The organism is Nocardia sp. CWNU-33 (assembly GCF_046764895.1).
GTDB lineage: Bacteria > Actinomycetota > Actinomycetes > Mycobacteriales > Mycobacteriaceae > Nocardia.
In genome coordinates this window covers 1-46,691 of record NZ_JBKOQN010000045.1, presented here as the reverse complement: position 1 = coordinate 46,691, position 46,691 = coordinate 1, and the positions used below count along the sequence as shown (strand labels likewise).

General features: G+C 65.4%; 44 protein-coding genes and 2 tRNA genes. 17 read left to right on the top strand and 29 right to left on the bottom strand.

Features of this window, described 5'->3' with window-relative positions; all coding sequences use genetic code 11:
• Window positions 1-430 precede the first annotated feature (430 nt).
• The 24 genes from murA to argS form a co-directional block, all read right to left on the bottom strand.
• Window positions 431-1,690, bottom strand: coding sequence for a UDP-N-acetylglucosamine 1-carboxyvinyltransferase (murA, locus tag ACLMAL_RS35350; RefSeq protein ID WP_412003043.1), 1,260 nt, complete (start codon window positions 1,688-1,690; stop codon window positions 431-433).
• 175 nt (window positions 1,691-1,865) lie between these two features.
• Window positions 1,866-2,450, bottom strand: a complete 585-nt coding sequence (locus ACLMAL_RS35345) for a cob(I)yrinic acid a,c-diamide adenosyltransferase (RefSeq protein WP_412003042.1) — start codon at window positions 2,448-2,450, stop codon at window positions 1,866-1,868.
• Between the two features lie 38 nt (window positions 2,451-2,488).
• The gene (locus ACLMAL_RS35340) at window positions 2,489-2,911 is read right to left on the bottom strand and encodes a DUF2550 domain-containing protein (RefSeq protein WP_328409885.1); all 423 of its coding nucleotides are present in this window, start codon (window positions 2,909-2,911) and stop codon (window positions 2,489-2,491) included.
• A 197-nt stretch (window positions 2,912-3,108) separates the two neighbouring features.
• The gene (locus ACLMAL_RS35335) at window positions 3,109-3,486 is read right to left on the bottom strand and encodes a F0F1 ATP synthase subunit epsilon (RefSeq protein WP_412003041.1); all 378 of its coding nucleotides are present in this window, start codon (window positions 3,484-3,486) and stop codon (window positions 3,109-3,111) included.
• 6 nt (window positions 3,487-3,492) lie between these two features.
• Complete coding sequence (atpD, locus tag ACLMAL_RS35330; protein WP_364906523.1) at window positions 3,493-4,935, bottom strand: F0F1 ATP synthase subunit beta; 1,443 nt, start codon at window positions 4,933-4,935, stop codon at window positions 3,493-3,495.
• A 16-nt stretch (window positions 4,936-4,951) separates the two neighbouring features.
• A complete protein-coding gene (locus tag ACLMAL_RS35325; RefSeq protein WP_328409878.1) occupies window positions 4,952-5,923 on the bottom strand; it encodes a F0F1 ATP synthase subunit gamma in 972 nt (323 codons plus the stop codon).
• Window positions 5,924-5,978: 55 nt separating this feature from the next.
• A complete protein-coding gene (gene atpA / locus ACLMAL_RS35320) occupies window positions 5,979-7,616 on the bottom strand; it encodes a F0F1 ATP synthase subunit alpha (RefSeq protein ID WP_328409876.1) in 1,638 nt (545 codons plus the stop codon).
• A 65-nt stretch (window positions 7,617-7,681) separates the two neighbouring features.
• Window positions 7,682-8,491, bottom strand: coding sequence for a F0F1 ATP synthase subunit delta (locus tag ACLMAL_RS35315; protein WP_328409874.1), 810 nt, complete (start codon window positions 8,489-8,491; stop codon window positions 7,682-7,684).
• A 19-nt stretch (window positions 8,492-8,510) separates the two neighbouring features.
• Window positions 8,511-9,071 (bottom strand): F0F1 ATP synthase subunit B, encoded by a 561-nt coding sequence (locus ACLMAL_RS35310; protein ID WP_412003040.1) that lies wholly within the window; start codon window positions 9,069-9,071, stop codon window positions 8,511-8,513.
• Between the two features lie 7 nt (window positions 9,072-9,078).
• The gene (locus tag ACLMAL_RS35305; protein ID WP_040687112.1) at window positions 9,079-9,327 is read right to left on the bottom strand and encodes an ATP synthase F0 subunit C; all 249 of its coding nucleotides are present in this window, start codon (window positions 9,325-9,327) and stop codon (window positions 9,079-9,081) included.
• A gap of 72 nt (window positions 9,328-9,399) precedes the next feature.
• Complete coding sequence (gene atpB, locus ACLMAL_RS35300; protein WP_412003039.1) at window positions 9,400-10,248, bottom strand: F0F1 ATP synthase subunit A; 849 nt, start codon at window positions 10,246-10,248, stop codon at window positions 9,400-9,402.
• 249 nt (window positions 10,249-10,497) lie between these two features.
• Window positions 10,498-10,953, bottom strand: a complete 456-nt coding sequence (locus ACLMAL_RS35295) for a hypothetical protein (RefSeq protein ID WP_412003038.1) — start codon at window positions 10,951-10,953, stop codon at window positions 10,498-10,500.
• Window positions 10,954-10,963: 10 nt separating this feature from the next.
• Window positions 10,964-12,118 carry an MraY family glycosyltransferase gene (locus ACLMAL_RS35290; RefSeq protein ID WP_328409866.1) on the bottom strand — a complete coding sequence of 385 codons (1,155 nt, stop codon included), beginning with the start codon at window positions 12,116-12,118 and terminating at the stop codon, window positions 10,964-10,966.
• Entirely contained in the window at window positions 12,115-12,240 is a 126-nt protein-coding gene (locus tag ACLMAL_RS35285) for a hypothetical protein (protein ID WP_328409863.1), read from the bottom strand. Before ACLMAL_RS35285 ends, ACLMAL_RS35290 begins: the two co-directional genes overlap by 4 nt.
• 205 nt (window positions 12,241-12,445) lie before the next feature.
• Entirely contained in the window at window positions 12,446-13,111 is a 666-nt protein-coding gene (locus ACLMAL_RS35280; protein WP_328409861.1) for an L-threonylcarbamoyladenylate synthase, read from the bottom strand.
• A gap of 745 nt (window positions 13,112-13,856) precedes the next feature.
• Entirely contained in the window at window positions 13,857-14,729 is an 873-nt protein-coding gene (gene prmC / locus ACLMAL_RS35275) for a peptide chain release factor N(5)-glutamine methyltransferase (RefSeq protein WP_412003037.1), read from the bottom strand.
• Between the two features lie 25 nt (window positions 14,730-14,754).
• Entirely contained in the window at window positions 14,755-15,825 is a 1,071-nt protein-coding gene (prfA, locus tag ACLMAL_RS35270) for a peptide chain release factor 1 (protein ID WP_412003036.1), read from the bottom strand.
• 108 nt (window positions 15,826-15,933) lie between these two features.
• A complete protein-coding gene (gene rpmE / locus ACLMAL_RS35265) occupies window positions 15,934-16,176 on the bottom strand; it encodes a 50S ribosomal protein L31 (protein ID WP_328409859.1) in 243 nt (80 codons plus the stop codon).
• A gap of 759 nt (window positions 16,177-16,935) precedes the next feature.
• Window positions 16,936-18,954 carry a transcription termination factor Rho gene (gene rho, locus ACLMAL_RS35260; protein WP_412003035.1) on the bottom strand — a complete coding sequence of 673 codons (2,019 nt, stop codon included), beginning with the start codon at window positions 18,952-18,954 and terminating at the stop codon, window positions 16,936-16,938.
• Window positions 18,955-19,388: 434 nt separating this feature from the next.
• On the bottom strand, window positions 19,389-20,348 hold the full coding sequence (gene thrB, locus ACLMAL_RS35255; RefSeq protein ID WP_328409854.1) for a homoserine kinase: 960 nt from the start codon (window positions 20,346-20,348) through the stop codon (window positions 19,389-19,391).
• A gap of 43 nt (window positions 20,349-20,391) precedes the next feature.
• A complete protein-coding gene (gene thrC / locus ACLMAL_RS35250) occupies window positions 20,392-21,486 on the bottom strand; it encodes a threonine synthase (RefSeq protein WP_328409852.1) in 1,095 nt (364 codons plus the stop codon).
• 94 nt (window positions 21,487-21,580) lie between these two features.
• Window positions 21,581-22,936, bottom strand: a complete 1,356-nt coding sequence (locus ACLMAL_RS35245) for a homoserine dehydrogenase (RefSeq protein ID WP_412003034.1) — start codon at window positions 22,934-22,936, stop codon at window positions 21,581-21,583.
• 76 nt (window positions 22,937-23,012) lie between these two features.
• Entirely contained in the window at window positions 23,013-24,428 is a 1,416-nt protein-coding gene (gene lysA, locus ACLMAL_RS35240) for a diaminopimelate decarboxylase (protein WP_412003033.1), read from the bottom strand.
• Between the two features lie 46 nt (window positions 24,429-24,474).
• Entirely contained in the window at window positions 24,475-26,127 is a 1,653-nt protein-coding gene (gene argS, locus ACLMAL_RS35235; protein ID WP_412003032.1) for an arginine--tRNA ligase, read from the bottom strand.
• A gap of 91 nt (window positions 26,128-26,218) precedes the next feature.
• On the opposite strand from argS, the gene ACLMAL_RS35230 reads away from it, so the two are divergent.
• The 4 genes from ACLMAL_RS35230 (at window position 26,219) to ACLMAL_RS35215 (ending at window position 28,439) form a co-directional block, all read left to right on the top strand.
• Window positions 26,219-27,142, top strand: coding sequence for a DUF3105 domain-containing protein (locus ACLMAL_RS35230; RefSeq protein WP_412003031.1), 924 nt, complete (start codon window positions 26,219-26,221; stop codon window positions 27,140-27,142).
• Complete coding sequence (locus ACLMAL_RS35225; RefSeq protein WP_412003030.1) at window positions 27,143-27,994, top strand: DUF305 domain-containing protein; 852 nt, start codon at window positions 27,143-27,145, stop codon at window positions 27,992-27,994.
• Between the two features lie 122 nt (window positions 27,995-28,116).
• Window positions 28,117-28,189, top strand: a tRNA-Arg gene (locus tag ACLMAL_RS35220).
• A gap of 115 nt (window positions 28,190-28,304) precedes the next feature.
• The gene (locus ACLMAL_RS35215; protein ID WP_412003029.1) at window positions 28,305-28,439 is read left to right on the top strand and encodes an MmpS family transport accessory protein; all 135 of its coding nucleotides are present in this window, start codon (window positions 28,305-28,307) and stop codon (window positions 28,437-28,439) included.
• Window positions 28,440-28,594: 155 nt separating this feature from the next.
• Here ACLMAL_RS35215 and ACLMAL_RS35210 read toward each other — a convergent pair whose 3' ends face one another.
• Window positions 28,595-29,812 carry an amidohydrolase family protein gene (locus ACLMAL_RS35210; protein ID WP_412003028.1) on the bottom strand — a complete coding sequence of 406 codons (1,218 nt, stop codon included), beginning with the start codon at window positions 29,810-29,812 and terminating at the stop codon, window positions 28,595-28,597.
• Window positions 29,813-29,874: 62 nt separating this feature from the next.
• On the opposite strand from ACLMAL_RS35210, the gene ACLMAL_RS35205 reads away from it, so the two are divergent.
• The 6 genes from ACLMAL_RS35205 (at window position 29,875) to ACLMAL_RS35180 (ending at window position 36,401) form a co-directional block, all read left to right on the top strand.
• Window positions 29,875-30,378, top strand: a complete 504-nt coding sequence (locus ACLMAL_RS35205; RefSeq protein ID WP_412003027.1) for a MarR family winged helix-turn-helix transcriptional regulator — start codon at window positions 29,875-29,877, stop codon at window positions 30,376-30,378.
• Between the two features lie 116 nt (window positions 30,379-30,494).
• On the top strand, window positions 30,495-31,130 hold the full coding sequence (locus ACLMAL_RS35200; RefSeq protein WP_412003026.1) for a hypothetical protein: 636 nt from the start codon (window positions 30,495-30,497) through the stop codon (window positions 31,128-31,130).
• A 16-nt stretch (window positions 31,131-31,146) separates the two neighbouring features.
• On the top strand, window positions 31,147-32,562 hold the full coding sequence (locus ACLMAL_RS35195) for a phosphohydrolase (RefSeq protein WP_412003025.1): 1,416 nt from the start codon (window positions 31,147-31,149) through the stop codon (window positions 32,560-32,562).
• A gap of 205 nt (window positions 32,563-32,767) precedes the next feature.
• Window positions 32,768-33,790, top strand: coding sequence for an iron ABC transporter substrate-binding protein (locus ACLMAL_RS35190; protein ID WP_412003024.1), 1,023 nt, complete (start codon window positions 32,768-32,770; stop codon window positions 33,788-33,790).
• A 2-nt stretch (window positions 33,791-33,792) separates the two neighbouring features.
• Window positions 33,793-35,346 (top strand): ABC transporter permease, encoded by a 1,554-nt coding sequence (locus ACLMAL_RS35185; RefSeq protein WP_412003023.1) that lies wholly within the window; start codon window positions 33,793-33,795, stop codon window positions 35,344-35,346.
• Entirely contained in the window at window positions 35,343-36,401 is a 1,059-nt protein-coding gene (locus ACLMAL_RS35180; protein ID WP_412003022.1) for an ABC transporter ATP-binding protein, read from the top strand. Before ACLMAL_RS35185 ends, ACLMAL_RS35180 begins: the two co-directional genes overlap by 4 nt.
• A 72-nt stretch (window positions 36,402-36,473) precedes the next feature.
• Here ACLMAL_RS35180 and ACLMAL_RS35175 read toward each other — a convergent pair.
• A tRNA-Cys gene (locus tag ACLMAL_RS35175) sits at window positions 36,474-36,545 on the bottom strand.
• A gap of 144 nt (window positions 36,546-36,689) precedes the next feature.
• On the opposite strand from ACLMAL_RS35175, the gene ACLMAL_RS35170 reads away from it, so the two are divergent.
• The 4 genes from ACLMAL_RS35170 to ACLMAL_RS35155 all read left to right on the top strand — a co-directional run bounded on the left by ACLMAL_RS35170 (window position 36,690) and on the right by ACLMAL_RS35155 (window position 41,517).
• Complete coding sequence (locus tag ACLMAL_RS35170) at window positions 36,690-37,238, top strand: MarR family winged helix-turn-helix transcriptional regulator (protein ID WP_412003021.1); 549 nt, start codon at window positions 36,690-36,692, stop codon at window positions 37,236-37,238.
• Window positions 37,239-37,357: 119 nt separating this feature from the next.
• Window positions 37,358-38,425 (top strand): Hsp70 family protein, encoded by a 1,068-nt coding sequence (locus ACLMAL_RS35165; protein ID WP_412003020.1) that lies wholly within the window; start codon window positions 37,358-37,360, stop codon window positions 38,423-38,425.
• 594 nt (window positions 38,426-39,019) lie between these two features.
• Window positions 39,020-41,029, top strand: coding sequence for a polyprenyl synthetase family protein (locus ACLMAL_RS35160; RefSeq protein ID WP_412003019.1), 2,010 nt, complete (start codon window positions 39,020-39,022; stop codon window positions 41,027-41,029).
• 233 nt (window positions 41,030-41,262) lie between these two features.
• Window positions 41,263-41,517, top strand: coding sequence for a hypothetical protein (locus tag ACLMAL_RS35155; RefSeq protein WP_412003018.1), 255 nt, complete (start codon window positions 41,263-41,265; stop codon window positions 41,515-41,517).
• A 53-nt stretch (window positions 41,518-41,570) separates the two neighbouring features.
• On the opposite strand, the gene ACLMAL_RS35150 is transcribed toward ACLMAL_RS35155, so the two are convergent.
• The 3 genes from ACLMAL_RS35150 to ACLMAL_RS35140 all read right to left on the bottom strand — a co-directional run bounded on the left by ACLMAL_RS35150 (window position 41,571) and on the right by ACLMAL_RS35140 (window position 45,135).
• Window positions 41,571-42,356 (bottom strand): enoyl-CoA hydratase, encoded by a 786-nt coding sequence (locus tag ACLMAL_RS35150; protein WP_412003017.1) that lies wholly within the window; start codon window positions 42,354-42,356, stop codon window positions 41,571-41,573.
• Window positions 42,357-43,762: 1,406 nt separating this feature from the next.
• Complete coding sequence (locus ACLMAL_RS35145; RefSeq protein ID WP_412003016.1) at window positions 43,763-44,236, bottom strand: kinase; 474 nt, start codon at window positions 44,234-44,236, stop codon at window positions 43,763-43,765.
• Between the two features lie 47 nt (window positions 44,237-44,283).
• Window positions 44,284-45,135 carry a GntR family transcriptional regulator gene (locus ACLMAL_RS35140; protein WP_412003015.1) on the bottom strand — a complete coding sequence of 284 codons (852 nt, stop codon included), beginning with the start codon at window positions 45,133-45,135 and terminating at the stop codon, window positions 44,284-44,286.
• Between the two features lie 198 nt (window positions 45,136-45,333).
• Between ACLMAL_RS35140 and ACLMAL_RS35135 the strand changes: the two genes are divergently transcribed.
• The 3 genes from ACLMAL_RS35135 to ACLMAL_RS35125 all read left to right on the top strand — a co-directional run.
• The gene (locus ACLMAL_RS35135) at window positions 45,334-45,777 is read left to right on the top strand and encodes a hypothetical protein (RefSeq protein WP_412003014.1); all 444 of its coding nucleotides are present in this window, start codon (window positions 45,334-45,336) and stop codon (window positions 45,775-45,777) included.
• Window positions 45,778-45,791: 14 nt separating this feature from the next.
• Window positions 45,792-46,058 (top strand): hypothetical protein, encoded by a 267-nt coding sequence (locus ACLMAL_RS35130; RefSeq protein ID WP_412003013.1) that lies wholly within the window; start codon window positions 45,792-45,794, stop codon window positions 46,056-46,058.
• A gap of 2 nt (window positions 46,059-46,060) precedes the next feature.
• The coding region (locus ACLMAL_RS35125) for a DUF2637 domain-containing protein (protein ID WP_412003012.1) at window positions 46,061-46,691 on the top strand (631 nt) is incomplete at its 3' end.

Below are 46,691 nucleotides of genomic sequence, written 5' to 3'. Positions count from 1 at the left end.
GCAAAAAGATTTGCTGACTAAATGTCCAACCCTACAACCGGGGGGTATGTAAGGCCGGAACCAATTAAATAATTGGCACTGACATTCATCGACACACTATTGAGTTCTCAAAGAACACACGCACACACCATCGCCCAGATTTACTCTGATTGATCGGTGAGGCAACTTTTCAAGCTTAGCTCAGTCACATACCCAGGCGCAAACCAGGGCCTCGATCGAGCTAGTGTGATCGTCAGGCGCTCCTCGTACTACCTCGTTTCCCTCGCCTCCGCTCAGCGTTTCCGCTGCGCTTCTCGGCTCCGGGTCGGTGTCCGTGTCGCTCTGACTTGAATAAAGTTACGTGTCTGCGTGCATGATGTCAAATCGCCTGGTCAGGAACGGTTTTCGACGACACGTGATCATTGTGTCCGCCCATTCCTGGCGGACAAGATCAATCAGCCGCGCCGACCCGCTCCACTTGGCCACCCAATGCCTGCAGCTGCTCGACGAAATTCGGGTAGCCGCGGTCGATATGGAAGACGTCGTGCACTTCGGTGACACCATCGGCAACCAGACCCGCGAGCACGAGTCCCGCGCCTGCACGAATATCCGACGACCACACCGGCGCACTGGACAACCGCGGAATTCCGCGCACCACAGCGTGGTGTCCATCGGTTCGCGCGTCGGCACCGAGCCGAATCATCTCCTCGACGAAGCGGAACCGCGCTTCGAAGACGTTCTCGGTGATCATCGAGGTGCCGTCGGCGATCGCCGCGAGGCCGATAGCCATCGGCTGCAGATCGGTCGGGAACCCAGGGAAAGGCAATGTGGAGAAGTTGACCGCACGCGGCCGGTCGGCCTGGAGCACACGGAAACCGTCCGGTTCGAACGAAATCCGCGCTCCTGCCGAGCGCAGCTTGTCCAGCACCAGGGACAGATGCTTCGGGTTGACGCCGGTCACCCGGATGTCGCCCATAGTCATCGCGGCGGCAATCCCCCAGGTGGCGGCGACGATGCGATCACCGATTACACGGTGCGTGGTCGGCAAAAGGCGCTCGACGCCCTCGATCGTCAGCACCGACGTGCCGGCGCCACTGATACGGGCGCCCATCTGAACCAGCATGTTGCACAGGTCGACGATGTCCGGTTCACGTGCGGCGTTATCGATGACCGTCTCCCCTTCGGCCAGCACGGCCGCCATGAGGATGTTCTCGGTCGCCCCCACCGACGGAAAGTCCAGCCTGATCCGCGCGCCGCGCAGTTCGTCCGCCCGCGCAACCACACAACCGTGTTCGATTTCGCTGGTCGCCCCGAGCAGGCGCAGGCCGGCTTGATGCATATCCAAGGGACGCGAACCGATTGCGTCCCCACCGGGCAGCGCGACAACGGCCCGCTTGCACCGCGCCATCAATGGTCCGAGCACACAAACCGACGCGCGGAACTGTGTCACCGCGGGAAAGTCCGCGTGGTACTTCGGTTCCGCAGGAGTGTTGATGATGACGACCGAACCATCGATCGTCACGTCGCAGCCCAGGCCGCGCAGCACATCACCCATCAGCGGCACATCGAGGATGTCCGGGCAGTTCGTAATGGTGGTCGTGCCCTCGGCCAGCAAGGCAGCGGCCATCAGCTTTAGGACGCTGTTCTTGGCACCCCCGACCGCGACCTCACCGACGAGTTGATTCCCGCCGGTAACCAAAAACCTCTCCATGCCGCCTCTCAGTCCGCCTCTCCGGATATTCAGCGCACTATTGAGTGCCACGATAGTTGCGTTTCGGGCCGGCGGTAGATGCCTGGCTCAGTTCCGGGCGTACCCGGCGAGTTACCCATGTAGTCACGAAATCAGCCGTTGCGTGTCGAGCCCATCGTGTCCGCGTTCGCGTCCATCATGATGCACCCGCCTGGTCTCCGCCCGGCTTCCAGAGCACATCGCCGCCAGGATTGGCAACCCGGCTCAGGATAAACAGCAGATCCGATAGACGATTCAAGTACTTGCCCGGCAGCACGTTCGTGTCGTCCGGGTGTGCCGCCACCGCAGCCCATGCGGCGCGCTCGGCGCGGCGCGCAACGGTGCGCGCGGTGTGCAACAGCGCAGCAAGCGGAGTGCCGCTGGGCAGGATGAACGAATTCAGCGGCGCCAGTTCGGCATTGAATTCATCGCACCAGGCTTCGAGCCGGTCGATGTAGGGCTGGGTGATCCGCAGCGGCGGGTACTTGGGCTCCGCGACGACGGGGGTGGACAGGTCCGCGCCCGCGTCGAACAGGTCGTTTTGAATCTGGTGGAGCACCGCGAGTAGTTCCGGCGTCGGGCTGCCGAGTGCAATGGCAACACCGATGGCAGCATTGGTCTCGTCACAATCGGCGTAGGCGACCAGTCGGGGATCGGTCTTGGCGACCCGGGAGAAGTCACTGAGTCCAGTGGTCCCGTCGTCCCCGGTACGCGTGTATATCCGCGTCAGATGCACGCTCACAAGACCACCTTAGATGTCGGACCCGAACGACTGACCGTTCAGAGGCCTGGAAGCCTGCGGGTGCGGTCGGACGGACGGGATTCGACCCAGGAAAGGAAGGCCGCAAGCGAACCGCGGTCCAAGGCGAGTTCGAAAGCGCCGTCGCTATCGGACACCGCGGTCACCGACAGTTCTTCGGTCATGATGTCGAACTCGTCGCCGCGCGGGCCGCGACGGTCACCGATCTCGATGCCCTGGCGTCGAATGGTGGAGTCGGGGCCGAGTTTGAGGCTGGACAGCTTGTAGAAAACCAGCCGATCCTCGTCGTATCGGATCAGGCCGTGCCGCCAGCCCTGGCCACCGCGCGCGGGCAGCACCCGCAGCAACGCAGCCGTGCCACCTCGGCGCAGCATGATCAGACGGTAGGTCGAAGCCAGCGCCAGAAAAACGAGCATGAGCACCAGAATGATCAGGAGAACCATCCCGGTCTGCAATGCCGTTCGTCCCTTCGCTCCGCCGCCGTCTCGACGACACCTCGCGGTCATTCAACCACGGACCCGAGTTTACAAATGGCGGGGCCATGTCTTTTGCCCCGCAGCTCGTACCAACCCCGAAACGACGCTGTCGGCGGCGAATAAGTTTCGCCGCCGACAGCGTCGTGCGCAATGGTGGTGCGTGACTACGCGTTCGCGTTCTGCTCGACCGCGCGCACTCGGGCCTGAGCCGCCCGCTGCTGTTCCTCGGTGGCGTCCGAGTCGGCCAGCACCCGGCGGGCCGCCTCGACGTCGACCTCACCGGCGAACTCCGCGGACTCGGCGAGCACCCGGACCGTGGTAGCGGTCACCGAGAAGAAACCGCCGTGCACCGCAGCGACGATGCGCTGCCCATCGATGTCGACGATGGTCACGGTGCCGCCCTCGACCAACTGGCCGAGCAGCGGCTCGTGGCCCGGCATGATGCCGATTTGGCCCTCGGTGGTCTGCGCGCTGACGAACGACGCCTGGCCGGACCAGAGCAGTCGCTCGACCGCGACGAGATCAACTGACATTTCCGCCATCGGTGACTACTTTCCGGCGATCTTCTTCGCGGCGGCCTCGACGTCGTCGAGTCCACCGCAGCTGTTGAACGCCTGCTCCGGGAAGTGGTCGAACTCGCCCTTGCAGACGCGGTCGAACGCCTCGATGGTGTCGGACAGCGGCACCACCGAACCCGGCTGGCCGGTGAACTTCTCGGCCACGATGAAGTTCTGGCCGAGGAACTTCTCCAGGCGACGGGCCCGGCCGACGAGGACCTTGTCCTCTTCGGAGAGCTCGTCCATGCCGAGGATGGCGATGATGTCCTGCAGTTCCTTGTACTTCTGCAGGATCCGCTTGACCTCGTTGGCGACCCGGAAGTGTTCCGCACCGACGATCGAGGCCTCCAGGATGCGGGAGGTCGAGGTCAGCGGGTCGACAGCCGGGTAGATGCCCTTCTGCGAGATCGGGCGGGAGAGCTCGGTCGTCGCATCGAGGTGGGCGAAGGTGGTCGCCGGAGCCGGGTCGGTGTAGTCGTCGGCGGGCACGTAGATGGCCTGCAGCGAGGTGATGGACCGACCACGGGTGGAGGTGATGCGCTCCTGCAGCTCACCCATCTCGTCGGCCAGCGTGGGCTGGTAACCGACGGCGGAGGGCATCCGGCCGAGCAGCGTCGACACCTCGGAACCGGCCTGGGTGAACCGGAAGATGTTGTCGATGAACAGCAGCACGTCCTGGTGCTGCACGTCGCGGAAGTACTCGGCCATGGTGAGGGCCGAGAGAGCGACGCGCATACGGGTGCCCGGCGGCTCGTCCATCTGGCCGAAGACGAGGGCGGTGTCCTGCAGGACGCCCATCTCTTCCATTTCCAGGTGCAGGTCGGTGCCCTCACGGGTGCGCTCACCGACGCCGGCGAACACCGACGTGCCGGAGAACTCACGCGCGATACGGGTGATCATCTCCTGGATCAGCACGGTCTTGCCGACACCGGCGCCACCGAACAGACCGATCTTGCCACCCTTCACATACGGGGTCAGCAGGTCGATGACCTTCACACCGGTCTCGAGGATTTCGGTCTTGCCCTCGAGCTGGTCGAATGACGGTGGCTTGCGGTGGATGCCCCACTGCTCGCCGTCCCGGCCGAGGCCGGGGGTGTCGAGGCAATCGCCGAGGGCGTTGAACACGTGGCCCTTGACGACGTCACCGACCGGCACCGAGATCGGCTTACCGGTGTCGGAGACCTTGGCCCCACGGACCAGGCCGTCGGTCGGCTGCATCGAGATGGTGCGCACGATGTTGTCGCCGAGGTGCTGGGCAACCTCGAGGGTCAGGGTCTTGGCCACCGACGCCAGCGCGATCTCGGCGTGCAGAGCGTTGAACAGCTCTGGGATGGAACCCCGCGGGAACTCGACGTCCACGACGGGGCCGATGACACGGACGACGCGGCCTGTTGTCGCGCCCGTCCGGCTTTCTTGCGTGACTGCTGCGGTCATTATTCTCTTCCTGCGCTTAGTCGCGGTCCGAGCTCGAAGCCAGCGCGTTCACGCCGCCCACGATTTCACTGATTTCCTGCGTGATCTGGGCCTGCCGCGCCGAGTTCGCCTGCCTGGTAAGGACATTCGACAGCTCATTGGCGTTATCGGTGGCGGCCTTCATTGCGGTGCGCCGAGCCGCGGACTCGGATGCCGCTGCCTCGAGCAACGATGAGTAGATACGCGTGTTGATGTACTTGGGCAGCAGCGCCGCCAGCAGCACATCGGCGTCGGGCTCGAACTCGTACTGCGCGTGCACATCGGCGGTGGCCGAATCGGACAGGCTGTCCTCGCCCAGGTCGAAGTTCTCGTCGACGTAGCTCACCTGGATCGGCGCCAACCGGCGCACCTCCGGGGTCTGCGTCAGCATCGAGACGAACCGGGTGTACACGATGTGCAGCTCGTCGACACCGGCGATATTGCCGGTGCCGTTCGGAGCAGGAACCTCGCCCTCGGAGCCCGCCATGAAGCTGTCCACCAGGTGCCGGCACGCGGCCGAGGCATCGGTGTACTTCGGCTGCTGGGAGAACCCAGTCCACGACGCACGCGGCGCACGGTTGCGGAAGGTGTAGTAGATGAGGCCCTTGTTGCCCATCACGTACACCACCGGCTCTTTACCCTCGCCGCGCAGCGTGGTCATGAGCTCCTCGGCGCGCTTGAGCACGTTCGAGTTGTAGCCACCACACATACCGCTGTCACTGGTGATCACCAGCACGGCGGCGCGACGCGGGTTGGAGCGCTCCGTCAGCAGCGGATGCGAGAGGTTCTTCGACGCACTCGCCAGCTCACCGAGAACCTTGGTGATCTCCTCCGCGTACGGCTTGGCCGCAGCAACCCGGGCCTGAGCCTTGGTGATTCGCGAGGTCGCGATCAGCTCCTGGGCCTTGGTGATCTTCTTGATCGAATTCACACCACGAATGCGGGAGCGCAATTCACGCAGGTTTGCCATCAGCGGTTCACTCTCCCTTCATTCGCCAGATTCCAATAACGCATGCTCGCCCGCGCTACTTCTCGACGTGCTTGCGGGTCACGGTCAGCGACTCGACCTCTTCGGACTCGAGCTCACCCGCTCCGTCCTCGTTCACCACACGACTGCCGTCGGAGGCAAGGAAGCCCTGCTTGAACTTGTCGGTGGCCACCTTGATCGCGTCGGCCGCGTCGCCCTGCAGCACCTTGCCGCCGGCGATCGACTCGAACGCCTCGGGTGCGGTGCGGTGCAGCTCCTCGATCAGCTCGGCGTTGAACCGGCGGATGTCGGCAACCGGGACCGACTCGTAGTAGCCGGCGTCGACCAGGAAGATCGAAACGATCTGGTCTTCGACGGGGACCGGCGAGTACTGGTCCTGCTTGAGCAGTTCCACCCAGCGGGCGCCACGCTCGAGCTGGGCGAGCGAGGCCGCGTCCAGGTCGGAAGCGAAGGCGGAGAACGCCTCCAGCTCGCGGTACTGCGCCATTTCCAGACGCAGCGAACCGGCGACCTTCTTCATGCCCTTGGTCTGGGCGGCGCCACCGACGCGGGAGACCGAGGTACCGACGTTGATCGCCGGACGGACACCCTTGTTGAACAGGTCGGACTCGAGGAAGACCTGGCCGTCGGTGATGGAGATGACGTTGGTCGGGATGAAGGCCGAGATGTCGTTGGCCTTGGTCTCGATGATCGGCAGACCAGTCATCGAGCCCGCGCCCATCGCGTCCGACAGCTTCGCGCAACGCTCCAGCAGACGGGAGTGCAGGTAGAAGACGTCACCCGGGTACGCCTCGCGGCCCGGCGGGCGGCGCAGCAGCAGCGAGATCGAGCGGTAGGCCTCGGCCTGCTTGCTCAGGTCGTCGAACACGATCAGGACGTGCTTGCCCTGGTACATCCAGTGCTGGCCGAGAGCCGAACCAGTGTAGGGCGCAAGCCATTTGAAGCCGGCGGAGTCCGAAGCGGGGGCCGCGACGATGGTGGTGTACTCCATCGCACCGTGCGCCTCCAGCGCGGTCTTGACGCCCGCGATGGTGGAGCCCTTCTGGCCGATCGCGACGTAGATGCAGCGCATCTGCTTGGTCGGATCGCCCGACTCCCAGTTGGCCTTCTGGTTCAGGATCGCGTCGATGCAGACCGCGGTCTTGCCGGTCTTGCGGTCGCCGATGATCAGCTGACGCTGGCCACGGCCGATCGCGGTGAGTGCATCGATGGCAGTGATACCTGTGGCCATCGGTTCCTCGACCGGCTGGCGCTGCAGCACCGACGCGGCCTGCAGCTCGAGCACGCGCTGCTCTTCGGCTTCGATCTCGCCGAGGCCGTCGATCGGCTGACCGAGCGGGTTGACCACGCGGCCGAGGAACTTGTCGCCCACCGGAACCGAGAGCACGTCGCCGGTACGGCGGACTTCCTGGCCCTCTTCGAGGGTGGCGTACTCGCCGAGGATAACCGCACCGATGGCGCGGTCCTCGAGGTTCAGCGCCACGCCGAGCACACCACCGGGGAACTCGAGCAGTTCGTTGGCCATCGCCGAAGGCAGACCGCTCACGTGGGCGATACCGTCACCGGTGTCGGTGACAACACCGACTTCTTCGATGGAGGTTTCCGGGGTGTAGCTCTGGGTGTAGCTCTCGATCGCGCTACGGATCTCATCGGTGGAGATCGTCAGCTCCGCCATAGTCTTCCTGCTCTCGCTGTCTGGTCTCGAATGTCGGGGGGATTAGGAGTCGTCAGGCTGTGACATCAAGCCAGGGCCCGACGCAGCCGTTCCAGTCGGCCGGTGGCGCTGCCGTCGATCACGTCGTCGCCGATGTGCACGACGACGCCGGTCAGCAGACTCGGATCGACCTGGACGTGCACAGTGACCGGCTTGCCGTAGATGCGCTGCAACGACGCCGCAAGGTGGCCGCGCTGCTGGTCGGTCAGCGCAATCGCCGCGCGAACATGCGCGACGATCTGCTCGCGCCGCGCGGCCGCGAGATCGGACAGCTCGTCGAATGCTTCGCCGATGCCCGTCTTCGACCGGGTGACCACCTGGTCCGCCAGGGTCTGGGTGATGGTGTCGGTTTTGCCAGTGAGCAGACGGCTGGTCAGCTCACGTTTGGCCGATGCCGGCTTCCCGTGGTCCGACAGTGCCTGCTCCAACTCGGGGTTGTCGCTGATGATCCGGCCGAGTCGGAACAGTTCGTCCTCGACCGCGTCGATCCGCCCGCTGTCGGCAGCCGACTCCAGCAGCGCTTCCTGCCCGAGCAACACCAGAGTGTCGACCAAATCGGCAGTGCGCGACCAGTTCTGGGCCACTGCGGTGGTCAGCACCGCCAGCGTGGCAGCGCTGACCTTGCCGCTGAAGACCCGCTCGCTCAGCTCGGCGCGAACCGCGCCGGGCACCGAAACGTCCGCGAGCGCAACACGCAGCGAACGCTGGTCATCCAGCACGGCGACAACGGCGAACAGTTCCGACCCCGTCGTGGCCGCAACACTGTCGCTTCCGGTCAGAGCGGCCCGAAGCGCCTCCCGGGACCGGGAGCTTGCCTCGCGGCTCGCTGCGTACATGCTTCTCACTTTCGCGTCGCTACCTTCCGACCCCGATGCCGGCATTCGACTGGTCGAGCTCGGACAGGAACCGCTCGATCGAAGCCGCTTGCTTGGCCTCGTCCGAAACCGACTGTCCGATAATCTTTTCCGCCAGATCGACGGCCGTCTGTCCGACCTCGGCACGCAGTTCGGTGAGGATCTGCTGCCGCTGGGCTTCCAGCTGGCTGTGGCCTGCCGCGACGATGCGGTCGCTTTCGGCCTGGGCTTCCGTGCGCATCTGCGCGAGGATCTGCTGGCCTTGTGTGCGGGCGTCCTCACGGATGCGCGCGGCCTCGAGCCTGGCCTCGGCCAGCTGCTGCTGATACTGCTGCAGGGTCAGCTGGGCCTCTTCCTGCGCGGCCTCGGCCCGCTGGATGCCACCCTCGATCTTGTCGGCACGCTCGTCCAGCACCTTCATGAGGCGCGGAATTACGTACTTGTAGAAAATGAAGCCGATGATCGCAATGCAGACCACCGACCACACGATGTCGTATGTCTCGGGGATAAGGGGGTTGATATCTTCCCCTGTCTCCGCGGCGAGCACAGAAAGCGTGGTCATCGCAAACTCAGAAAATGAAGCCGGCGACGAGGCCGATCAGCGCGAGCGCCTCGGTGAACGCGATACCGAGGAACATGTTGGTGCGGATCGTGCCCTGGAGCTCGGGCTGACGGGCGATGCCCTCGATCGCCTTACCGACGACGATGCCCACGCCGATGCCCGGGCCGATGGCGGCCAGACCGTAGCCGATGGCGCCGAAGCCCTTGAACTTCTCGGAGGTGGTTGCAGCTTCCTGGGCCAGGTACGCGAGGCTCATGAGTTCCATTCCCTTTCTATTGCTCACCCGCCGGTCGGCGTGATGTAGCAGGTTTCCGGTAGTTGTTGCGGGTCAGTGCGAGTCAGCGTGTTGCGCGAGTCCGATGTAGACCGCGGTCAGCAGGGCGAACACATAGGCCTGCAGGAAGATGACCAGGATCTCGAAGAGAGTGAACCCGAGTCCCGCGATCAGCGAGAACGGCGAGAACACCTTCATCCACGGGGTGGCGTCGAACAGGAAGAACCAGGTGGCGCTGAAGAACAGCACCAGCATGATGTGCCCTGCGAGCATGTTCGCCATGAGTCGGACGGTCAGCGTGAACGGGCGGAGCACGAACGTCGAGATGAACTCGATCGGAATCAGCAACACGTGCAATGCGGGCGGAACATTCGGGACCACGATGCTGCTGCGCATGTACTTGAGGAATCCGTACTTCTTGATACCCACATAGTTGAACGTGATGTACGCAAGCAGGGCAAGTACCAGCGGCATGCCGACTCGGGCGTTCGACGAGATGTTCAACCCCGGAATGATGCCGGAGAAGTTCAGAAAGAGGACCGTGAAGAAGATCGTCGCGATCAGCGGGAAGAACTTGCGGCCGGATTCCTTACCGAGAACCTCATCGCAAATCTGTTCCTTGACGAAGACCAATCCGGTTTCGGCAATGTTCTGCAGGCCGCGCGGGACGATGCGGGGACTCCGGAATGCCAACACCATCACAATGACAACAACTGCCGTCATGATCAGACGAATCAGCATCAGTCGGTCGAGTTCGAACGGCGTACCCTCGAACAGCACAGCTGGAGGGAAGAAGTCGGACAGCGATGGCGCGTGGAACTCGCCCGCCAAAGTGGTGACGCTCAGCGTTCTCTCCCGTGTTCGGGCCGTGGGTTCGGTCGTACCCACGGTTCGATCGGACATTGACGATCAATTAGTCGACTCAGGTCGGCTCGAATTTCGTCAGCAGCTGTGCGGTGGGATGGACTCCACCTGGCGTCTGTACGTGTGTCGGCGACATCGTCGACATGCAGAACCGGAACCCTCGGAGCCCGGCACGGCAGTAAGCATAGCGGCACTCAGCGGGATCGGGGTGATCCCCCCTCGCTTGGTTGCTTGCTTACCAACACTTTACCAAGTTATCTACGACAGTGTGTAGGTGGGTGGGATTTATTACTGACCAGTACCCGGTTCGGGCTCGGCATCGGGCACCGTCACGTACGGAACCTTCTGGCGCAGAACGCCATACGTCTCCGCTCCGAGCACGATGACGAGGGCGCCCACCACGGTCAGGAACAGGGCCATCCGGTTGTAGAAATCGAAGTTCTGCAGCACCGCAACCACCACCATCGCGACCAGCAGCTTGCCGACCCAGCTGACCAGCATGACCAGGCCCGCAGTGCTCGCCGGCAGCTTCGCGCCGAGCAATACGACGACCGCCGTGGTGAGGATGAAACCGCCACCGATGGCCGCGCCGATCAGCGCACCCCAGAAGCCGGGCATACCGGCCGCCGAGGAGGCGATCGCCACGGCGAGCACCACCAACACGATCAACCCGATCGCGCCGTAGCGCAGCGCCGCCCTGAGCGGCGCTTCGGGACCGGGGACAGGTGTCGGAGTAAAGCTCACGACCAAAACTTTACCCGGGCGGCGTCCGGTCACCCGCGGCATCCCCGCGGCGCAGACCAGGGATCGCGGTGACAACGAGGGCGAAAACCAGTCCGCCCGCCATCAGCAGCACCACCAGCCGCCGGTCCATCAGCGCGGTGCCGACAGCGCCGAAGGCGAGCACACCGACCCACAAATAGATAAGCAAAACCACGCGCCGGTGCGAGTGTCCGATCTGCAGCAACCGGTGATGCAAGTGCATTTTGTCCGGAGTCGAGAAACTGACCCCGGCACGGACACGACGCACAATCGCCAGCACGAGATCCAGCACCGGAATGAACATCACTGCGCCGACCAGCAACAGAGGTGACAGCAAGCCGACTACATCACGAGGCCCGAAGCCGTTCAGCGGTATCCGCCCGGACGCTCCGGTGGACACTGCAGCGAGCATCAACCCGATCAGCATCGAGCCGGAGTCGCCCATGAAGATTCGCGCAGGCTGAAAATTATGCGGAAGAAAACCCAAGCACGCACCGGCGAGCGCCGCAGCGAGCAGAGCCGGCCGATAGGTGTCAGCTGCTCCACCCTGCTCGTTCAGCAATCCGATAGTAAAGACGAACACAGCCAAGGCCGCGATCAAGCCGAGGCCCGCCGCCAGACCGTCCAGACCATCGACAAAATTCATTGCATTGATCATCACGACGGTGATGCCGACAGTAATCAATCCGCCCAGCAATCTATCGAGAACCACCGTCTCGTTGTTGAACGGGTCGTAGACAATAACCCAGCTCAAACCCATAACGGCCATCACTCCCGCAGCAGTCACCTGCCCGGCAAACTTTGTCAGCGCGTCCAAACCCCAGCGATCGTCGACAATGCCGACCAACACGATGAGTGTCCCTGCCACCAGAACTGCTGAAATATCATGCTGCCACTCGAACCCGCGACGCAGCGCGGGCAACTGCTGAGCGAAGAGGATTGCGGCGACGACCCCGACATAGATGCCGACCCCACCCATGCGGGGGATCGGCTTGACGTGGACGTCCCGCTCACGCGGCACCGCGACTGCACCGAAGGCAATCGCCATCAACCGAACCCCTCCGGTCGCCAGGAACGTCGCGGTCGAGGCAACCAGCAGCACAAGCAGTAGCTCACGCAGGGGGACCACAGCTCCCTGACCGGTCACCGCAGCCCCTCATCCACCAGAAGCGCCCTGCCCGTCCCCAGCAAACGACCATCGAAATAGATGTTGTCCCGGACCATCTTCACGGCGACCATCATCGCATCCATCACCTGAACACCACGCATCCCAGATTGATCGGGCCAGGCAGCAGCGGCGACCCACACCGGCCCGGTTCGGCTCCGCGACCATACCGACGCCTGCGGTCGACATGCGCCACGCGACCGACCGCATCGGACGGGAAGCCGCTTCACGTCCGATGCCGAGGTCAAGAGCTCAGCGCCTCGGCTTGCGGTCCGACATCCAGGTTTTACTGCATCCGGGTCGAGCAACTTACCGCGACACAGCGCCGGTCAGGGCTTCCGGCGACATCCCGAGCACCTCGGCAATATCGGCGACCGCCACCGCGCCCTCGCGCAGAACGCGCGGCTGGTCGGCGGTGAGATCGACGATGGTGGAGGCAACGGCATGCTCGGACGGTCCGCCGTCGAGGTAGACCCCGACCAGGTCGCCGAGCTGATCGCGAGCCTCGGCGGCGGTCTTGGCAGGCGGCTGTCCCGAAACGTTGGCACTGGACACCGCCAGCGGGCCGACCTCACGCAGCAGTTCGAGCGCGACCGGATGCAGCGGCATCCGCAGCATCACCGTTCCTCGGGTGTCGCCGAGATCCCACGCAAGTGAAGGGGCTTGCTGCACAACCAGACTCAGTCCGCCGGGCCAGAACGCACGAATCAGTTCGCGGGCCTGTGGGCGCACCGAGAAGACCAAGCCGTCGATGGTGTGCCACGATCCGACCAGCACCGGCACCGGCATGTCCCTGCCGCGTCGCTTGGCCGCAAGCAGCGAACCGACCGCCGAAGAATCGAACGCGTCGACGGCGAGGCCATAGAGCGTGTCGGTGGGCAGCACGACCAACCGCCCGGATTTCAAGGCGCTCGTGGCTGCGGTCAGTCCGGCGGCGCGGGAGTCGGGATCCGCGCAGTCGTAGACGGTACTCACGCCCCCATCCTGTCACAGTGTTTTTTGGCAGCGCCTGCGGCGCTGCGGGTTCGCGGCCCCCTTGGTCTCGCTTCCGAGCCGTCGAGACTCGCGCCTGCGGCGCATGCGCTTCGACGACTCGGAAGCGAGACGGGCCGCGAACTCTAGGGCTCGGTCTCGCTGCGCTCGGAAGACATCATCGTGCCGAGTGGGGGCGTCGGTAGCCGAGCTTGCGACTTTGGAGGATGCGCTGCGGCTGTTGCGGTGGTGGGACGAGCCGCGAAGTCTGGGGCTGGATCTCGCTTCGCTCGGGATGCGTCACCGTGCCGAGTACGTGCGTCGGTAGCGGGCTCGCCGGCTTCGGTCGACGTGCTTCGGCTGTTGTGGGGGTGGGGACGGGCCGCAAACTCTAGTGCTGGATGTTGCTTCGCTCAAAAGGCGTCATCGCGCCGATAGGGTGCATCGGTAGCTACACGCGGCATTTACTACCGGCGAAATCCGACTGGTCGAAGCACACACGACAAGGTCGCGAGCATCAGTTCGACGCCCCCCTCGGCACGACATCGTCTTTCGAGCTGGCCAACAGCCCTTGACTCGACGACCCCGTGGTGGATCCGGTTGGGCTGCTCGAGTGGGTGGGATAGGCCGCGGGCTCAAGTGCTGGATCGAGCTGCGCTGAGCAGGCGGGACTCAGGTCGTGGGGGTGGGGCGCTCGGCGTGTAGTGCAGCTGTCGAGCTGGACCGGATCAAGGGCGGGGCGGGGCGGTCATGCGCGGTTGGCGGCGACGAAGCGCGGTTTTCCGGCTAGGTCGGGGTGTTCGACGATGTCGGTGAATTCGCCCTGTTTGCCGAGTAGGGCCGCCAGTTCCGAGCCGTTGGTGTCGTCGTGTTCGATGGCCGTGGTGCCGCCGGGGCGCAGCAGGCGGGTGATGGTGGGGATCATCGCGCGGATGACGTCCAGGCCATCGGGGCCGCCGAACAGGGCCAGATGCGGGTCGTGGTCGGCGACCTCGGGGTCGAGTTCGGCGGCATCCGGAATGTAGGGCGGGTTGGACACCACGAGGTCAACGCGGCCGTTCAGCTCGGACAGCAGGTTCGGGTCGGTGACGTCGTCGGCGTACAGGGTGATGGGGGTGTCGCCGTCGGCAATACGGAGGTCGGCATTGCGGCGGGCCCATTGCAGCGCGGACGGATCGATCTCGATGGCGTGCACGTCGGCGTCGGGGCGGGCGTGCGCGATGGCCAGGGCGAGCGCGCCGGAACCGGTGCACAGGTCGACCACGATGGGCGTGTGATCGTGCGGCAGCTTCTCCAGCTGGCCCAATGCCCAGGCGAACAGCAGCTCGGTCTCCGGTCGCGGCACGAAAACGCCGGGCCCGACCGCCAGGTCGATCTCACCCATCGCGGCCGTACCGGTCAAGTGCTGCAACGGGATTCGTTCCGCACGCTTGGCGACCAGCGCACGGTACTGCGCCAGCTTCTCGGGCTCGACCAGAGGCGTCAGCGCCAGTCGTGTTCGCTCGACGCCGAGCACGTGCGCCGCGAGATGTTCGGCGTCTGCCTGCGGACTGTGTACCCCGGTCGCCCGCAGGGTCTCTACGGCTTCATTGATGACTGGACGCAACGGCTCACGACTCATAGCGCTGACTTTGCCCGATCGAGGCCTATTCGGCGGCCATTCGGGCCTCGCGATCCGCCTTGCCCAGCGCATCGAGCAGTGCGTCCATATCGCCATCGAGCACAGCATCCAGGTTGTGGGCCTTGAATCCGATGCGATGGTCGGCGATCCGATTCTCCGGGAAGTTGTAGGTGCGGATGCGTTCGGACCGGTCGACCGTGCGGATCTGGCTGGCTCGGCCCGCCGCGGCTTCCTGGTCGGCCTGCTCCTCGGCGAGCGCCTGCAGCCGTGCGGCGAGCACCTGCATGGCACGTGCCTTGTTCTGCAGCTGGGAACGCTCGTTCTGGCAGGTCACCACGATGCCCGAGGGCAGGTGGGTGATGCGAACGGCCGAGTCGGTGGTGTTGACGCCCTGACCGCCCTTGCCGGAGGAGCGGTAGACGTCGATGCGCAGATCGGTTTCGTCGATCTGCACCTCTTCCACCTCGTCGGGCTCCGGATAGATGAGCACGCCCGCGGCCGAGGTGTGGATGCGGCCCTGCGATTCGGTCACCGGGACGCGCTGCACCCGGTGCACACCGCCCTCGAATTTGAATCGCGACCAGACACCGTCGCGTGCGGCGTCCTTGCTCTTGATCGATAGCGTGGCGTCTTTGTAGCCGCCGAGGTCGGAGATGGTGACGTCGAGAACCTCGACCTTCCACCCGTGCCGCTCGGCGTAGCGGATGTACATGCGGGCCAGGTCCGCAGCGAACAGCGCGGATTCCTCGCCGCCTTCGCCGGACTTGACCTCGAGCACCACATCGTCGCCGTCGTGCGGGTCGCGCGGAGCGAGCAGATCCGCCAGCGTCTGCTCCAACTCGACGACCTGGCGTTCCAGATCGGGCACCTCGGCCGCGAAAGCCGCATCGTCGGCCGCGAGTTCCTTGGCGGCGGAGAGATCGTCGCGGGCAGTCTGCAGTTTGTTGTAGGTGGCCATGATGGGGGCCAACTCGGCGAACCGCTTGCCGACCCGGCGCGCAGCGCCCGGATCGTTGTGCAGCGCCGGATCGGACAGCTGCATCTCCAAGCCCGAGTGCTCGGCCAGAATGTCATCGATCGCGGACGGTTGCGTCACGGTAGCTGCTTCCTCTCGTTTTTCCACGCCATCCCGGGCGAAGACCGGGACCACACAAAAGCACCGACGCCCGGCCTGCAGAAGCAGGACCGGGCGTCGGCGAGGAAGCTACTTGGCGTCGGCTTCGGCTTCAGCCTTCTTGCCGGCACGCTTGCCGTAGCGGGCCTCGAAGCGGGCCACACGGCCGCCGGTGTCGAGGATCTTCTGCTTGCCGGTGTAGAACGGATGGCACTGCGAGCAGACCTCGACGGTGATGTGTCCCGACTCCTTGGTGCTGCGAGTCTGGAAGGTGTTGCCGCAACCACAGACGACCGTGGTGTCGACATACGTCGGGTGGATTCCTGCCTTCATGGGTGTCCTCTCGATATTGGCCGCCGGGTCGCCCTTGCAGATCGCGAGAGCGTGAACCGGAGCCGACTAGGCGGGAGGTCTGCTCGGTGAGCAGACGCAACGACCGTTCAGTATGCCAGAACTGCCGCTACGCTCCCAAAACGCATCCCGTTACGGGTTTGTTCCCGGCCAGCGAGTACTCCCCCGCCTTTCCCGCCCATAGAAGTCCGGGCACGCGGATCCCGCACTCTTACCGAACCCTTAAGTCGAGTAGTCCGCTACTCAGGAATGCGAACACTGCTGTTCATAGAATTTGAGCCCTGGTAGCACAACGCCGTGCCGAGACAGAAAGGAGAACTCATGAACAGCCGAATCGCACTCGCGATCTTCGCCCTGTTGATTCTCACTGTCGCGGTGGGCCGGCTTGCCGTACCCGACGCCCCGCACACCTCGACCACCGTATACACGGAGCCGACCACGACGGCCTTCGAACCCGTGAACACCGCAACCGCCTCCGACTCAACAGCAACGACCGCAATGATCCTCGGCTGCATGATCATCGGCGCCGCCGCTATCGGCCTGGTGTTCTTCAGCCCACGCAGCACTCAGGGGCCCCGTGTGCACGGAGCCCCTGAGATTGCTGGAACAACTACTGATTTCGCGAGTACCTGGGTAACTCCTGGGGTACGCCCAGAAATCGCCGAGTACTCGACCGCCGGCCCGCCGTGCGACTCTCGTGGCACTTATTTGTGCCCTCGAGTCGCGGGGAGGCGGACTGGCTCATTCGTCGAGTGCGCCTGGCGCGGTCTTGCTCACCTGCATCAGGAACTCGAGGTTGTTCTTGCTCTTCTTCAGTCGGTCGATCAGCAGATCGATCGCCTGATGCGAGTCCAAGCCGGTCAGTACGCGGCGCAGCTTGTGCAGCACCGCGGCCTCGTCTGGGCTGAGCAGTAGCTCGTCCTTACGGGTACCGGACGGATTGACGTCCACCGCCGGGAACACACGCCGTTCCGCGATCTTGCGGTCCAGCTTGAGCTCCGCGTTGCCGGTGCCCTTGAACTCCTCGAAGATCACCGTGTCACCGGTCGAACCGGTCTCCACCATCGCGGTGGCGATGATCGTCAGCGAGCCGCCGTTCTCGATGTTGCGCGCCGCGCCGAGGAACCGCTTGGGCGGGTACAGCGCGGTGGAATCGACACCACCGGAGAGGATGCGGCCGGAGGCGGGCGAGGAGTTGTTGTACGCACGGCCCAATCGGGTGATCGAGTCGAGCAGCACCACAACGTCTTTGCCCATTTCGACCAGGCGCTTGGCCCGCTCGATGGCCAGCTCGGCAACCGAGGTGTGGTCTGACGGCGGCCGGTCGAAGGTGGAGGCGATGACCTCACCCTTCACCGAACGCTGCATGTCGGTGACCTCTTCCGGACGCTCGTCGACCAGCACAACCATGAGGTAGACCTCGGGGTTGTTGATGGCGATCGCGTTCGCGATGTCCTGCATGATCGTGGTCTTACCCGCCTTGGGCGGGGAGACGATCAGCGCACGCTGCCCCTTGCCGATCGGCATGATCAGGTCGATCACACGCGTGGTCAGCTTGTTCTGCGTGGTTTCCAGACGCAGTCGCTGATTCGGGTAGAGCGGGGTCAGCTTGCTGAACTCGGGACGACGCTTGGCCGCATCGACGTCACCGCCGTTGACCGTGTCCAACCGCACCAGCGGATCGAACTTCTGCCGCTGGTTGCTCTGCTCACCGTCACGCGGGGCGCGCACCGCACCGGTGATCGCGTCACCGCGGCGCAGGCCGTTCTTGCGAACCAGGTTCATCGAGACGTACACGTCGTTCGGTCCGGCCAGGTAGCCCGAGGTCCGCACGAACGCGTAGTTGTCGAGCACGTCGAGGATGCCCGCGACCGGCTGCAATACGTCGTCTTCGCGGATCTCCAGCTCACGGGCCTCGCCCGTGCTCGGGCCGCCTTCGCGGTCGCGACCACGACGACGCTCACGGAAGCGACGTCCACGCCGTCCGCGACCGCCCTCGTCCTCGTCACCGCCACGGTTGCTGTCGCCGCCACGGCTTTCGCCGCCACGGTCCCGATTGCCGCTCCCGTTCTGGTTGGTGCGCTCGGACTGGCCACGCTCACCGGACTGGCCGCGTTCGCCGGTCTGACTCCGCTCGCCGGACTGACTCCGCTCGCCGGACTGACTCCGCTCGCCGGACTGACTCCGCTCGCGGCGGCGTTCGCCTTGCTCCTGATCCTGCTTCGGCTCGTCACCCCGCGATTCCGCCGACGCGGTCTCGCCACCGGAGCGGGCCTGGTCACGTCCGCGACGCTGCCTGCCACGACCACGCTGACCCGGCTCGCGGCCGGAATCCTCGGTGGTCTCGGTCGGCGCGGCCTCGGCCTGCGCCGAGTCGGCCTGCGTTTGCTCGGATCGAGCAGACTTCGAGGGAGCGGACTTCGACGTGGCCGCGGGAGCCTCATTCGACTGAGCCGCGGCGGGAGCCTGATTCGACGGAGCGGAAGCCTCGTTCGCCGCGGCAGGAGCCGCGGGCGTCACATCCAGGGTTGCCTGCACCGGCACCGCCTTGGCGGTGTCCGCATCGGACTTCACCTCGCCACGCGCGGACTTTTCTGCCTTCGCCGACTTTCCGGCCTGGTTTTCCTTGATAGCGGCGATCAAATCGCCTTTGCGCATTCCGGAGGTGCCTCGGATACCGAGCTCCCCCGCGAGCGCGCGCAACTGCGGCAACAACATTCCAGTCAGCCCCGATCGTGCGACGTCGGTTTGTTCGCTCATCTTCGAAATCTGTCCGGAGTCACTTTCGCGGTCGCCCGGGGTCGTTGGGTTGGATTCCACCCCGGGTGTCGCGAGCAGGTCCGTATCTGTCACGGAAATCCTTTCCTTCCCTCGATTGCCGTGTGCTATTTCGAGGGTTTGTTCCGCAGTTCGGGCACTGTGCCGAACTCGGAGTACAACCGCAGGACATCCGTCCTGCCGGTCGCTTTGTGCCGTATCACCTGCCCCGCCGGACCGGCGGCTTCGCCACCAGTTTGTGAAAGGTGGGAGAGATCATTCCAGTTGCGCAGCTACGCAGCACCCCCATGGCCTGGAGGCTCGAGCCTGGAGCCTGGAGCGATTGCCCTGATGAAGCACCGGCGTCTGATGCGCACGATGTACGGACTCGCTCAGGATAGCTGGCAACTGTCAACCTCGGCAAGGCAGACTCGCCGTCAGTCGACCTGGACGCCTTCTGCGAGTCCCGGCTCGACCACCCGCAGACCTTCCGCGGCTGCCAGTTCGCGGAGTTCCTGGGGGAATTCGCTGGTGACGAGGGCCAGTACGGTCGGGCCCGCACCGGAAACCGTCGCCGCAATACCAGCGGCCCGCAGCCGGTGGATCCAGGTGGTCGTCAGCGGCAGGGCGGGCGCACGCTGGCCTTGATGCAGCCGATCCGCGGTCGCGGGCAGCAGCAGATCCGGGCGCTCGGTCAGTGCGACCACCGCGAGGGCGGCCCGGCTGACGTTGAACGCGGCGTCGCCATGCGGCACCACCTCGGGCAGCAGACCACGGGTGTGCGCGGTGGACGAGCGCTCCTCGGGAATGAGCACCACCGCACGCAGGTCGGGATGCGGCTCGAGGCGCACCGCACGGTAGATCCTGGTCGGCGCGGCCGCGGTGCCATCCGCGCCCGCATCGGCGGGCCGGTCGGTCTCGGTCCAGGACACCACCACACCGCCCAGCACGCTGGCGGCCGCGTTGTCCGGATGACCTTCGAATTCCGATGCCAGCTGCACCAATTGGTCCGCGCCGGTGGCCAGTGCCGGATCCAATTTTGCGGCGAGCGCACAGCCGGCGGCCAGCCCGCCGACCACCGCGGAGGCCGACGAACCCAGACCACGTGAATGCGGAATCACGTTGCGGCACACCACATCGAGGCCGTCGGCCCATACGCCGGCAGATTCCAGGCCGCGCTCGATGGCACGCACCACCAGATGCGAAGGGCCCCACGGCACGTCGTCGGCGCCCTCACCCTCCACCCGGATCGTCAGGCCGGAATCGGTAGTGCGCACCTCGATCTCGTCGTAGATGCCCAATGCCATACCGAGCGAATCGAATCCGGGACCCAGGTTCGCGCTGGAGGCGGGCACCCGCGCGAGCACGGACAACCCAGCGGGCAGCGTCCGCGTCATGGCTGCTGCCCGCTCATGCAGTTGACTTTCCCGAGCACTCAACTCAGGCCAGCTCTAGTTCGGCGGCCACCGCGACCGGGTCGACCTCGAGCGCCTGGACCTGCGGCATTCCCAACAGCGCGGTGTCGGGATCCTTGAGTCCGTTGCCGGTGACGGTGCACACAACGGTCAGGCCGGAGTCGAGCCAGCCCTCCTTACGGGCCGCGAGCAGACCTGCGACGCTGGCCGCCGAAGCAGGCTCGACGAAGACGCCCTCGGTGGCAGCGACCAGTCGGTACGCCTCCAGGATCTCCTCGTCGGTGGCGGCGCGGAATGCGCCACCGGACTGCTCTTTGGCTTCCATCGCACCGTTCCAGGACGCGGGCGCGCCGATCCGGATGGCGGTGGCGATGGTTTCCGGGTCCTTGACCGGAGCGCCGTTGACCAGCGGCGCGGCACCCGCGGCCTGCACACCGAGCATGCGCGGCAGCTGCGTGGTGATGCCGTCGGCGTAGTACTCGCGGTAACCGCGCCAGTAGGCGGTGATGTTGCCCGCGTTGCCCACCGGGAGCACGTGCACGTCCGGCGCCTTGCCGAGCACATCACAGATCTCGAACGAGGCCGTCTTCTGCCCCTCGATGCGGGCCGGGTTCACCGAGTTCACCAGACCGATGCTCGGGAATTCCGCGGTCACCTTGCGGGCCAGCTCCAGGCAGTCGTCGAAATTGCCCTCGACCTGGATGATCTTCGCGCCGAGCATGACAGCCTGGGCCAGCTTGCCCATCGCGATCTTGCCCTGCGGGATCAGCACGGCGCAGGTCATGCCCGCGCGGGTCGCGTAAGCGGCGGCCGATGCCGAGGTGTTGCCGGTGGAGGCACACAGCACAGCGGTCTGACCGCGGTACTTGGCATCGGTGATCGCCATCGTCATGCCGCGGTCCTTGAACGAACCGGTCGGGTTGAGCCCCTCGACTTTGAGATACACATCACACCCGGTCAGCTCGGACAGGTGCGGCGCGGGGACCAGCGGGGTGCCGCCCTCGAAGAGGGTGACCGGTTCCCAGTCAGCTGCGCCCGCGAGCCGATCACGATAGGCCGCGATCAGCCCCGGCCAGCGCGAATGCACTCCGGTCTGCGGTGCGACGCCTGCGGTGTTCATGCCAGCGCTCCCTGCGTCGGACCGGGAGCAGGTGCGCACCGGAAACCTGTGGACATATCGCCTCGAATGTCGGCGACTGTCCGCACATTCGTCCTCATTCTTCGGTGCCTTCCAATCTCAGAACACTGGTCACGGACGTGACGGACTCCATCTCCGCGAGAGCGACCACGGTGTCCGCGAGCGCCGACTCCACCGCGTGGTGGGTCACGACAACAAGGCGTGCACCGTTGCCGTGCCCTTCCTGGCGGACGGTCGAGATGCTCACCCCGTGCACGGCGAACTCGCCCGCAACCTTGGCCAGAACCCCAGGACGGTCTTCGACCTGCAGGTTCACGTGGTAACGGGTCGGCGTATCGCCGATCGGCGCAATCGGTAGCTCAGCATAAACCGATTCGCCGGGAGCACGGCCACCGTAGAACTTGTTGCGCGCGGCCATCACCAGATCACCGAGCACCGCAGACGCCGTCGGAGCGCCGCCCGCGCCCTGACCGTAGAACATCAGCCGTCCCGCGTTCTCCGCCTCGACGACCACCGCGTTGAACGCACCGCTGACCGCGGCCAGCGGGTGCTTGCGCGGGATAAGGGCCGGGTAGACGCGCACCGAGACGCGCTCCTTGCCGCCTTCTTCCGGGCCGGGCTCGCCGGGGCCCGAGTCGACGCGCTCGCAGATGGCGAGCAGCTTGACGGTGCAGTTCAGCTCGGAAGCGGTCTCCAGGTCCTCCGCGGAGATCTTCGAGATGCCCTCGCGGTACACGTCGGCAGCGGTGACCCGGGTGTGGAAGGCCAGTGAGGCCAGGATCGCGGCCTTCGCGGCAGCGTCGTAGCCCTCGACGTCGGCGGTCGGGTCGGCCTCGGCGTACCCGAGGCGAGTGGCCTCGGCGAGCGTGTCCGAGTAGTCGGCGCCGGTCTCGTCCATCGCGGAGAGGATGAAGTTGGTGGTGCCGTTGACGATGCCGACGACCTTGTTGACCCGATCACCGGCCAGCGACTGGATGAGCGGGCGCACCACCGGGATGGCGCCGGCGACGGCGGCCTCGAAGTACAGGTCGGCGCGGCTGCGCTCGGCGGCCGCGGCGAGCTCACCGGTGTAGTCGGCGAGCAGCGCCTTGTTGGCGGTCACCACGGATTTGCCCGCATTCAGCGCGGCCAGGATCAGTCTGCGCGGCGGATCGATGCCGCCGATGACCTCGACAACCAGGTCGACATCGTCGCGGGCGACGAGCGCGTCCGGGTCGGCGGTCAGCAGTTCGGCGGGCAGACCGCGGTCGGTGTCGAGGTTGCGCACCGCGACACCGCGGAGCACGACCGGTGCGCCGACGCGCGAGCGCAGGTCATCGGCGTGGTCGCGCAGAATGCGCACCACCTCGGTGCCGACATTGCCCATCCCGAGGACCGCGACCCCGATCGGACGATCGGTTCCCCAGGTTCCATGCTTCGCGGCATTGGTCATGATTCCACCTCTGTGTTAGTGCGGGATACCCGCACTCGATCGGCTCCGATGAGCGAGGCTGCGTCGGTGTTGCTCATTACACCTCCAGGCTGAGCAGGTCCGACACCGTTTCCCGGCGCAGAATGAGTCGCGGAACTCCGTCGCGCACTGCGACGACCGCGGGACGTGTCAGCTGGTTGTATCGACTCGACATCGAGTAGCAATACGCACCGGTGGCCGCCACTGCGACCAGATCGCCGGGGCCGACGTCGGCGGGCATCCAGGTGTCCCGGATAATGATATCGCCACTCTCGCAATGCTTTCCGACCACGCGCGCAACCACCGGGTCGGCGTCCGAAGAGCGTGAGACCAGCCGGCAATCGTAGTCCGCCTGATACAGCGCGGGGCGGATGTTGTCGCTCATGCCGCCGTCGACGCTGACATAGCGGCGGGTAAGTCCGCCGTCGAGCGAGACGTCCTTGATTGTGCCGACCTCGTACAACGTCACAGTGCCCGGTCCCGCGATGGCGCGACCCGGTTCCACCGCGATGGTCGGCTCCGGCAGTCCGGCTCGGTCCGCTTCCTCGCCGACCAGCTTGCGCAGGCTCGTCGCGAACTCGTCCAGCGGCGGCGGGTCGTCGTTCGGCAGGTACGAAATACCAAGGCCGCCACCGAGATCCAGGGTGGCGATCTGGGCGGTGCGCTCGATACCGAACTTGTCGACGGCGGCGCGCAGTAGTCCGAGCATCCGGCGCGCGGCGATCTCGAAGCCGTCGAGCTCGAAGATCTGCGACCCGATGTGCGAGTGCAGCCCGACCAGACGCAGGTTGTCGGCCTCGAAGACGCGGGCCAGCGCCTCCATGGCGTCGCCGCCCGCGATGGAGAAGCCGAACTTCTGATCCTCGTGCGCGGTCGAAATGTATTCGTGCGTATGGGCTTCCACACCGACGGTGACACGAACGAGCACATCCTGCACCACGCCCGCGCGGCCCGCGACCACCTCGAGGCGATCGATCTCGATCAGCGAGTCGACCACCACGTGCCCGACGCCCGCCGCGACCGCTGCCTCCAGCTCAGGAACCGACTTGTTGTTGCCGTGCAACGCGATTCGCTGGGCCGGGAAGCCCGCGTGCAGCGCGACGGCCAGCTCGCCACCGGAGCACACGTCCAGCGAGAGCCCTTCGTCGCGGATCCAGCGGGCGATCTCGCCACACAGGAATGCCTTGGATGCGTAGTGGACTCGCGCATTCGAGCCGAACGCGCGCACCATATCGCGGCAGCGGGAACGGAAGTCGTCCTCGTCCACCACGAACAGTGGGGTGCCGAACTGTGTGGCCAGCTCGTGCACCGGCACACCGGCCAGCTGCACGACACCATCACCATCGCGAGAAGCGTTGCGCGGCCACACATTTACGGGCAGATCGATCATCTGCTTCGGGTCACGCGGGCGCTCGGCCAGGCTGGGGGCGTGCGGAATCTCGGCGTGCCGGGGTCCGGCTGGATGCGCGCTCACTGAACTACCATCCTCATTCTGCTCGTCTCGAAGCCCGATAGCCCGTTCACATGCGCTCCGGTGCACTGACGCCGAGCAGCCCGAGGCCGTTGGCGAGCACCTGACGGGCGGCCTCGCACAGCGCGAGCCGTGCAGTATGCAGCGACGTCGGCTGCTCGTCGCCCTTGGGCAGCACCTGGCAGGCGCCGTAGAACCGGTGGTACGCGCCTGCGAGCTCCTCCAGATAGCGGGCGACCCGGTGCGGTTCACGCAGACTCGCGGCACTGGCAACCACCCGCGGGTACTCGCCGATGGTGCGGATGAGTTCGCCTTCGTGCTCGGTGGCGAGCAACCCGAGGTCCGGGTTCGCGGCGCTCACCCCGAGATCCACCGCGTTTCGCGCCAACGACGACAGCCTGGCGTGCGCGTATTGCACGTAGTAGACGGGGTTTTCGTTGTTCGCGCTGGTCCACTGGTTCAGGTCGATATCGATGCTGGAGTTCACCGAGCTGCGCACCAGGGCGTAGCGGGAGGCATCGACACCGATCGCCTCGACGAGGTCGTCGAGGGTGACAACAGTGCCCGCGCGCTTGCTCATCTTCACCGCGACGCCGTCTTTGACCAGATTCACCATCTGCCCGATCAGCACCTCGACCGTGGCCGGGTCGTCGCCGAACGCGGCGGCGGCGGCCTTCAACCGGCCGATGTAGCCGTGATGGTCGGCGCCGAGCATGTAAATGCACAGGTCGAAGCCGCGGGCCCGCTTGTTCTGGAAGTAGGCGATGTCGCCCGCGATGTAGGCCGCGTTGCCGTCGCTCTTGATGACCACACGATCCTGGTCGTCACCGTAATCCGAGCTGGCGATCCACCACGCGCCGTCCTTCTGGTACAGATCGCCGGAGTCCTTGAGTGTGGTGACGGCTTGCTCCACCGCGCCGGACTCGAACAGCGAGCTCTCGTTGAAGTAGACGTCGAAGTCGGTGCCGAACTCGTGCAGCGATGCCCTGATCTGGGCGAACATCAGCTCGACACCCTCGCCACGGAACAGCTCGAGCCGCTCGGCCTCCGGCAGTGTCAGCGCATCGGGATGCCCGGCGACGATCTTGTCGGCGATCTCGGTGATGTAGGCGCCCGCGTACCCGTTCTCCGGTGTCGGCGCGCCGGATGCGGCAGCGACCAGCGACTTGGCGAAGCGGTCGATCTGCGCGCCGTGATCGTTGAAGTAGTACTCACGGGTCACGTCGGCGCCCTGCGCGGCCAGGATCCGGCCGAGCGCGTCACCGACCGAGGCCCAGCGGGTACCTCCGAGGTGCACGGGGCCGGTCGGATTGGCCGACACGAACTCCAGGTTGATGCGAGTTCCGGTCAACGCTTCCGACGTGCCGTACCCAGCACCTGCCGCGAGCACCTGCGCGACGATCGCGCCCTGTGCGGACGCGGCGAGCCGGATGTTCAGGAAGCCGGGACCCGCCACATCGGCGGAGTCGATGCCGTCGGTCGCGGCGAGCGCGGCGGCCAGCCAGGCTGCCAATTCGCGTGGATTGGTTCCGGCCCGCTTGCCGACCTGCATCGCCACATTCGTGGCATAGTCACCGTGTTCCGGATTACGGGGGCGCTCCACACTGACCGCGTCGGGCAGGACCGCAGGGTCCAGTCCACGTTCGACAAGCACCTTCGCCGCAGTTGCGCGAAGGAGATCTGCAAGGTCAGCTGGAGTCACGAGTCTCTATCCTATGGTCTGGGCGGGTGTGCACCTCGAGTGGGCACCGCACTGCCAGCGGATCCATCACGTCGAAAGAGCACAACGAGCAATGCCGAGCACAAGTGCCAAATCGGCCAAGGCCGTACGGGCCGCCGGGAAGTCGTCGTCTTCGCGCAAAAGGGGCGGTGGCAAGAGCCCGCTCGGCAAGAAGCGCCAGATTCCGTGGCTGGCCATCGGCGCTGCCGCGGTCATCATCGCATTGGTCGGTGTCCTCGCCTACAGCCTGGTCCCGAAGTACCAGGACAAGGCCGACCTCGAGAAATACACGCCGAGCGCCCAGCGCAAAGACCCTTCCGATCAGATCTCGGGCGTGACCAAGCAGGAGTACCCGGCCGGTCTGCACGTATCCGGCGCCCAGCGGGTGGCCTATGACCAGAGCCCACCGTTCGGCGGCCCGCACGATCAGGCCTGGGCGAACTGCACCGGCGTGGTGTACAGCAAGCCGATCCGGGCGGAGAACGCGGTGCATTCGCTCGAGCACGGCGCGGTATGGATCACCTATAACCCGGACAAGGTGGACGCCGCGGGAGTCGAAACTCTGAAGAAGAAGGTCGAGGGCAAACAGCAAACCCTGATGTCGCCGTACCCCGGCCTGACATCGGCGGTGTCGCTGCAGTCCTGGGGCCATCGGCTGACGGTGGACAGCCCCGACGACAAGCGGGTCAACCAGTTCCTCACGGCGTTGCGTGGCAACCCTTACGCCTACCCCGAGGTGGGCGCGAGCTGCTCCAACCCGTCGTTCGACACGAACAACCCGCTGCCGTTCGACCCGAGCCCGCCCGGACCGAATGCGGTGCCGATGGACGGCAAGGGCCTCGAACCCGATCAGACCGAGCTCAGCGGCGGCATGCCGGGCCTGCCCGGCGGCATCCCGGGCGTGCCCGGTGTTCCTGGTCTGCCCGGTGCTCCCGGCCTTCCTGGTGCGCAGATCCCGACGCAACCCGCCCCCGGTCAACCGACGACGGGCCAGTAGATGGCCGACACAGGAAACAAGCCGGACTCGAGCGCTACTTCCGGCAGTGACACCGGTGGCGGTCCGATCGAACAGGACCTGGCCGCTGGCCCCGGCAATGACGCCGGTGCCAAGTCGACCGAACAGGACCCGACCGCCGCATCCGGAGATGACGACGGTACCGGTTTCGGCGCACAGTTCCGCCGTCAGCGCACCGCGCTGCTGGTCATCGGTGCGATCGGCATCCTGCTGATCGGTTTCGCCGTCGGCGCCCTCGCTCGGATTCCGTTGGACCGCAATGCCGAACCCGACCCGAACGCCGTGGATACCGGTTTCAGCCAGGACATGTCCGCCCACCATGCCCAGGCAGTCGACATGGCGGGCGTCGCGCTCATCGGCTCCACCGACAACGACGTACGCAGGCTCGCCTACGACATCCTGACCACTCAGCAGGCCCAACTCGGCAGGATGCAGGGCTGGCTGCAGCTGTGGGGCAAGCCGATGCAAGACGTCGACGGCTACATGGGCTGGATGACCGAACCCGCGGGCGGCGGCCACGACCACGCCGGCGCGGGCAGCACGGCGGGCCACCCGATGTCCGGCCCGATGCCGACCATGCCCGGCATGGCGACCAACGCGGAGATGACAGCGCTGCGCCAGGCCACCGGCCCGTCCCTGGACACGATGTTCCTGCAGCTGATGCTGCGCCACCATCAGGGCGGCATGTCGATGATCCGATCCGCGGCCGAGCACGCCGAAACCACCGCCGTGCGCAGCTTGGCGAGCACCATGGAGACAACCCAGCGCGGCGAAGCCCAGCTGATGACCACCATGCTCACCACCCGAGGCGCAACACCCCTACCGGTGACCTGAGCCCCGGGTCGAACCCGCGAAACCGCCCGACCCGGCGCACTTTTTGGCGGACGGCTGCCGATGCGATACGCTTGCCCCGCCCGATCGGCCGCCCCACCCGGCGTTCGACCGAGATCTATCCCGCCCTCGTAGCTCAGGGGATAGAGCGTCTGCCTCCGGAGCAGAAGGCCGCAGGTTCGATTCCTGCCGAGGGCACATACGAAAATGGCCCTGACCAGCGCGCAGCTGGATCGGGGCCATTTTCTTTGGTCACGCACTGTAGCCGAACCTGTAGCCAATCGACCGATTCCGAACTCACAACTTGGGGACGGTGATTGTCGGCCTCCGCGCGCAGACCAACGGAACATCCGAAACGTGCCGGGTCATCGTCGATGGCAAGGTGACCGACGAGAAAACCGCTACCAGCAAGGACGCCGCGGTGGTCTGCTCGGGCAGCACCATCTGAGCGCGTAACCTCCAGCTCGAGAGCCCGATCCGGTCCCCTTCCGGATCGGGCTCTCGCGTACTCGGGTCAGTCCGCGCTCGCGTGTATGGCCTTCACGCCCATGATCAGGTCGCGTGCACGGTCCCCGACAACGGCCGACTCGGTCAGTAGGAAATTCAAACCATCGCCACGTGGCGGGCCGACGCCAATAGCTCGGCCCGCACCGCATCGATTCGGTGACGGACAAGTCGCCCACCGCGTTTGACGATCTCGCCGCCGACCAACACAGTGTCGATATCGGCAGGTCCGGCAGCAAGGACAACTGCGGCGATCGGGTCGAGTAGGGCGCTCATGCCGAGGCTGTCGGTGCGCAGCACGAGGAGGTCTGCTTGTTTGCCTGGGCGCAGCGAGCCCGTGACATCGCCGAGGCCGAGTACCTGCGCGCCTTCGAGGGTGGCCATGCGCAGCACATCGCGAGTGGTGAATTCCAGTCCTGGACGGGCTCTTTCGAGTAAGTAGGCGGACCGCATCACGCTGAACATGTCGCCGGGGCCGCTGGTGACGGAGTCGGTGCTGAGCGAGGTTGGAATACCGGCCGCGCGCAGGCGACCGGTTGCGGGGTAGCCGATGTGCAGGCCGGCCTCGCTGATCGGTGCGATCGACGCAGTGCCGCCGGTGTCGGCTATCCGCCGCAGTTCGTCGTCGGAGAAATAGTTGGGGTGGATATAGGTGGTTTGCGGCCCGAGCAGGTCGTTCGCCGCCAGCACGGCCAATCCCATTGCCGCGCTTTCTCTTCCATTGCCGCCCATGTGCACGGTGATCGGTAGTCCGAGCTCTCTGGCTTCGCGCCACTCTCGAACCCCCTCGTCCGCTCCGGCGATTTCGGGCCCCATCGCGGCGTAGGCGAACGTCAGCCGAGGCGTGACCGACGCGGGAGCCGCACCGCCATAGGCGAATACGCCACGGATGCCCGACTCGCAGAGTCCCTGGATCGCGGCGTCGGTGTGGTCCGGAGTGGCATTGAGCTGGGACCAGTCGAGCAGCGTCGTCGTACCGGAACCCAGCGCGTCCAATGCTCCTGCGAGGTTGCCGATGCGAACGTCGGCAGGTCGATAGCGTGGTGCGTAACCACCGAGGACACGCGCGAGATAGTCGCCGAGGGTGGCGTCGGCCATGGTCGCGCCGATGGCGGCCTGCCAGGTGTGCCGATGAGTGTCGACGAATCCCGGCATCACGATGTGACCACTGACGTCGAGCACCTCGGGTGCGCTCAATCCCGTTCCGAGAGCGGCGATTCGACCGTTCTCGATCAAGACGTCGGCGTGCTCGGTGACCCGCGACTGCGGCTCGGTGTCCAGCACGATGCCGCCGCGAAGAAGAAGTGTCGAACCCATGCCCCAAGGCTAGATTAAAAGCTTTTCAGAAAGCAATAGTGAAAGCCAGTAGACTCCCCGCTGTGCAGGATGACGTCGACGAACTGGTGCCGGGATGGCAGGCCAACGGCCTGTCCGACTCGTTGATCGCGACGCTGGAACTGAGCAAGCGGATCGCGCGACTCGACGGGGTGATGCAGCAGGCGATCCGGACGGAGATTGCCGAATTCGAGCTCACCTATGCCGAATTCGATGTGCTGGCAGCACTATTGCGCGCGGGCGCCCCACATCGACTCAAGCCGAGCGAGCTCAGTCGCGCACTCTTTCTGACCTCGGGCGGCACCAGCAACGTGTTGCACCGCCTCACCTCCGCAGGCCGCATCGAACGCGCCGACAACCCGGGTGATGGACGCAGCCGATGGGTCCAGCTGACGCCCGAGGGCCTGCGCGTCGCCGAGGCCGCGGTGGCGACCGCGGGCCGCGTGCACCAGCAGGTGATGGCCGGCGTACCCGACGACGTGGTACGCCGAGCCGCCGACGCGCTACGCGACATCAACGCAATTGTCGGCCGACGACGCTCCCGCTGACCAGCACCGGCCCGCCCTCGGGCGGTTCATCGCCAGCGTTGTCCCGGTTCCGTTCGCCAGCCCACACAGTGCCGTAATCTTCGTGGCAAACCGGGGGTGAGCGGAGGGATGGGACGATGACATATCCGCCGAGCGGGCAGCCCCCGTACGGATCGCAGTACCCGGAACAGCCAGGTCAGCACGGGTATCCACAACAGGGGCCGTACCCGCCGCCGCAGCCCTACGGGTACCCGCCGCAGGGCGGCATGGGCTACCCGCCGCCCGGATATCCGCCGCAGGGGTACCCACCACCGCCGAAGAAGAAGCGGACGGGGCTGTTCATAGGCTTGCTGGTGCTGGTGTTGATCATCGCAGGCGGGATTGCCGCGGGTGTGGTGCTGACGGTGCAGGGCAAGACACCGCTCGCCTCCGACGAGAAGAAGATCGAGGCGGCTATCCACGAGTTCTATGACGCCCTCGGCAAAGACGGCTTCCGAGCGGCTGCCGCGAAGGCGTGCGCGTCGGATCGGGCCGATTTCGACTCGCTGAGCCAGGAGCAGAAGCAGGCCTTCGATGCGGCCCAGGTGTCGGTGACCATCAATAGAATCGAGGACATTGTGGTCACCGGAGACACGGCGACCGCGCACATCGTCGGACACCTCACGCTCACGCTCCCCGGCGAGACACCCAACACCGATGACAGCACCAACGAACATTTACGGAAGGAAAACGGGAAGTGGCGGGTCTGTTCGGCGGAAACGGGCAAGAACTGAACGCGCACAGTCGTTTATGAGTTGCCGCGGCCCCTCGCGCCGAAACCTGCTCGCCGCCATCGGCCTCGCCACGCTACTGCCCATCACAGGCACGATCCGGTCGAGTTCGGCTCGGGCACAGCCGAATTTGCTGGTCGCCACCGACCTGGAAGTAGTCACGATCACCGATCGATCGGTAATCCTGACGTGGACCACGGTGACGCCGGATCCCTCGGGACGGCTGGTGCCTGCGGACTCCGACACCGAAGTCCGCCTCGGCCCCGCCGACTCACCACGCGCCGTGACACCGGTCTACGCCGACGCCGACGCCACCCCGTTCCACTACGCGGAAATCAACGACCTCGAACCTGGTCGACGCTATCGATTCGAGGCGGTGTCGAACGGCGTGCACGCGAGCCCCGCACTCTCGTTGACCACACTGACCCCCGGCAGTCCCGAATCCACCAGCGAATTCACCACATTGGTGCCGCCACCGGGCCGCCCGCTGCACACCCTCGCGCTGGCCAACGACGTGCACTACGGCGAGCAGGTCAGCGGTCTCGTCATCGGCGACCTGCCGCCCGGATTCCGGCAGGAGCCCGACCTGCCGCCGTATCCGGAGGTGATGCTCGCGGCATTGCTCGACGACTTGCGCCGTCCTGACCGCGACGCCGACCGGCTGATCATCGCGGGCGACCTCACCAGCGAGGCGACGGCTGTGGAGTCCCGCGCCGTACGTGCCCGCCTGGATCGGTGGGGCACGCTGGGGCGTGACTACCTCGTCGCGCGCGGCAACCACGACCGGCCTCATCTCGGCGCGGACTATCAATCCTGCACACCCGCGGCCGCCGACCATCACGACTGCTGGGGCGACGAATTCACCCCACGCCAGCAGCTGATCGAGCACGAGGTCGGCGGGCTGCGGGTGATCGGCCTGGACACCAGCGAGCTCGACGGCGCAGGCGGCAGCATCGAACGCCCGCAATTCGAGCACCTTGCCGGGCTGCTGCGCGCCGACCCGGACCGTCCGACGCTGGTGTTCGGCCACCATCCGGTGACCATCGAGTCCGGACTCACCAACACCGCAGGACCCGGTTTCGTGCTGAACCGCCCCGACAGCGCCGAACTGCAGTCGCTCTACGAGCGGGCTCCCGGCGTGTTTCTGCAGCACAGCGGCCACACTCACTGCAACAGACGCACCCGCCCGGATGCGACGTGCGTGGTCGAATTCCTGGAAGTGGCCGCGGTGAAGGAATATCCGGGCGGCTACAGCCTGCTGCGACTCTACGAGGGCGGGTACCTGGTGAATTTCTACAAAACCCGCACACCCGCGGCCAAGCAATGGAGCGCGACGACCAGAGCCGAATACTTCGGCCTGCTGCCGGATTACACGCTCGGCACGTGTGCCGATCGCAATCACGTTGTGCTGCGTGATTTCTCGGGACTCGGATAACAGCCCGGAATAAGGGCGTTGCTCGAGTGACCTGCAAGCCGTCGTAGGCGGTGTTGTTCGCCCGACCTGCAGGCAGTCACCGGCGGCCGTCGCACGGTGAAGCCGCAGCAGGACCGATACGATCCGCGCACGTCGAACGCGGTATGTTGCTTAGGTAAGCCTCATCATAGGTAGGCGGGCCTAGTACGCGTCGGAAGGACAGATAATGGTGTCGGTCAGATGGAAATCGGTATCCGCGACGGTCGCGGTCGCGGTCGCGGCACTAGGCATGACAGCCTGCTCCAATTCCTCGGATGACACCAACGAAATCACGGTCTACAACGCACAGCACGAATCGCTCACCAAAGAGTGGGTGGATGCGTTCACCAAGCAGACCGGCATCAAGGTCACCTTGCGTCAAGGTGGCGACACGGCGCTGGGCAACCAGCTCGTCGCCGAAGGCGCCGCCTCCCCCGCCGATGTCTTCCTGACCGAGAACTCCCCCGCCATGGCGCTGGTCGAGAACGCGGGCCTGTTCGCCGACGTCGACAAGCAGACTCTCGATCAGGTGCCTGCGCAGTTCCGCCCCTCCACCGGTAAGTGGACCGGAATCGCCGCCCGCTCAACGGTTTTCGTCTACAACAAGAACAAGATTGCCGCCGATCAGCTGCCCGCGTCGCTGCTGGACCTCGCGCAGCCGCAGTGGAAGGGCCGCTGGGGCGCTGGTGTCTCCGGCGCCGACTTCCAGGCCATCGTTGCCGGCCTGCTCGCGCTGAAGGGCGAGGACACCACACGCGCCTGGCTGAAGGGCATGAAAGAGAACGCCACCGCATTCCCGAACAACGTCGCCACCATGAAGGCCGTCAATTCCGGCCGGCCCGACGGCGGCGTGATCTACCACTACTACTGGTACCGCGACCAGGCCAACACCAAGGAGAGCAGCGCCAACACCACGCTGCACTACTTCAAGAACCAGGACCCCGGCGCCTTCGTCAGCGTGTCCGGCGGCGGCGTGCTGAAGTCGAGCAAGAAGCAGGAATCGGCGCAGAAGTTTTTGGCGTTCATCACCTCCGAGGCCGGGCAGGAGATCCTGCGCGACGGCAACTCCATGGAGTACCCGGTGGCCAGTGCCGTCGCGGCCAACCCGGCGTTGCCGCCGCTCGCCGATCTGCAGGCGCCGTCCGTCGATCCCAGCAAGCTCGACGCCAAAAAGGTGACCGCGCTGATGACCGAGGCAGGTCTGCTCTAACCGTGGCCGTTCGGACCGCCGTCGTTTCCTCTCGGGTCGGTCGACCCGGGCCTCTCGTCACGACCGTCGCCCTGCTGCTTGTCGCGGCGACGTTCGTACCGCTGGGCTACATCGTGTCCACGATCTTCTCCACCGGTCTCGATCAGGCTGCAGATCTGGTGTTCCGGCCCAGAGTCGGTGAACTGCTGCGCAATACGGCCGGACTGGTGGTGCTCACCGTGCCGATCTGCGTGGTGCTCGGGGTCGGACTCGCCTGGGTCATCGAGCGCACGGCGGTTCCCGGCGCGGCCTGGTGGGGTCCGATATTCGCAGCTCCGCTCGCCGTGCCCGCCTTCGTGAACAGCTACGGCTGGGTGAGTGCTTTCCCGACGATGCACGGGCTGTCGGCCGGTGTCGTCATCTCGACCATGTCCTACTTTCCGCTGGTCTACCTGCCCGCGGCGGCGACACTGCGTCGCCTCGATCCCTCGGTGGAGGAATCCGCGCGTGCCCTGGGTTCCGGACCGGTGGCGGTTTTCCTGCGCATTGTGCTTCCACAATTGCGGTTGGCGATTCTCGGTGGCGGGCTGCTGATTTCGCTACACCTGCTCGCCGAATACGGCGCGTTCGTGATGGTCAGATTCGACACCTTCACCACCGCAATTTTCGAGCAGTATCAATCCAGTTTCGCCGGTCCCGCAGGCAGCATGCTTGCCGGTGTGCTCGTGCTGTGCTGCCTGGTGTTGCTCGCCGGCGAGGCGGCGGCCCGCGGTAGTGCGCGCTACGCGCGGATCGGCAGCGGCGCGCCGCGCGACGCGACGCGGGTTCGACTCGGCCTCGGCACAATTCCGGTGCTCGCCGCACTGACAGCGGTGACCGCCGGCGCGCTCGGGGTGCCGCTGTGGACGATCGTGCGCTGGCTGCGGTCGGGTGGTGCGAAGGTGTGGGATCTCGGCGAGATCGGCCAAGCGCTCGGGCAGACCATAGCGCTGGCCGCCATGGCCGCCCTGATCACCACTCTCTGCGCGTTCCCGGTGGCCTGGATCGCGGTGCGCTCCACCTCGACGTTCGCCCGAATTGTGGAGGGCGCAAACTACATCACCAGCTCGTTGCCCGGCATCGTGATCGCCCTGGCGATGGTGACGGTCACCATCCGGTGGGCGCCGCCGCTCTACCAGACGGTGATCATGGTGGTGGCCGCATATGTGCTGATGTTCCTGCCTCGGGCGCTGGTCAGCGTGCGAGCCGGGCTGGCGCAGGTGCCGATCGGGTTGGAGGAAGTGTCGCGCTCGCTCGGGCAGTCCGGTGTGGCCACCTTCCTGCGAGTGACGTTGCGGCTCACCGCACCCGCCGCGGCGTCCGCGGGCGCGCTGGTCTTCGTTGCCGTCGCGACCGAACTCACCGCGACATTGCTCTTGGCACCCAGCGGAACTCGCACGCTGGCCATGCGCTTCTGGTCACTGTCGGGCGAATTGGACTACGCGGCCGCGGCACCCTACGCGCTGATCATGATCGTCGCAGCGGTGCCGGTGACGTATCTGCTGTTCACCCAATCCAGGAAGGCGGCGGGAGCATGAGCCGACTTGTCGTGGCCGACGTCGCGAAGACGTTCGGGCACACCCAGGTTCTCGGTGGGATCACCCTGGAGGTTCCCGATGGGAGTTCCACCGCGGTGGTCGGCTCGTCCGGCTGCGGCAAGACGACCCTGCTCCGGGTGATCGCAGGCTTCGAGTCGCCGGATGCCGGATCGGTGTCCATTGGCACGGAAACCGTTGTCCGGGATAGATTCTCGGTGCCGCCGCAGCGGCGCAACATCGGCTACGTCGCGCAGGATGGCGCGTTGTTCCCGCATCTGACCGTCGGCCAGAACATCGCCTACGGTCTGCGCAGCGGATTCTGCGGAATGCGCAGCGGCAAGCACCGGGTCGGCGAACTGCTGGAGATGGTGTCGCTGGACCCCTCCTATGCCGACCGGCGCCCGCACCAGCTCTCCGGCGGGCAGCAGCAGCGCGTCGCGCTGGCCCGCGCACTGGCACGCAAACCCGACGTGATGCTGCTCGACGAACCGTTCAGCGCCTTGGATGCGGGCCTGCGCACCACCACCAGGCAGGCCGTGGCCGAGACGCTGCGCGCGGCAGGCATGACGAGCATCCTGGTCACCCACGACCAGGAAGAGGCGCTCTGCTTCGCCGAGCAGGTCGCGGTCATGCGGAAGGGCCGGTTCACCCAGGTCGGTGCGCCCGAACAGGTCTACGCCGCGCCCACCGATCTGTTCACCGCCCGCTTTCTCGGTGACTGCGTACTGCTCGACGCGATCGTCGACGCGGATGTCGCCAAGTGCGCACTCGGGCGAATCCCGGTGCAGAAGTCGGCGCCTTCTGGCCCGGTGACCATCATGATCCGCCCGGAACAGCTGGTGGCCGATGTGGTTTCGGATGCCGAACAGTGCAGCGGCGTGGTGCACGAGGTGGAATTCCGCGGCGCCGATGTCATGCTGACCATCGCCTTGAACGGCAACACCGACCCGGTGCGCGTGCGCCGCGCCAGCGCCGCGGCCCCGATCACCGGCCAGCGCGTGCGTCTGGACGTGCTCGGCGCCGCAGTCGCCTACGAAGCAGTACACGAATCCTGAACCAGCAGGTTGCTCGGCTCGGTGATGGTGTTCACCGAGCCGAGCACCCAGGCGGCACACCTGACCGCATAGAGCGAGCGGCGGGAATTGAACCCGCGTAGACGGCTTTGCAGACCGTTGCCTCAACCACTCAGCCACGCCCGCCTCGCATTGAATAGTGCCGTTTCGAGCCGAGCGCGCCCACCCTTGCGCTCACTCTGATTCGAAGTGGGTTCGCGCGTTCGCCGAGCCGGGGCGGATGTGGCGGGATGACGGAATGGTGGCCGTGCGCATGGAATGATCGAGGTCATGTCTCGGCCACGCCCTCTCCCACTGGACCCGATCGAGGAGGCCCATCGCCAGTGGGTCGACCACGGCTGGGGTGATGTCGCCGACGGAATGGCCGCCGTGACCTCTCTGGTGCGAGCCCAGCAAATCGTCATGGCCCGAGTCGACGAGGCTCTGAAACCGACCGGTCTGACCTTCTCGCGCTACGAACTTCTGATGCTGTTGAACTTCAGCAAGACCGGCGCGCTGCCGATGACCAAGGCGAGCGCCCGACTTCAAGTGCACCCGACAAGCGTGACGAATACCGTCGACCGACTAGAAGCCGCGCGGCTCGTCGAGCGGGTGCCGCATCCCAGCGATCGGCGGGCAACATTGATCGAAATCACCGATGCCGGTAGGGAATTGGTCGCCGAAGCGACCGAGGAGCTCAATGCGAAGGTGTTCGCGGTACCCGGGCTGGAGCCGGATCGGCTGCACACGTTATTGCAGTTGCTCGCAGAATTCCGGCATGCCGCAGGCGACTTCGACACCGAAGGCGAACCGGCTCGTTGGACTGCGACCGATCGCTGACTTTCGCACGAGAACTGGTTGGTACTACCCGAACTGAACGACCGCCCTGTAACGGTCCGGCATCCAACTAGCGAATTCCCAGCCCTGTCGTCTTGGCAGCGGCGCGGAAAAGGTTCACCATGGAGTCCATGGTGCTGGTCTTGGGGGTATCGGCGGGTACTGGAGGCGCGCGCGCGATGCTGACACATTCCGATCAGCCGCACCTCCCCCCGATCGATCGCTGCCAGGTGCCGCGACGCGCGGGCGGCGGCGTCGACGAGCCCGTTTTCGAGGCGATTCGTCAGATGCGCGGATCTGCCGAGCGCCGCGACGAGCTGATCACCGGAACCGCGGTAACCTGCCGCTGCCCACTGCACATTGAGTCCATCCGGGCCGTGGCGGGCCGCAGCCGGCTCACCATCGTCGACGAACCACTCGCCCAGCTGCGGTATCTACGCTTCACCGGCCTGCTCCCCGACACCGGCTCGGTGATCCTCTACGACCTCGGCAGCTCCGGCCTGACCATCACGCACGCCGACTGCCGGACCGAAACCATCCTGTCCAGCAAACGCAGCACCGTGCTCGGCGGCGACGGCTACGACGCACTGCTGCGCTGGCAACTGGCCAGGGGCAGTGTGCTCACCGACAAACTGACAAGCCGCAGACACCGCGAAGCCCTGAGCAGCGCCAGGGTGGTGACAGCGATGGACCCCACCACCGGCGGCCGAGCCGTTGTCACCCGCAGCGACCTCGCCCAACTGTGCGCGGCGAGCATCCATCATTCGGCGTCGTTCGTCCGTCAGCTCATCGACGAAACCGGCGTGCAGCCCGAGGCGATGGTCCTGCTCGGCGGCTGCACCCGCAACCCGAGCATCCGCGAGGCGCTCGGCGAAATGACCGACCTGCCGATCATCTACGACTCCGAACCCGAATACGTCTCCGCCCGCGGCGCCGTCCTGCTCGCCGCCGAACGCCCCACCGGCGACGTCCGCATGGCCCGAATCCGCACCGGCGCAACCTTGCCCACCCTCACCTCGCGCACCGTCGGCCGAAGAAAACTCATCGCCGCCGTAGCGGTCACCGCGGCACTCGGCGCAACCATCGCCGGATTGCTTGCTATGGACAAGAATCCGGCGCAGTCCCCAGGTGGGGGGATCGCGCCGACTTCGGTGGAGGTAGCCGGTATCCCCGTAACGCCTTTCGGCTGAGCGCCTGCCGCGCCGCACGGCTGAAGTCGGGCACGGCACCGCACGGGAACCCTCGCTACGATAAGCACGTCAGCACCCGAAGCCGAGGGGGTCGTGGGTGGGATTCGCGCATTCTCGGCAGATGGTCAAGACCTCTGCCACCGTGTTGAAGTCGCACAAGGAGTTGACGCTGTTTCCAGTGTCGACAGGGATGGCGTACGCCATTCTGAGTGTCACTTCTCGTCTGATCTGTCGGGGCCGTGTTGTTTAACCTGCGGTTCGCCATTTGCGATCCGGTCGTCGTCGGTCGCTACTTCTCATTTGAAGTGGCGGATTTCGGGGAGTGGGATGTCTCGGTTGCGGGGGGTTCGGGCGGATTGCCAGTGACTGTGACGGGCTTCCTGGTGCTGGGTCGAGTTCTCCCTGGCTGATCGTTGTCTCCGGCAACGTCGATCGGGGGTGCTCTCCCCCAACAGCACTCACCAACCGGCATCACTCGGGTACGGGTGGCATCAAAATTGGCCGATACCAACATCTTCCGCGTGATGTTGGTGTCAAATTGCCATTGATCGACGGTGTTGCAGACGACCGATGTAACCAGTCAGGAGTGCCCCCGTGCCACGTGAAATCGATTCGGCTGTCTTCCCACATCTGGATGCGGACCTGGACCGCGTCCGTGACGTTCTCGGCCCCGTGCAGTTGCCGGGCAGGCCCGAACTGGCCGCACTCACAGACGAAGGGCCCGACACCTCGCGCCGCCTGGTCCGTCCCACTTTGACGTTGCTGTCGTACTACCTGCTCACCGATCCTGAGAAGCCGGCCGACGATCGGGTGGTGCGCGCCGCTGCTGGGGTGGAGTTGCTGCATCTGGGTTCGCTCTACCACGACGACGTCATCGATCACGCCTACCAGCGTCGCGGTCGCCCCAACGCCAACGCGGTGTGGGGATCGCACATGGCCGTACTGGGTGGAGACGCCGTAACGACCGAGGGCATGCGCATGCTGATCGAACTCGGCCAGCGCGAAGGGCTCGCGGGTGCGAGCGCGGGTGCGCAGATGGTCGCTGGCATGGTGATCGAGGCCGCCGACCTCTACGTGGCCTCGCGCAGCGAGCAGTCCTACCTGGACGCGATCGACGGCAAAACGGCCGCGGTGCTGTCGCTGGCATGCCAAGTAGGCGCGATGCAGGCTGGCTGCTCCGAGGCTGAAGAAGAGTCGTTGGCCGGGTTCGGTCGACAGTTCGGGCTGGCCTATCAGCTGTATGACGACATCCTCGATCTGACCTCGACCGCCGAAGAGATGGGCAAGCCGGTCAACGCGGACCTGCCCGAGGGCGTCTACACCCTGCCGGTGATCCGCGCCGCGGCCCGCGACCAAAGCCTTGCTCGCCTGTTGCGCAGAGCGATGACGGGTGAGCAAGTCGCACATGCCCGCGAGCTGGTCATCGCCTCCGGCGCTGTGGACGAAGCACGGACGAGAGCCGAAGAATTCATCAACCAGGCCGCCGGTCAGCTCGCCGCCCTGCCCGTTGCACCGAAGGCCCGCCACGCGATGACCGACTACACCCGGTCCATACTCGACCGCCGAACTCCTGGTCCCACGGTCCCCCCGCAGGCAACACAGCCACCCCGGACCCGCAGTGATGTGCTCACGGCGCACGCCGCGGAATGGTTGAGGAGCTGGCTGATGGACACTGGCCTTGCCCTCACTGCGGCCGAGGCCGACTACCACCGGTGGACAGGAGCGATCCGGATCCCGGCACAAAGCTTTGCCCCAGCAGCGGACCCGGCCCGTGAACAGACCGTCGCCGGCATGTTCACGCTGGCCCTTGTATGTGACGACCTGTTCGAGGATCCACAGTTGAGCGACCCGGAAGCCGTCACCGCCCTGCGGCGTGGCATGGTGGCCATGCTTCGCCAGGACCCGGAGAAACCGTGGCGGCCCGGCGCGATCCCGACGGCGTGGGCGAGTTTGTGGCCGCGCCTGCGCGAAGGCCGCAGCACCCGCTGGCAGGAGCGGTTCCTCGACAACATCGAGGAGTGGTTCGAAGCCTGCGAACGCGAAGCGCACCATCGCATCAACGGCTACATCCCGTCCACGGCCGACTACCTTCCGCTGCGGAGGTCGATCAGTGGGGTCGATACCTACATCGCCTGCGTGGAGGTGCACCAGGACCGGGAAGTGCCCTCGAAGCTGCGCAACCACCCCGTGCTCCGCCGTCTCGAGGAATTGCTGTTCTTTGTGGGCTTCGCGGAGAACGACCTGGTGGGGTTGGACCAGGACGAGGCAGACCACGTCCCCTACAACCTGGTCAGAGCGGTCCGTCACGAGACCGGCTGCACCCGAAGCGAAGCCATCGAGCAGGTACAGCGCCAGGCAGCCGAGCAACGCGCCCAGCTCGAAGCGCTGATCCGCTACGTCCCCGCGCTCATCCGCGTGCTTCCCGGCCTGTCGGGCAAGTGGAAGGACTACGCGGATATGTACGAGAACATGACGAACGCGGGACTGCGAGCGCGTGAGAACGATAGGTACGAGCCAACCTCGGATTCCACAGCGCCGGACTTGGAACGCTTACGCCGCGAGATCTACCGCCCGGCCGCCGAACCAGCTCCAATCGCGCCGTAAGCCGCCGCAGCCGGCAAAGCACCCTGCTTTCCGGGAATGCGAGGTCCGGGGATGCGGATCCGCATCGTGGGTCGAAGCGACGAGCGGGCGCGCAGATGGAAAGCAGCCGAGCCCATCACACGCGGCGCGAGCCACCCCGAACGCGTCGGCATCCCGCGGCTTGATTCGGTGGGGGCTGGCAGTTCACCACCAGCGCGGCACCAGCGGCCGACCGGCAAAGTATTCCGGCGCATGTGAACGTGGCTCGCCCTCCGGTGTGGTCGGAACAACCAGAACGGCTGAGCCGCAATGCAATCACCTCCAAACCGAAATCCAGCAGTACCTACTACACTTCTGAGGTCGCCATCGTCCGGCTGCTGCTGACGGCCGCCGTTGTCACCGCGGTCTCCGGTATCTACCGAACCGCGCTCTACCGCCTCGCCGTCGACGGCCGAGCTCCGGTAGCCGTCGCCGACGCCAACCTGTCGCGGTCTTTCCGCGGGGCCTGAAAACCACAAGGCCCGGCCGAAGTACTCGGCCGGGCCTCCCTCATCGGCTGTGGTCAGCGGTTGGTGAATTTCGCGGGGCGCTTCTCGACGAAGGCAGACATGCCTTCCTTCTGGTCCTCGATCGCGAAGAGCGAGTGGAAGACTCGGCGTTCGAAGCGCAGGCCCTCGGCGAGGGTGGTTTCGAAGGAGCGGTTGACGGCTTCCTTGGCGATCATGGTGACCGGCAGCGACATCGAGGCGATGGTCTCGGCGACCTCGAGTGCGGTGTCGAGCAGATCAGCGGCAGGCACGATGCGGGAAACCAGGCCGGCACGCTCGGCTTCCTCGGCGTCCATATTGCGGCCCGTGAGCACCAGGTCCATGGCCTTGGCCTTGCCGACAGCGCGAGTCAGGCGTTGCGAGCCGCCGATGCCCGGGATGACACCGAGTTTGATCTCCGGCTGGCCGAACTTGGCGTTGTCGGCGGCGAGCAGGATGTCGCAGATCATGGCCAGCTCACAGCCACCACCGAGTGCGTACCCCGCGACCGCGGCGATGGTGGGCTTACGGAAGGCGGCAAGCCGATCCCAGCGCGCGAAATAGTCGTTCATGAACATGTCCATGTACGACTTGGGTTGCATCTCCTTGATGTCGGCGCCCGCCGCGAAAGCACGCTCCGAGCCGGTGATGACGATGGCGCCGATCGCCTCGTCGTGCTCCAGTTCGTCGAGCGCGGCGATGACATCGTCGAGGACCTGCGCATTCAGCGCATTGAGCGCCTTCGGGCGGTTCAGCGTGATCCAGCCGACCCGGCCCTTGCGCTCCAGCAGAATCGTCTCGAAGTCTGGCCCTCCCGTCACCCGACCCCCACCCCCCACGGAATCGCTTCGCGATGCGTCCATCTTTTTAGGCACCCTCTTGGTCGGAACGGTTACGGATATCGGTGACGATACAACAGGAAGGTTTGGCGACCGTCCCGCGATGTCCCCCCATATCCCAGATATCATGTACACCAACATGTTTCGGCCCGATCTAGATTCCCTGGCTTCCCTGGCATTCCCCGGGCATCCTGCGGAAAATGACGGTCAATCTTCCAGTCTGGTTCCCGGTATTTCCTCTGCGGATAGATCGCCTATCCGCCGCTTTAGCATGTCTGGCACCATCTCACGCTCGTCCTAGAGCTGCGGTAGACCAGCTGTGCGGAACCTACGCCCCTCCCTGCTTCCTCATACTTGCGCCCCTCAGTGGAGCTCGGTCGTGTCAAGGGCGCTCTTTCCCTTGACTCGGCTGAGTGGAGCGAGACAATCGGCGTATGAGGTAGCCGGGAACTGCCGCGTGATCCATCTCGGGTCCGCGGCTTTGTCGTGTTCGGGGCCTGACCAGCCGTTCAGCAATTTCCGCTGTGCTTTCGGTGCTTGAGGTGGTACGCGATTTGGTGGTCGAGGCGGTGCTCGTCGATTCGTTCAGCAATTCACTCGCACCTGGTGAGCGGCTTGGTGATCGAGCAAAAGGCCGGCCTTTTCGGCTGACCGGTGACGGCTCAGTGACCGCCGACGCGGGTTCGGCAGGCTGGGTCTTATGAGGCAAGCGAGCGAAGCTCGTGCGGCAGCACCGTATGAGAGTCGCCGTGCCGGTAGCCGTCGATGACCGCCCGGGCTGAGGGGTTGATGCCCAGTCGCCGATATAGGTGCTCACAGCCTTCGAAGGTCGCGAGCGTGGAGCCGACGCGCCGGTGTCCGAGGAGCCTGCGACGAGGACGCCGGTTGCGCGGCGGCGCCGCGCACGCGGCGCGCCGCCAAGGCGCCCTTGACTCTATATAGCGAAATTCAGCAACAACTCCGTGAAGTGACGGGCGCTCTGCAACTGGGGACGTCCGACACGCGGCCTCGTCGTGGAATCGGTTGCCGTTCTTGCGATTCCGCTCGACTGCTCGAGTAGGCTGTGATCACCTCCAGCTCAGGGGCGGTGTGGCAGCTGGTCCAGGCCGCATCGCGCCGAGGAAGGAGGTGGTGGGAGATGGCGAAACATCGCCGGAGCAAAACAAAGGCCCCGGTCGACTACGGCATTGTCCTTGGAGGGGCTGCCGTGATCGCCGGGGCGCTCATGTTGGTCCGCCGAGTCTGGTTGGCTAGCTAAACCCACCAGGGCGGGGCGTCGGTTGCAACGGCGTCCTGCCCGCTCGGCGTCACTCACGTGACTCCACCGATGTTACTTGACAATGCCCCCTCGGGAACGGTCTAGAAGTCGATTTGGCACCATCCAGTCGCTACCTGGGGGCGACGATGATCAGCTGGGCAGCCTCGTCGGGCCCAACAGAGCTTGTGTCGATCGTGAGGTCCGCGCGGATTGTCGGAGTTTCTTCACGTGCAGCCAATCGTTCTGCAACGTCACCAGTTCTCCGGGCGACGATGCGCGACTTGGCGGTGTCGGCGTCGCATCGAAGCTGAACCACAGTCCACTCGACATTCGGTGTCGCGGTCCGCACAGCGTCGATGACTTCGGGCTGTCCGGCGTGAACTACAGGAATATGACCGGATGCGATCAAGCCAGCCAGTCCGGGAAGGTCGATCGCATACCGAGAGCCGTATCGTGTGTTGGCCCAGACTAATTGGCCGGCCAGCATCAGACGGTCAAGCTCGGCCTCATCGGTCATGCGGTATCCGGCGGTCCGACCTGGACCAGACTTCAACCGCTCGAACAGGCGGTAGCGCGCATCGACTCGTGACAGTGCGGCCGTCACGGTGTCTTTCCCTGTAGCAGGCGCTCCATACAGGATGAGCCCTTTTCTCACTGCTTGGAATCCCGGCGGAACGACTCGATGAGCTGCTGAGCTTGGGTGCGAAGAGGAGCGCTGTCGGGATCGTTGTCGATCACTACGTGCTCAACCTCAGGCCGGAACTCCAGATTCAGCCCGGCGCTGTAGCGGTCCCAGTCGGCGAGCTTGGCGTTATCGCGCCCAGCGCCGCGCCTTCGCAGGTACATCAGCATCGTGTCGAGCGAGCAACGGACCCACACAAACGTACTGTCTGCCCGAAATGTCTCGCCGCGAGCAATCACTCTGTCGAGCCACGCCCGATCGGTAAATTCCCTGATGTACGGGGCTGTTGCGATCACGGATGTCCCAACCTCGACGTTGTCGTTCACCGCGCCTTCGAGCGCCTCGTATTCGCGCGGACGAATCCGCTCGAGGTAGATGTCGGACTCGCGGTCATTAACACTCTGCCCGAGGTCTTCGAGCGCAGGTTCGATCAGTGGCCGCGCGATCGTGTCCTTGTCGAGGATGGCCCAGTTCGTCGCTCGTGCCAGCGTCCGAGCGAACTCGCTTTTGCCAGATCCGGCATAGCCGCCGACGTAGACGATCCGCGGGCGAACCGGACGAAGGGGAGCCGACAAAGCGAGACTGACTGCGGTCGGCGTCGTCACCGTGCGTCCGGATCTGTTTTGCGACGCGATGTAACCCTCCTTGACTAGGAGGTCCATCGCTTCAGTAATCGTGCGCGGACTCGCTTGCCATTCCTTTGCAAGCTCCCGAGTCGATGGGAGTCGCTGCCCGTCCCGAAGTCGCCCCGCCTCGATGTCGTTGCGGATGGCCTGCGCGATCCGAGCAGGCGCACTGGATTTGGGATCGCTCGCAGGCACAGAGACTCCTTCGGTAGCAGTTGCTATCGCGAGGGTAGCAGCTGTCACCGACGTTCTGACCTGGGAAAAAGGCCACTCTAGACATTGCTGTGAATTGCCTCACGAAAACAGTTGTGATCATCGGGTATCAGTTGATACCGTTGGTGTATCGCGAACGAACACTTCGGGTTCGCCACCAACACACAGGAGCTGATTTCAATGGCACTCAAGGGCTACCGCTTCCCCATCTCCCACACCGAAGCCTTCCCTCTGGGTCTGGTGTTGGTCGGCCAGATAGAGCCGCTGACCAAGTACAACCAGGACCGCAACGCTGCCCCTGAGCAGCGCTACGACTTCGACCCGAAGACCGGCACGGGTTCGGGCTTGCTGATGTGGAAGGCCACGGTCACCGATCCGTCGGAGACCAACTCCAAGCGCGCCAGCTTCCAGCTGATCTTCCTGGCGAATGTTCAGCCGGTTCCCTCTACTGCTGAGGTGCTGCCGGGGATGCGTCAGATCGAGCTGGAGGGCCTGCAAGCCGAGCCGCGTGTGATGGGTCAGGGCGAGTTCAAGTACCAGGGCTTCAACTTCTATGCCGGTGGCATCAAGGGCGACAACTCCGGTGCGAAGGTCAACCAGCCTGCCGCCGCGAAGGCTGCGTGATCGCCATGTCGTTCATGTCGATTTATTCGCGCGCGGACGGTGACATCGAGGTCCGTTACGACGCTGCGCAGGTGCACGAGCGATACGGTGCTCTGCCCGCATCGGTGTGGGTGAGTTTGGACAGCCAGTACAGCAACTCGAAGCTGAACCTGTCGATCGAGGACGTGCGGGTTCTGGCCGAGCGGCTGCCCGAGATCCTCATGGCTCACGATGCCGCTGAGCACGCCCGCGCCGAACAGGCTGCCGCCGAGAAGTCCGCAGCCGAGTCCCGGGCGGCGTGACCGTGAGCGCGGCGGATCAGCAGTCCAAAGGAATGGCGTGGGCTCGCTGGTCTGCCGTTCTCGTGGTCGTGGTCATCGGTGTTGCCGCGTTCGTGTTGTCGTTCGCGGCGTTGGAGGACCTCGCGAAGAAAGCGCACACGCCCGAAGGGCTGGCGTGGCTGTTCCCGGTCATCGTGGACGGCACCATCATTCAGGCCACCATCGCTGTGTTGGCGTTGGCCGACACCGACGGCCGTAAGTGGTTCGAATGTGTCCTGGTCGCCGGGGCTGCGGTCTCGATCGGCGGCAACATCGCTCACGCTCTGGTGTCCGGTCATGGTGTCGGTGCTGCTGTGCTCGCGGTGATCGCTCCGGCTGCTCTGTTGATCGACACACACGGGCTGGCGGTGCTGCTGCGTACCCGCCGACCTGCCTCGACCGAACTGGCCGAACCGGCTGAGCCCGTGACGGATTCCGCGCCCGCCGAACCCTCAACCCCCGAACCATCGACCCCGGAACCTCCGGTGGCCGAACCCCTGGCCCCGGAACCCGTCCCGGTGAGTTCCCCGATTCCGCCGGCACCTGTCCGGCTCATCGCCCCACCGCGGCCGGTGACTCAACCTTTCCAACCCCCGCGTCCGATACCAGTCCGGC

Bases quoted from the DNA above. Each gene is read 5' to 3' on its own strand.
- murA (WP_412003043.1), bottom strand. From the start codon at position 1,690: ATGGAGAGGTTTTTGGTTACCGGCGGGAATCAACTCGTCGGTGAGGTC.
- ACLMAL_RS35340 (WP_328409885.1), bottom strand. From the start codon at position 2,911: ATGGTTCTCCTGATCATTCTGGTGCTCATGCTCGTTTTTCTGGCGCTG.
- ACLMAL_RS35335 (WP_412003041.1), bottom strand. From the start codon at position 3,486: ATGGCGGAAATGTCAGTTGATCTCGTCGCGGTCGAGCGACTGCTCTGG.
- atpD (WP_364906523.1), bottom strand. From the start codon at position 4,935: ATGACCGCAGCAGTCACGCAAGAAAGCCGGACGGGCGCGACAACAGGC.
- ACLMAL_RS35325 (WP_328409878.1), bottom strand. From the start codon at position 5,923: ATGGCAAACCTGCGTGAATTGCGCTCCCGCATTCGTGGTGTGAATTCG.
- atpA (WP_328409876.1), bottom strand. From the start codon at position 7,616: ATGGCGGAGCTGACGATCTCCACCGATGAGATCCGTAGCGCGATCGAG.
- ACLMAL_RS35315 (WP_328409874.1), bottom strand. From the start codon at position 8,491: ATGTACGCAGCGAGCCGCGAGGCAAGCTCCCGGTCCCGGGAGGCGCTT.
- ACLMAL_RS35310 (WP_412003040.1), bottom strand. From the start codon at position 9,071: ATGACCACGCTTTCTGTGCTCGCCGCGGAGACAGGGGAAGATATCAAC.
- ACLMAL_RS35305 (WP_040687112.1), bottom strand. From the start codon at position 9,327: ATGAGCCTCGCGTACCTGGCCCAGGAAGCTGCAACCACCTCCGAGAAG.
- atpB (WP_412003039.1), bottom strand. From the start codon at position 10,248: ATGTCCGATCGAACCGTGGGTACGACCGAACCCACGGCCCGAACACGG.
- ACLMAL_RS35285 (WP_328409863.1), bottom strand. From the start codon at position 12,240: ATGCGTGGTGTTCAGGTGATGGATGCGATGATGGTCGCCGTGAAGATG.
- prmC (WP_412003037.1), bottom strand. From the start codon at position 14,729: ATGAGTCGTGAGCCGTTGCGTCCAGTCATCAATGAAGCCGTAGAGACC.
- rpmE (WP_328409859.1), bottom strand. From the start codon at position 16,176: ATGAAGGCAGGAATCCACCCGACGTATGTCGACACCACGGTCGTCTGT.
- rho (WP_412003035.1), bottom strand. From the start codon at position 18,954: ATGAGCGAACAAACCGACGTCGCACGATCGGGGCTGACTGGAATGTTG.
- thrB (WP_328409854.1), bottom strand. From the start codon at position 20,348: ATGACGCGGACGCTGCCCGCTGGGTTGTCCGTGCTCGCGCGGGTGCCC.
- thrC (WP_328409852.1), bottom strand. From the start codon at position 21,486: ATGAACACCGCAGGCGTCGCACCGCAGACCGGAGTGCATTCGCGCTGG.
- ACLMAL_RS35245 (WP_412003034.1), bottom strand. From the start codon at position 22,936: ATGACCAATGCCGCGAAGCATGGAACCTGGGGAACCGATCGTCCGATC.
- ACLMAL_RS35230 (WP_412003031.1), top strand. From the start codon at position 26,219: ATGCCGAGCACAAGTGCCAAATCGGCCAAGGCCGTACGGGCCGCCGGG.
- ACLMAL_RS35225 (WP_412003030.1), top strand. From the start codon at position 27,143: ATGGCCGACACAGGAAACAAGCCGGACTCGAGCGCTACTTCCGGCAGT.
- ACLMAL_RS35210 (WP_412003028.1), bottom strand. From the start codon at position 29,812: ATGGGTTCGACACTTCTTCTTCGCGGCGGCATCGTGCTGGACACCGAG.
- ACLMAL_RS35200 (WP_412003026.1), top strand. From the start codon at position 30,495: ATGACATATCCGCCGAGCGGGCAGCCCCCGTACGGATCGCAGTACCCG.
- ACLMAL_RS35195 (WP_412003025.1), top strand. From the start codon at position 31,147: ATGAGTTGCCGCGGCCCCTCGCGCCGAAACCTGCTCGCCGCCATCGGC.
- ACLMAL_RS35190 (WP_412003024.1), top strand. From the start codon at position 32,768: ATGGTGTCGGTCAGATGGAAATCGGTATCCGCGACGGTCGCGGTCGCG.
- ACLMAL_RS35180 (WP_412003022.1), top strand. From the start codon at position 35,343: ATGAGCCGACTTGTCGTGGCCGACGTCGCGAAGACGTTCGGGCACACC.
- ACLMAL_RS35170 (WP_412003021.1), top strand. From the start codon at position 36,690: ATGTCTCGGCCACGCCCTCTCCCACTGGACCCGATCGAGGAGGCCCAT.
- ACLMAL_RS35165 (WP_412003020.1), top strand. From the start codon at position 37,358: ATGGAGTCCATGGTGCTGGTCTTGGGGGTATCGGCGGGTACTGGAGGC.
- ACLMAL_RS35135 (WP_412003014.1), top strand. From the start codon at position 45,334: ATGGCACTCAAGGGCTACCGCTTCCCCATCTCCCACACCGAAGCCTTC.
- ACLMAL_RS35130 (WP_412003013.1), top strand. From the start codon at position 45,792: ATGTCGATTTATTCGCGCGCGGACGGTGACATCGAGGTCCGTTACGAC.